The sequence below is a fragment of the Stenotrophomonas sp. YJH_SMC_105-26 genome (genome assembly GCF_059368915.1).
The window spans coordinates 334062-391732 of sequence record NZ_JCAFSD010000002.1 but is presented as its reverse complement, the minus strand read 5'-3'; the positions used below and the strand labels follow the sequence as shown (position 1 = coordinate 391732).

The window sequence follows — 57671 nt, the reverse complement described above, 5'->3', positions numbered from 1 at the left end:
CCCCGCCCAGTGCGCGCCAGCGCAGCGCGCCATGCGGCAGCAGCCACCACCACCCCAGCAGGTACAGCGCCGGCACAGCGTAGTGCAGGCCGGCATCGACCCACCATTGCAGCCCGGTGGGTTGCCAGAGCCCCTGCAACGCCAGCACGTAGATGCACGCGGTCACCCCGATGCACAACGCGATCGCCGCGGCGACAGTCGCGTTCAGCACACCCGCACGGATCAGCCGGACGCATCCCAGGCACACCGCCAGGTTGCTGAGAATCGTGAAGTAACCAACGAAGCGCAGCGTCGCCATGCCGACCCCGGCAGCCGCCCCGGGGCCATGCAGCAGCAACAGGTATTGCAGCAGCAACGAGGTGGCCGCCATCAGTGCAGTCAGCGCTGCCCATGCACGCTGGGCGGAACGGTTGGCAGCCATTGCGGGGTTCCCCTGGCGAGTTTCCGCGAGCATGCCACAGGCATCGCCGGCGGCCGTGCGATTGCCGCACAATAGGCGGATGAGCACACCCGACACCCGCAAAGCGTTGTGGCAGATTCACTTCTGTGTCCTGCTGTGGGGCGTCACCGCCATCCTCGGCAAGCTGATCACCCTGCCCGCACTGCCGCTGGTGTGGTGGCGCATGCTGCTGGTGACGGCGATGCTGGCGCTGCTGCCGCGGGTCTGGCGTGGACTGCGTACGCTGCCAGTGCGGCTGGTGGCCGGTTATGCCGGCATCGGCGCCCTGGTCGCCCTGCACTGGCTGACGTTCTACGGCGCGGTAAAGCTGGCCAATGCGTCGGTGGCCGCCACCTGCATCGCGCTGGCGCCGGTGTTCACCTCGATCATCGAACCGTGGGTGGCCAAGCGGCCATTCCAGCTGCGTGAACTGGCGTTCGGCCTGGCGGTGCTGCCGGGTGTCGCGCTGGTGGTCGGTGGCGTGCCCGACGGCATGCGCCTGGGTGTGCTGATCGGCGCGATCTCGGCGCTGCTGGTGGCAGTGTTCGGCTCGCTCAACAAGCGCATGGTCAGCCACGCCGATCCGCTCACGGTCACCGCGCTGGAGCTGGGTGCGGGCACCCTCACCCTGACCCTGCTGGCGCCGCTGATGCCCTACCTGCTGCCTGCGCTGGCCAGCCCGTTGTGGGTGGTCCCGGACCTGCACGACGGCATCCTGCTGCTGGTGCTGGCCGGGTTCTGCACGCTGCTGCCGTTTGCCCTGGCCCTGGTCGCACTGCGCCACCTGAGCGCCTACACGGTGCAGCTGGTGACCAACCTGGAGCCGGTCTATGCGGTGGTGCTGGCGGTGGTGCTGCTGCGCGAGCAGCACGAAGTCACCCCGTGGTTCTACCTCGGCGTGGCGATCATCGTAGGCGCCGTGTTCCTGCATCCGCTGCTGAACCGCCGCAAGCCGGTGCAGCATCCGGAGATTCTTGGCACGGCCGAGGCGCGCAACATCGCCGATTGAGTGCATCCACGCATGACGTGGATGCCCGTATCAACGCTGCGGCCAGTGCCATGCAGGTGCATCCAGCAGGCCCTGCCCGCTCAACAGCGTGCGGCCCTGTTCCTTGTACAGATGCAGCGAATGGCACCCTGGCGCCTGTTCCAGCGCCGCGATCAGCCGGCTGGCGTGCGACACCACCCATACCTGGCTGCGCGCACTGGCTGCGATGATCAGCCGCGCCAGCGCCGGCAGCAGGTCCGGATGCAGGCTGGTCTCCGGCTCGTTGAGCACCAGCAGCGGCGGTGGACGCGGCGTGTGCAGCGCAGCGGCCAGCAGCAGGAAGCGCAGCGTGCCGTCGGACAGTTCGGCCATCGACAAGGGCCGCAGCAGCCCAGGCTGGTGGAAACGCAGCGCCAAGCGTCCATCCAGCTCCTCGAAGCCGACCGTGGCGCCCGGGAACGCATCGTCGACGCTGCGTGCCAACGCCACCGGGTCACCGATCTCGAGGATGGTGACCCAGGCCGCCGCCAGATCCCGGCCGTCGTGATGCAGCACCGGCGTGCGCGTGGCCATCGCCGGTTGCCGCGCCGGGGCATCGGCATCACTGCGGAAATGATCGTAGAAGCGCCAACGCCGGATGTACTCGCGCAGGGCGATGGTTTCCGGCAGGCGCTGCGGATCGCCGACCTGGGTGAACAGGCTGTCGAACAGCGACAACCGGTCATCCACGAGATCCCAGCCGCGCGCATGGCGCTGCCGCACCATCGCCCCGCGACGATCGACCAGCAGGTTGGCGCTGCGCAGGAACGGGCCGGCCCAGATCGCCTCGGCCTTGATCTGCGGGTCCAGTGCGAAGGCCGATCGACTGGGCGGCGGGTAGCCCAGATCGATGGCGTAGCCGAATTCGTCAGTGGCGAAGCCCAGCTTCAATCCCACCGATTCCTGGCGTGGGCCGCCCTGCAGGGGGATTTCGCCGGCAGCAACCCGACGGTCCATCTTTTCCGGACCCGCCCACAGCGCCGAGCCCAGCCCGCCTTCGCGGGCCAGCACCGCCGCGACGCCGCCCTGCGCGGTCTCGGCCAGCAGGCGCAGGGCACGGTACAGGCTGGACTTGCCACTGCCGTTGTCACCGGTCACCACATTCAACTGCTGCAACGGCAGTACGAGCCCGTGCAGCGAACGATAGTGGGCGATGGCCAGGGTCTGCAGCATGGTCGGCGTCCGGGGAACCAGGGGATCATGCTGCCCGGTTCTGATCGCAGGAGCTGCGACGCGATGTGAATCGGTGACAGCATCCACGCGTCGCGTTGATCTACTTGAGCGGCATCCGTTTACCGCGCGGGTGGCAGATGCTTCAGCCGGCCACTTCCACCCGGTTGCGGCCATTGCCCTTGGCCCGGTACAGCGCCTTGTCGGCACGTGCCAGCGTGTCATCCACGCTTTCACCGGGCTGGTGCTGGGCCACTCCAATACTGATCGTGACCGGGAATCCCAGCGGCAGATCAGCCACGGCCAGGCGCAGGAACTCGCACTGCAGTTCGGCGGTGCGCAGGTCGGTAGCCGGCATCACCGCCACGAATTCCTCGCCGCCATAGCGCGCGGCCATGCCGCGACCGGCGAAATGCGAACGCAGCAGCACGCCCAGTTCGGCCAGCACGCGGTCACCGGTGGCGTGACCCTGGAAATCATTGATGTGCTTGAAATGGTCGATGTCCAGCAGCGCGACGCAGGCCCCCCCGGGCTGGTCTCCGTTCACCGCCACCGCCTCTTCCAGCGCTGCCGCCATCGCACGGCGGTTCGGCAGGCCGGTCAAGGCGTCGGTGCGGCTCTGTTCGGCCAGGTCGGCATTCTGCGCGAGCAGTACGTCCTGGTACTCAGACAGCAGTCGCTCGTAGTCATCGCGCTCCAGCATGTGTTTCTGGATGTCGAGCGCGAAGCGGCGCAGTTCCATCACCAGCATCACCTGCCGCGACAGCGCCGCCAGCGCTTCGGCCTTGTCGCTGGCCAGGTGCTGTGGCTGCGCATCGAATACGCACAGCGTGCCCAGCGGCAGGCCATCGGAGCTGATCAGCGGCGCGCCCGCATAGAAGCGGATGTGCGGATCGCCCACCACCACCGGATTGTCGTGGAAGCGGATGTCCTGCAGCGCGTCCTCGACCACCATGACCTGCTGCGGTTGCAGGATCGCGTGGCCGCACATCGATTCGCTGCGCAGGTTTTCTGCCGCATCGATGCCCTGGATCGACTTGAACCATTGCCGCTCGACGTCGATCAGGGTCACCGCCGCCATCGAGGTGCCGCAGACCGCCTTGGCGATCACCACCAGGTCGTCGAAGGATTTTTCACGCTCCGAATCGAGGATACGGTAGCGGTACAGCGCCTCAAGCCGAAGGGCTTCATTGGCAGGCTTGTCGGGCTTGATCATGCAGCGTCACGTTCCGGCAGGTCACCGCGAAGTCTAGCTGATGTAGAGCCGAGCCCATGCTCGGCTGCACCCGGACAAAAGAGCAGCCGAGCATGGGCTCGGCTCTACAGAAGCCGTTTACCAGTCCAGCTGCCTCGGCAGCAGGCCCTGCAGCTCCTGCTCGGTCAGGTTGCGCCACTGGCCCGGCTTCAGCGCACCGATCTTGATGTTGTCGATGCGCACGCGACGCAACTGGGTCACCCGATAGCCGAACTCGGCCGCCATCAGGCGGATCTGTCGGTTCAGGCCCTGCTGCAGGGTGATGCGGAAACCGAACTTGGCGATGCGCGAGGTCTTGCACGGCAGCGTCATCTGGTCGTGGATGCGAACGCCACGGGCCATGCCACGCAGGAACTCGTCGGTGACCGGCTTGTTCACCGCCACCAGGTACTCCTTCTGGTGGCCATTCTCGGCGCGCAGGATCTGATTGACGATGTCGCCGTTGCTGGTCATCAGGATCAGGCCTTCGGACTCCTTGTCCAGGCGGCCGATCGGGAAGATGCGCTGTTCATGGCCGACGAAGTCGACGATGTTGCCCTTGACCGAGGTCTCGGTCGTGCAGGTGACGCCGACCGGCTTGTTCAGCGCGATGTAGACATGGCGGCGGGCACCGGGCTTGCGGGCCACGCGCGCGCGCAGCGGCTGGCCGTCGACCAGCACCTGGTCTTCCTCGCCCACCACCGCGCCGGTGCCGGCCGGATGGCCGTTGACGGTGACCCGGCGGGCGGCGATCAGGCGATCGGCCTCGCGGCGGGAGCAGAAGCCGGTGTCGGCGATATGTTTGTTGAGTCGGGTGGTCATCGCCCTATTATCCGGCATCCCCGCCCGCTGCGCTTCATGCCGGGGGCGGCGGATCGAGTTCTTCGCCGTCGAATACCCGGTTGCGGCCGGCACGCTTGGCCACGTACATGGCGTGGTCGGCCCGGCGCAGCAGCGCGGCGAGATCGTCCTCGCCCGGCCGCCACTGCGCCAGGCCGATGCTGGCGGTGACCTCCAGGCCGGGCACCTGCAGCGCCCGGGCCGCCTCGGTGAGGTGCTGGCGCAGGCGATCCAGGCGCGCCGATGCCGCCTCGCGCGGCATGCCCGGCATCAGCAGCAGGAACTCTTCGCCCCCCATCCGCACCACCTGGTCCTGGCTGCGGACCGCGGCACGCAATGCACGTGCCACCGCCACCAGTACCTGGTCACCCACGGCGTGGCCATGGCGGTCATTGATGTCCTTGAACAGGTCGATATCGAGGAAACCGATCACCAGCGGGCCGCGCTCGCGATCGACCCGTTCCAGGTGCCGTGCCAGCTGCTGCAGCCCGGCACGGCGGTTGGGCAGCCCGGTCAGGCCATCGGTCTCGGCCAGCTGGCGAAGTTCATCGCGCTGCTGGCGCAGGCGGCCCAGCCGCTGGTTCAGCGCATAGGCAGCCATCATCAGCAGCCAGGTCACCGACAGTTGCAGTGCCTCCACGCGGTACTCCAGCAACCACGCAGCGCGGCAGGCGTCGGCCAGGATCAACACCAGCATCGGTGCCAGCGCCGCCAACCCCGCCTGCGCCCAGCGGTCGCCGCGCAGCCATGCCCACACCCCGGCCATCAATGCCAGGCCGCAGCCCAGCAGGTAGGACACCTGCAGGCCCTGCGCCACCCAGGCCAGGCTGTCCCGCTGCAGCCAGGGCACCCACGCGGCCAGCGCCAGCAATCCCCACAGCGCCAGCAGCTGCATCGGGCGCGATCGCGGCAGCAGGCGGTCGCCGCCGTTCAGTCGCCACAACGCGGGCAGCACCAGCGCCTGGGATGCAGCGGTCAACGACAGCAGCCACCACGCGCTGCGCTCACCCACCGGCAGCCATGGCTCGGGGTAGCCGCTCAGCCCTCCGAGAATGGCCTGCCACAGCACCAGCACGGTGGTACCGGCGATGTAGACCAGGAAACTGCGGTCGCGGGTGGTAAGGAAGGCCATCAGGGCCGACAACGCCAGTGCGATTGCCACGGCAATGCAGGCCGCGCGCACCAGCAGGCGGGCGGTATCGTTCTGCTGCACGGGACTGGGCGCGCCCAGCCGCAGGGTCGGTACCCAGCGCGCCTTCAGCGGCGTCTGCCATGACACCAGGAACGGTTCATGGCTGCCCGCCGGCGGCACCGCGACCAGGCCGATGCCTGCGCGGAACCGGGAATCACGGGTACGGGCATCGTGCATGTTGCCGCAGATTTCGCGATCCCCATGCTGCACGCGGACTTCGCCCGCGAACACATTGAACACGTCCAGTGCCTGCGGCTGGCCCGACCAGCCGCCCGCTGGCGCGGACACCTGCACCTGTTGCCGTGGCCCCGCCAGCATCTCCGGCGTGCATGCGCGATGCGGGGTGGGTTCATCGGTCGCCGCACCGACCAGCAGGTAGTCACGCCCGGCTTCGGCTACGGCCGCCGACAGCGGCCACGGCATTGCCAACCACACCAGCAGCACGACCAGCACCGCTCCCGTTCCGTACTGCCCCTGCCTGCCGCCCACGCCACGTCCTGTTCCTGCTTACGCCCGCGCCCACTGCGCGTCGCCCCTGCCGGGCATTATCGCAGCCGCGGCTGCAGCCCACGTGTAGACCAAAGTCGCCGACGGGCGTTCAGCCAGCGGCGGGCGGACTTTTCACCGCCACCAGGCGCACCGGCCGCAGGTCGGCCAGGGTCATCCGCTCCAGCGGTTGCGGCCGCTCGACCGCATAACCCTGCAGGCCCTGCACCCCAAGCCGGGTCAGCGCGGCGGCGACGTCGGCAGTCTCCACCCATTCGGCCACCACCTCCATCTGCAGCTCGCGCCCCAGTTCACTGATCGCGCGCACGGTGGCATGACTGACCGGATCGGTATCCATGTCGCGCACGAAGGCCCCGTCGATTTTCAGGATGTCGGCCGGCAGCTGGCGCAGGTAGCCGAACGAGGACAGCCCGGAACCGAAATCGTCCAACGCCATCCGGCAGCCACGCGCCTTCACTGCATCGATGAAGGCACGCGCCTGGCTGAGGTTGCTGATCGCAGCGGTCTCGGTGATCTCGAAGCACAGCTTGGAGGCCAGCGCGCGGTTGCGCTCCAGCAGGTCGCAGACGAAGGCGAGGAAGCCGGGCTCGGCGATCGACTGCGCCGAAACGTTGACGTTGCACAGGCCCAGCTGCCGCACGTGTGCCGGGCACACCTGCAGGTGCCGGAACAGCAGGCCAAGCACGTGCCGGTCCAGCGCCACGGCCATGCCATAGCGCTCCACCGCCGGCATGAACTGGCCCGGCAGGTGCAGGCTGCCATCGCTGCCACGCATGCGCACCAGTACCTCGTAGTGCAGGTAGGAGGGATCGCCGACGCGGGCGATGCGCTGCGCATACAACACCATGCGGTTTTCGGCCATGGCCAGGCTGACGCCCTGCAGCCGCTCGGCTTCCTGGCGCCGTTCCTCCAGCGCCATGCGGTTCTCGTTGAAGCAGTGCACGCGGTTGCGGCCGGCCTGCTTGGCCGCATAGCACGCGCTGTCGGCGGCGCTCATCAGCCAGTTCACATCCGGCGCATCGGCGCTGACCTCGACCACGCCGATGCTGCAGCTCAGCTGCGGGCTGCCTTCGCTGACCGGGAACGTCGCCTGCCCCAGGTTGCGGATTACCCGCTGCAGCACGCGCTTGGCCTCGTCCTGCCCGGCATGGGCCAGGAACACGGCGAACTCGTCCGCGCCCAGCCGGCCCACCCAGTCGCCATCGCGCACCGCCGCCACCAGGTAGTCGGCGAAGCTGCGCAGCATCTGGTCGCCGGCGGCGTGACCGAAGCTGTCGTTGACCAGCTTGAAATGGTCCAGGTTGATGTAGCACAGCGCGTGCGTGCCACCTTCGCTGCGCACCTGCAGCAGCGCGCGTTCCAGCAGCCGTTCGATCTCGCGGCGATTGATCAGGCCGGTCAGCGGGTCGTGGCTGGCGTGGTGCTCGATCTCGCGCGCCAGTGCATGGTTCTGGCTGACGTCTTCGATGATGGCGAACACCGACAGGCCACCGCCGGTGCTGCGCACGCCGGTGCCGCTCCAGCGGCCCCAGACAAGGCTGCCATCGCGACGGCGGAAGCGCAGTTCGCTCGGGCGCAGCTGGCGGTCCCAATCGATGCGGCCCACCCCATCGATGACCAGCTCGCCGTCCATCAGCAGGTCGCCCAGCGACAGCTGCAGCAGCATGTCACGACGATGGTCGAGGATATCGGCCATCGCCTGGTTGGCCTCGATCACCTTGCCTTCGGCATCGAGCTTGAGCATGCCGACGTTGGCCTGGTAGAACGCCGCGCGGAAACGGCTCTCGTGTTCGGTCAGGTCCTTGCCGACGCGGCGCGCCAGGGCGACCGCCATCAGGCTGATCGCCAGCACCGACAGGCCCGCCACCATCAACGTGGCCAGCCTCACCAGCGTCGCCATCCGCAGCAGCGCCTGCGAGAACGCCTGGCTCTGCACCTTCATCCGCTGGTCCAGGTCACGCAGCTGCTGCAGGTAGCGGTCGCGTGCGGCAACGGGCACCAGGTTGCCGTCGTGCCGCAGCTGCAGTTCATCGATCAGTTGCTGCAGCGCCATCAGGTCGCCATCGGTCTGCCGCCACAACGCGCTCGCTTCGCGGAATGCACCGATGTCGCGCGCGTAGCGGCACGCGCATTGCCGCCCTGCAGGAAGCCCTGCCTGGCCTTCTCCTCGTCCGGTTCGGCCTGTTCCAGCGCCAGTCGCGCCTGCAGATCGCCCAACGGCACCTGCAGGGCCTGGCGTGCGTCGTCCAGGTCCTCGGCATCGCCACGCGCCAGGTAGCGACTGAGTGCGGCGGTGGCATCCTGCTGGCCACGCGACCAGTAGCCCTGGCCGGCGATCCAGGCAGTAGAGGCCGCCTGCAGTTCCTGGATCAGGGCGGACAGTGCGACCAGTCCGATCGCCATGCCGGTCAACAGCGCAAATCGCAGTCCCAGCCCCCGGGTCATCGGCACCCGCCGGCTGTGTTGGTCCGTGCCACTCCTACCCATCCCGGATCCCCCCGAATGTGCTGCGGTGACAACCTCCTTAGGAACCGGCTCAGCCTAGGACCGGCAATGTGTGGGCCATGCGAAAAAGGGGACGGAGGGGATTAAGTCGTTCTTGGCACAGGCGCATGACCAGCCAGATACGACTTAATCCCCTCCGTCCCCTTTTTCTGTCCGCCAGCCCGGGGGCTGGCGGTGGTGTGGACGGCTGCGGGTGCGGCTTAGAAGCTGCGCGGGCCGCGCGGCTTGAAGCCGTCACGACGCGGCGGGCGACTGTCGCGGTCACCGCCGCGGTCGCCACCATGGCCGCCCGGGCCGCCACGACGCGGGCCACCCGGACCGCCCGGGCCACGCTTGTCGAAGCGCGGCTTGAACGGGCGCGGGGCCGGGTTGGTGTCTTCACCCGGAGCCAGCGCACGCATCTGCAGCTGCTGGCCGGACACCCAGACCTTCTGCAGGTGCGACAGCACGTCCGGCGGCATCTGTGCCGGCAGGTCCAGCAGCGAGAAGTCGTCGTGGATGTCGATGCGGCCGATGAAGCGGCTTTCCAGGCCGGCTTCGTTGGCAATGGCGCCGACGATGTTGGCCGGCTTCACGCCATGCTGGTGACCGACCGAAATACGGTAGGTCTCCATGCCCTGCTCCGGTGCACCACGCGGCGGAACCTCACGGCGCGGACGCTGTTCAAAACCACCTTCGGCGTCGTCACGGCGTGGGCCACGTTCGAAGCGCGGACCCCGTTCGTTGCGGTCGAAGCGATCACCACGTTCCGGGCGGTCACCACGGTCGAAGCGCTCGCGCGGTGCGCGCTCTTCGCGCGGGGCACGCACCGGCGGCTGCAGCAGGAACGGGGTATCGCCCTGCAGCAGCTTGGCCAGCGCGGCAGCGATCTCGATGGCCGGCACGTTCTGCTCGTTCTCGAAGCGCTCCAGCAGCTGGCGGTAGAAGTCCAGGCCACCGGCGCCGAGGGTTTCGCTGATGCGCGAGGTGAACTTGTTGATGCGGGTGTCGTTGACCGCTTCCACGCTCGGCAGCTGCATCTCTTCGATCGGCTGGCGGGTGGCGCGCTCGATCTGGCGCAGCATGCCCTTCTCGCGCGGGGTGGCGAACAGGATCGCCTCGCCGCTGCGGCCGGCACGACCGGTACGGCCGATGCGGTGCACGTAGCTTTCGGTATCGTACGGGATGTCGTAGTTCAGCACGTGGCTGATGCGCTCCACGTCCAGGCCGCGCGCGGCCACGTCGGTGGCGACCAGAATGTCCAGCTTGCCTTCCTTCAGCATGGCGATGGTCCGCTCACGCTGGGCCTGCTGCATGTCACCGTTGATGGCGGCAGCGGCCAGGCCACGCGCCTGCAGCTTGCTGGCCAGTTCTTCGGTGCCGGCCTTGGTCCGCGCGAAGATGATCATCGCGTCGAACGGCTCGACTTCCAGGATGCGGGTCAGCGCGTCCAGCTTGTGCATGCCGCTCACCCACCAGTAACGCTGGCGGATGTTGGCCGAAGTAGTGGTCTTGGCCGCGATGGTCACTTCCACCGGGTCCTGCAGGTAGGTCTGCGCGATGCGGCGGATCTGCGGCGGCATGGTGGCCGAGAACAGGGCCACCTGGCGCTGCTCCGGCAGCTTCTTCAGCACCGCTTCGACGTCGTCGATGAAGCCCATGCGCAGCATTTCATCGGCTTCGTCCAGCACCAGCGTCTTCAGCTCGGACAGGTCCAGGGTGCTGCGGTCCAGGTGATCGATCACGCGGCCGGGGGTACCGACCACGATATGCACGCCGCGGCGCAGGGCCGACAGCTGCTGGCCGTAGGGCTGGCCGCCGTACACCGGCAGCACGCGGAAGCCGGGGATCTTCGACGAATAGGACTGGAACGCCTCGGCAACCTGGATGGCCAGCTCGCGGGTCGGCGCCAGGATCAGGGCCTGGGGCTTGATCTGCTGCAGGTCGATGTTGGACAGTACCGGCAGTGCAAAGGCAGCGGTCTTGCCGGTACCGGTCTGGGCCTGGCCCAGTACGTCGCGGCCTTCCAGCATCGCCGGGATGGTGGCGGCCTGGATCGGCGACGGGGTTTCGTAGCCGATGGCGGTGACGGCCTGCATCACGGGCTCGGACAGGCCGAGCTGCGCAAACTGCAGCGGCGCTTGGGAATCTTGGGACATGGGGAACTCCGAAGGCACTGCCGTCTTCCTGGCAGTGCGATAAAAAAGGTGATGGTCCGCGCTTTGGGCGCCCTTCTTATCGCGTGCCCTGGCGCTGCTCGGTCGGAGGAGATTTCACTCGCTCAGAGCGGAATGATACCGCATTGATGCTGAACGAGGCATACAGCTTTCCTCACAGATGCCGTCGGGCCCGTGCTGGCGCACAATACGCGCCCTCTTCCCGGCCCGGCCGCTGGCCTGCGCCCTCTTCCCAGGAACCCCGCTCCATGCAGATTCTCGAATTCGACCTCGACGGTGACTACGTCGAACTCAAGCAGCTGCTCAAGCTGGCCGATCTGGTCACCAGTGGCGGCGAGGCCAAGATGGTCATCAGCGAGGGCCAGGTACGGGTCGACGGCGAAGTGGAACTGCGCAAGGCCTGCAAGATCCGCGCAGGCCAGGTGGTCGAATTCGCCGACAGCCAGATCCGGGTGCTGGCTGCAGGCTGATCTGAAGCTGTTCAGGCCACGCGCTGGGTCAGGTGCGAGGCAATCAGCTGCCTGAACGGTGCCACGCCCTGCGCCAGGCGCAGGCCGGCCGCACGCAGCAGGCGCGCCGGGCGACGGTCGTCGGTGTACAGGCTGGCGATCGCATTGGTGGCCTCGTACAGCGGCCGCGACGCCAGCCGATGACCACGCTGGTAACTGGCCAGCATGCCGGCGGCGGCAATGTCGGCACCACGGCGCTGCTGCGCGACGATGCCCTGCGCCAACCGCTGTGCGCTGGCCAGGCCCAGGTTGAAGCCATGCGCGGTGACCGGATGCATGCCCACCGCGGCATCACCGATCAGCGCAGAACGCTCGCCGACGAAGCGATCCGCGTACACACCCACCAGCGGATACGCCTGCGGCGTGGCCACCGGCTGCATCCGGCCCAGGCGGTGTTCGAAGCAGGCACTGATGGCCTCACCGAAGGCTACCTCGTCCATCGCCAGCAGCGCCTCGATCTGCCGCGGCGGCAGCGTGATCACCGCCGATGCCTGGCCCTCGTTGAGCGGCAGCAGCGCCATCGTGCGGCCGTAGCCGAACCACTCCCAGGCGGTGTGGTGATGGTCGCGCTCGACCTGCATGCGGCACACCAGCATCGACTTGCCGAAGTCGCGCATCTGCGCACCGATGCCGAGCATGCGGCGGGTGGCGGAGAAGCGGCTGTCAGCGGCCACCAGCAGCCGCGCATGCAGTTGGCTGCCGTCATCGAGTTTGACCACGTGGCCCTGCGCATCGGCCTGCACGCCCAGCACCTTGCGCCCGTCGAACAGCTCCAGGCCGTCCTGGCCCTGCACGGCATCCCACGCGGCGCGACGGATCAGATGGTTGGGTACCAGCCAGCCCAGCGGCTGGCCGTCGACCTGGCTGCTGGCGAAGGTCAGCGCGAACGGCGAGCCGCCGTTCATCACCCTGGCATCGCGCAGATCAGCAATTTCAGCGTGCGGCAGGCGCTGCCACAGCCCCAGCTGCTCCATGCTCTGCCGCGAGGCATGGGTCAACGCGATCTCACGGCCATCAAAGGCGGCCTCGGCCAGCGCCTGGCGCGGCTGCACTTCGACCAGCCCGACCTGCAGCCCGCTGCCGGCCAGCGCGCGCGCGAAGCACAGACCTGCCGGTCCGGCGCCGACCACCACCACGTCCATCCTGCGCATGCGCGCCTCCTGCCGTTGATCCAGTCCGCGCCAGCATAGCGCCGCGCGCCTGAGCGGCCTTGATCTGGATCAGGCCGACTTACAGAAGTGCGAACACCAGCGCCAGGATCGATAGCAGCGACACCAGCCACACCAGGCTGCGCACGTAGGGCACGCCTGCGGCGTACAGGGGCAGATAGACCACACGCGCCCAGAAGTAGGCCTGCGCCGCCAGTGCAGTGGTGTCGTTGCCGCGACCGGCCACGACCACTGCGATGGCGGCGGCGGCGAAGAACGGGAACGTCTCCAGGAAATTGGCCTGCGCGCGCTGCAGGCGGCCGGCCAGCGGGCTGAGCGGCTTTGCATCGCCATCGCGTGCCGAAGCATTCCACTTCATCCCGCGCTCGCGGGTGACCACCGTGGAGGTGGCGAAGATGTACACGAAGCCCAGCAGTACCGACCAGGCCAGCATCGTCAGTTCAGTTGCCATCATTCACCTCCTCAGGGTGCCGACGCGCGCAGGCTGTAACCGGCCAGGCGCCACACCTGGTCCTCGTCGAAACGGAACGAGACCAGCTCGCGCACCGGCTGTGCGCTGTTGGCGAAACGGGTCGGGAAGCTGACGTTGATGTACAGCCCTTCCGGCACTGCTGCACCGGCGCTGTACTTGACCCGGGTGATGGTCGGCTGGCCACGCCCGGCCAGCGCACCCAGGCGCGTGCGCTCGGCGGCCAACTGGCTGACGAAGGCGGCCTTCGGCACCGCACGACGCGCGACGGCCGAAGCGCCATCCCACAATTCGCCGGCGCGGTTGGCGTCGACCAGTTGCGCTGCCTTCACTGCGGCGGCGCCCATTTCCGCGTCCTGTTTCTGCACCTGCGCCTGTTGAGCAGCGGTCAACGCAGGGGAACCGGCGGTAGCGGGCTTCGCAGCTGCCGGCGAGGCTGGTGCCGGGCGTGCCGGGGCCGGTGCAGGCGTGGCCGGCGCAGGGGCCTGCGCCAACACGGTCAGGGGCAGCAGGGACAGCAGCAGGAACGCGCGCTTCATGGACACCGCCGGTTTTCTGGAGAGAACCGCAGTCTACGCCAGCGCGGTGACTACGCCGTCAGCGTGCCGGAGCGTTGCCCTCCACCGCTGCCGCATCAGCTTGCGCGGCGGGCGCGGCGGTGTTCGCTGGCGGCTGCTCGGCCACCGGCGGCGGCTCCGACGGTGCCGGTGGCAGCGTCGCCACATCGATCTCCGACAGCGGGCTTTCGTCCGGGCATACCGCATCCGGGAAACCGAAGCGCTGCTTCAGGGCCTGGCCGCAGCTGTTGATCGATTCCATGTCGGCGCCGTCGCGCTTGCACTGCTGGTCGAAGGCGATCAGGAACGCGTCCTTGCGCTGCACGAAGTCATCGCCGCAGGCGCGCATCTGCTTGATCCGTTCCAGATCGTCCTGCACCGCGTTGGTGCCATCCAGGCCGTACTGGCGCAGCTCATCCGGCGCCAGCAGGCGCAGGCTGCGATTGGGCACGGTCATCATCAGATCGGCCACGCCCACCGCCACGCCATTGCGCTGCAGGTAATCCTTCACGTTGTCGTAGACTTCGTGCAGCTCGCGGTTGAGCTCGGCGCGCGAGGTGGCCTTGGAGCTGATCCGCATCATGCGGTGGATGCCGACCTTGCCCGACAGCAGGCGGTTGTCACCGGCAGCCAGCACGAACACGCAGGCGCTGTGGCAGATGGAGCCTTCGCGCACCCAGATGGTCCAGCCCGATTCACCGATGCTGTCACCGGCCACGATCGCCGACTCCACCTGGCCACCACTGGAGTCCAGGTCGAGGATGCGCTTGTGGATCTTCAGTTCGTCAGCGACCACCGCCAACCGCCACATCATTTCGGCGAAGCCCGGATTGATCTTGCCGGCGTAACGCACGCGCATCAGCCCACGCTCGGCACACGGCGCCAGGGCCTGGGTGATCTGCTCGCGCTGCAGCCCTTCCAGTTCGGCACCGTCGCCGGCATCGCCCGCATATTCCGTGCTGCAACTGACCCACGCACGCCCATTTTCCAGCTGCGCCTGCGGCCACGGCCGACCCGCCTGGCTGCGCGGTGGTGCCGGTGCCGGTGGCGCGTCGGCGGCATTGATCGAAACCATGTTCTCGCCATCACTGGCCGGCGCCCGCGCTGCCTTGTCGGCAGCGGTCACGTTGCCCGGATTCTCCAGCTGACTGCAGCCCGCCAGGGCCAGGCACAACAGGGGCAACCAGCGGAATTTGGCGGACATCGGGCAACCGGGATTCATGGGACCAAGAGCCACAGTCTACCCGTCCAGGCCGCGCATTCAGCGCGTGGCACTGAACCCCTTCTGACCCTTGGGAAAGCGTGTCGACCAAGGTCGGCACCTACCAACGGCCTCAGGAACCTGTCGAAGGCGTGGTGGGTCCGGTGGCAGGGGTGCGAGCGGCATGGATGCCGCGACCAAGTCCCCAGGGGTGAGGGCGCTTTGCTTGCGAAGCACTGCTTCGCAAGCGCCCGAACGCACAGCCGCCAGCGGCTGGGCCGGTCTGGGGGTTCATGGCGTCCCCTGCCACCGGACCCACCACGCCATCCCACAGGAATCCCGCTTCTGCTGTTGCTGTTGCCGGCCAGCGGCCGGCACTACCGCGGGTCCGGGCGCAGCCCGGCGTGACCCCCTTCAGCATCCATGTCCGAATGTGGCGAGTATCCCCGCCCGCACCCGCCTAGACTGCCGCCATGGACACCGCCCTCGCCCTCGACACCGCCGCCTGCGACCGCGCCCGCCTGGCCCGCGACGCACGTTTCGACGGCGTGTTCTTCACCGCCGTGCGCAGCACCGGCATCTATTGCCGCCCGGTCTGCCCCGCACCGCCCCCGAAGCCGCGCAACATCACCTACTACCCGACCGCCGCTGCTGCCGCCGCCGCCGGCTATCGCCCGTGCCTGCGCTGCCGCCCGGAGCTGGCACCACAGGCCCAGCAGGCACTGGCCGGGCAGACCGTACAGCGCGCCCTGGCCCTGATCCACGGCGGCTTCCTGCAGGAGCAGCCGGTGGCCGATCTTGCTACGAAGCTCGGCCTCAGCGCGCGCCAGCTGCAGCGCCTGTTCGTCGAACGCCTGGGCGCGACGCCCGGGCAGATCCACGCCACCCATCGCCTGCTGCTGGCCAAGCAACTGCTGACCGAGACCACGCTGGCGGTGACCGACGTCGCACTGGCCGCCGGATACAACAGCCTGCGCCGCTTCAATACCGCATTCCTGCAGGGCTGCGGCATGGCCCCCACCGCACTGCGCCGCCAGCATCAACCGCTGGCCGCCGACGATGGCGGCCTGGTGTTGCGCCTGGGCTACCGTCCGCCGCTGGACTTCCCGCGCATGCTGGCGTTCCTGCGCAAGCGCAGCCTGCCCGGCATCGAACTGATTGGCGAGGACAGCTACCAGCGCGTGCTGGGCACGCCGGAGCGCCCCACCCTGCTGCGCGTCACTGCCGACCCGAAGCGCCCGGAGCTGCGCCTGCAGCTGGGTGCGGTGGATCCGCGCCTGATCCCGGACATCGTGCGCCGCGTGCGTCGCGTGTTTGATCTGGATGCCGACCTGCAGCAGGTGCACGCCGCATTGGGCGAGGAACCCTTGCTGGCGCGCGGTATCGCCGAACGCCCCGGGCTGCGCGTGCCCGGCGGCTGGGATGGCTTCGAAGTGGGCGTGCGCGCCGTGCTCGGCCAGCAGGTTACTGTTGCCGCCGCCACCACCTTCGCGCGGCGGCTGGTCGATGCCTATGGCGCGCACCTGCCGGGCATGTCGTCCGACTTTGATCGCCAGTTCCCGGCACCCGAGGTATTGGCCGAGGCGCCTCTGGAATCAATCGGCCTGCCGCGCAGCCGCGCCGCGACCGTGCGTGCACTGGCCACCGCCTGCGCCAGCGGCCAGCTCGACTTCGGGCCCGGCCAGGCGCTGGAAGAGTTTGTTGCCCGCTGCGTGGCACTGCCCGGCATCGGCCCGTGGACCGCGCAGTACATCGCTTTGCGTGGCCTCGGCCAGCCCGATGCCTTCCCGGCCGGCGATCTTGTACTGCAGCAGGTCCTCGGCCACGCGCAGGGCCAGCGCCTGAGCGAACGCGCAACCGAAGCGCGCTCGCAACCGTGGCGTCCCTGGCGCGCCTACGCCGTGCTGCACCTGTGGCACCTGCCCGGCACATTCGTTGGAGAACCGACATGACACTGTTGTTCGATCGTTTCGACAGCCCGATCGGCGTGTTGACCATCGCCGGCGACGAGCGTGGCCTGTCACACGTGCTGTTCCCGGAGAACCGCCACCCCGCGCGCGGGCGTGATGACTGGCATTACGCACCGGATGCCTTGCCGGAAGCACGCGAGCAGCTGCTGCAGTTCCTGCACGGCGAGCGCAACAGCTTCGACCTTGTGCTGGCGCCGCGTGGTACGCCGTTCCAGCTGCGCGTGTGGCAGGCGCTGGCGCTGATTCCGTTCGGCCAGACCTGGAGCTACCTGCAGCTGGCGCAACACCTGGGACAGCCCAGCGCGACCCGCGCGGTGGGCGCGGCCAACGGGCGCAACCCGTTGCCGATCATCCTGCCCTGCCACCGCGTGATCGGCAGCAACGGCGCGCTGACCGGCTTCGGTGGTGGCCTGGAAACCAAGGCCGCGCTGCTGCGGCTGGAACAACGCCAGGCCCCGCTGTTCGCCTGAGAGGGCCGGCCGGGCTGCGCCCGGCACCCGCAAAGGCTAGAGCAACAGCAACAGCGGGCTTCCTGCCGGGAGGCAGGGTGGGTCCGGTTGCAGGGGACGCTGCAAGTACGTCCCTGTAAGCTCGGTCGCGCCATCCATGGCGCTCACGCCCCTGCAACCGGACCCACCCCGCCTTCGACTGATTCCTGCGATCTGTCGGGGTGGTGCACTGCGCAACTGTTGGTAGGTGTCGACCTGGGCCGACACGGTAGATCCACGCGATGCGTGGATGGAGGCACCTGGAATATGTCTGGAGAAAAGCCTCCTTCTTGTTGAAGGGGGCGCGCCGACAGGCGCGGGGATAAGGAAAAATGCGCGGACACGGCACGCGGTAGCGCGTCGTGTCTTGGGCCGGTAATTGCACCGGCTTATCATGCACGGATGACTTCCGTACGCCTGACCTGTTCGCTGGCGCTGCTGCTGCCATTGGCTGCCTGCACCACTGCGCCTGCCCCTACCGCCTCCGTTCCCACGTCCGTCGCATCGGCCGCACCGCCGAAGCTGCTGCTGATCTCCATCGACGGCCTGCGCGCCGATGCGCTGGACCGCGGGCTGACCCCGAACCTGCAGCGGATGATCGACGGCGGCGTGCGCGCCCGCTGGATGACACCGTCCTATCCTTCCCTGACGTTTCCCAACCACTACACCATCGTCACCGGCCTGCGCCCGGACCACCATGGCATCGTCAACAACAGCATGGACGATGAAGCGCTGGGCCGTTTCGAGCTGAGCAACCGCGAGGCCGTCACCACCAGTGCCTGGTGGGGCGGTGAACCGATCTGGGTCGGCGCCGAGAACGCCGGCGTGCGCACCGCCACGACGTCGTGGCCGGGCAGTGAATCGGAAATCCGTGGTGTGCGCCCCAGCCAGTGGCGCATCTACGACGGCAAGGAACCGCTGGAGCAGCGTGCCGGTATCGTGCTCGACTGGCTGGCACAGACCGACGCCGATGCCCCGCGACTGACCACGCTGTACATGGAGCACGTGGACAAGGCCGGGCACAACTACGGCCCCGGGTCGAAGCAGTACGCCGACGCCATCGCACGCGCCGACCTGATCGTCGGCCAGGTGCTCGACGGCCTGCAGCAGCGCGGCCTGGCCGCCACCACCAATGTGATCGTGGTGTCCGACCACGGCATGGCCGGCGTCGCCGACGGCCACGTGATCGCCACCGAATCGATGGCCGACCCGTCCATCGCGCGCAACGTCAGCCAGGGCCAGTCGGTGGGCTTCGCGCCAGTGGCCGGTCGTGAGGCTGAGGCCGAACGCGCCCTGCTCGGCCGCCATGCGCACTACGAGTGCTGGAAGAAGGAGAACCTGCCGGCGCGCTGGCACTACGGCACGCATCCGCGGGTTCCGGCCATCGTCTGTGCGATGGATGAAGGCTGGGACGCGCTGCACCGCGAGAAGATCGCCAAGCGCGCGAAGCAGGACCGTGGCTCGCACGGCTACGACAATGCCCTGCCGTCGATGCGTGCGGTGTTCGTGGCCAGCGGCCCGTCGTTCCGCCAGGGCCTGGTGATCGACGGCTTCGACAATGTCGACGTCTACCCGCTGCTGGCCCACCTGCTGCAGGTGCCGGCCGCGCCGAACGATGGCAATCCGGAAACGCTGAAGCAGACCCTGCGCTGAATTCCCTGTAGAGCGAGCCCATGCTCGGCTGCATTACGCCAGCCGAACATGGGCTCGGCCCTGCAGGAACGCGCATAAAAAAACGCGGCGCCAGGCGCCGCGTTTTCCTTGGACCGGTCGGTCGGCCTGATCAGGCCTTGGCGACGGCCTTCTTCGCCACGGCCTTCTTCGCCGGAGCCTTGGCCACGGTCTTCTTGGCAACCGGGGCGGCGGCGCCTACGGCGACCTTGCTCGCGGTGTGCGAACGGGCGTTGCCGTAGCTGGCGTTGTAGCGCTTGCCCTTGGCGGTCTTGCGGTCACCCTTACCCATGTCTTCAACTCCTCAAGTGTGAAATCTGGTTACCCCGTACTGACACGGGTTCGGCGGGGCCGCCTTGCTGGGCGCCCCCGCGCACGATCGGAAATCCTATCACGGCGTGCCTAGTGCGCGCAGCTTGCGTCGTGCACGTGGCCGTGGTTGAGGCGCAGGTTGACCAGGTGGGCAACGCCCACCAGCAGGCCGCCGATGGTCATCACCACCGCATGCGGCACCGCATTGTGGTGCAGCGGGTCGTACAGCACGCCGGCCCACAGCGCGACCAGGCCGGGGATCAGGAAGCCGAGCGCACGCAGCGCACCGTGGCGGCGATAGCCCCAGACCAGGCTGAACAGCCCGAGCAGGGTCACGAACACCACCAGCGCCTGTTCCACGCCATCGCTCAGCCAGAACGACAGGCCCAGCGACGGCGCCGCCGCCAGCAGCACGGGGATCACCGCGCAATGCACTGCGCACAGCATCGAACCAGTGGCACCGAAACGGTCGAGCAGGTGGCGCAGGCGTGAGGACAGGGACATGACTTCCAGCAGGGTCGGCGAATCGTTATGGAATAATATAACATCCCTCTCCGAACCGCACGGTTTTCCCTCCCCCTGTCCCCTCGACGGGATTCGTGCGCCCTGCGATTGATACATTGTAACAAAGGACCTGCCCATGCCCGCCCACACCCCTCGGCTCAAGCCGCATTCCCTGGCCCTGGCCCTCGCCGCCCTGTTGCCGTCCGTCGCCTTTGCAGCCGGCCAGGACACCTCCCACCGTGACCGCCACCTGACCGAACTCTCCTCGGTACAGGTCACCGCGTCGCCGCTGCAGGGCGATGCCGAATCCCTGGCGCGCCCGGTGGACGTGCTGGCCGGTGAGCGCCTGGACGAGCAGAAGGCCGGCACCCTGGGCGATACCGTGGCCAAGCTGCCGGGCGTACAGAGCACCTTCTTCGGCCCCGGCGTCGGCCGCCCGATCATCCGCGGCCAGGAAGGCCCGCGCGTTGCCGTGCTGTCCAACGGCATGGGCAACATGGACGCCTCCACGGTCAGCGCCGACCATGCCACCAGCATCGAGCCGTTCCTGGCCGACCAGATCGAAGTGCTGAAGGGTCCGGCCACGCTGCTGTTCGGCAGCGGCGCCATCGGTGGTGCGGTCAATGTGGTGGATGGCCGCATCGCGCGCGAACTGCCGGAGCGCCCGCTCAGCGGTCGCGCCGAGCTGCGCGGCAACTCGGTGAACAATGAGCGCAGCGGCATGTTCCGCCTCGATGGTGTCAGCGGCAATGTCGTGCTGCACGTGGATGGCCTGGTGCGCAATGGCGACGACTACCGCATTCCCGGCTACGCGGTGATCGACAGCCTTGAAGACCACCATGACCACGATCACGACCATGATCACGATGCAGCCGAGGGCGAAGAACCGCGCCGCGGCCGCCTGGACAACAGTTCGATCCGCACCCGCGCCGGCGGCGTCGGCGCAACGTGGCTGGGCGACGGTGGTTACTTCGGTGTGTCGGCCAGCACCTATCGCACCAACTACGGCATTCCCAACGGCGCGCACGTGCATGCCGATGGTGATGACCATGGCCATGACCACGGTCACGACCACGGCGATGAAGAGGAAGGCGGCGACGAGCATGACGTGCGCATCGACATGGTGCAGAACCGCTTCGAGACCAAGGCCGGCATCTACAACCCGGTCGCGTTCCTGAAGAACATCAACGCACGCGTGGCTTACACCGACTACGAGCACGTGGAGCTGGAGGCCGGCACGCCGTCGACGCGCTTCACCAACCGTGGTATCGAAGCGCGCCTGGAAGCCGTGCAGCAGCAGATCGGCGGCTGGGACGGCGCGTTCGGCCTGCAGTTCGGCAACAGCGATTTCGGCGCCAAGGGCGAAGAGGCGTTCGTACCGGATACCGGCACCAGGAACATCGGCCTGTTCGTGCTGCAGGAAAAGCAGTTCGGCCCGTTCAAGCTGGAACTGGGTGGCCGCCACGACCAGGTCAAGCTGGACCCGACCGGTGACTACCGTCGCCGCACGTTCGGTGCCACCAACCTGTCTGCCGCCGGTATCTGGAAGCTCAACGATGCCGTTGACCTGCGCATCGGCGTGGACAGCTCAGAGCGTGCACCCACCAACGAAGAGCTGTACGCCGCCGGCGCGCACATCGCCACCCGCTCGCTGGAGATCGGCGACGCCAACCTGAAAACCGAGCGCGGCCAGCGCGTCGAACTGGGCATCCATACCCACAGCGATCGCCTGGACTTCTCCGCGTCGGTCTACCAGACGAAGTTCAAGGACTTCATCTACCTCGCCGACACCGGTGTTACCGAAGGCCTGCCGGTCCGCGCCTGGACCCAGCAGGACGCGGTGTTCCGCGGCGCCGAGGCCGAAGCGCTGGTGCACCTGTTCGAGGGTGGCGCCGGTGACTGGGATCTGCGCCTGTTCGGTGACTATGTGAAGGCCAAGCTGGATGGCAGCGGCAGCCGCAACCTCGACATCGCCGTGCCGCACGGCGACCACAACCACAATTACAACGTGGAGCTGGCCAACACCGGCTACCTGCCGCGTATCGCCCCGGCCCGCGTGGGTGCCGACCTGCGCTGGTCGAAGGACGGCTGGCGCGCCTCGGTCGGTGCGGTGCGTTACAGCCGCCAGAAGGACGTTGCCCAGAACGAAGCCCCGAGCGACGGCTACACGCTGGTCGACGCGCACCTGGCCTACCGCTGGGATCGCAACGCGGGCAACAGCTACGAGGTGTTCCTGGATGGCAGCAACCTGACCAACCGCGAAGTGCGCCCGCATACCTCGCTGCTGCGCGACTACTCGCCGCTGCCAGGCCGTGGTGTCGCATTCGGCATCCGCGCGTTCTTCTGATCGGCTTACGCCGTCGGAACATTAATCTGAGGGGGGCCGAAAGGCCCCCTTTTTTTGTCGTATATGGCATGGATTGGTGAAAGTGGCACCATGCCTCCGCGTAACCATCCGCTGCGCCACTAGACTCAATCAGGCGTCAATTCACTAGACAAACTGAGCGGAAACACCTGCATGGCCATGAGTCTCGATGCCGAACTGGAAGAACGCTTCCTTGCAATCGCCAAGCGCGGGAGAACCGCTTGGCTGGCCGGCGATACTGCGGAGGCAGAGCATCGCTTCCTTGAGAGCTGGGACATGATTCCGGAGCCGAAATCTGCTTATGACTACGGCCAGATTACATCGTATGGAATAGCTGTCTTCTATCGCGATACGGCCCAGTTTGAGAAGGCCAGAAAGTGGGCGATGGTCGCCAGAGACATCTATGGAGAAGGCGAAGCTGCGAGCGTGTCCATGGACGAACTCGCAGCCACCATCCAGTTCGAGTCCGGAGACCTGGATGGGGCCTACACACTATTTGAACCGCACTACCGGAAGTACGGCCGTCGTGTCTTTGAGGGCCATAGGAAGGAGTTCATTGATTTCATCAAGAGCCGGAAGAAGGCCGGATGAGCGGATCAGCCACCGGCTAGCCGCATCCGTTCCGGCTCCAAGCTTTTCCATCCACGCATGGCGTGGATCTACAGCAACTCCAGCGGGGGCCTTCGGGCCCCCGGTTTTCGTTCAGATTCCGACCATCACGTATCCGTCACAAAGATGTGCGTACGACAACAAGCGGACAATCCCGTCACTCAAAGTCTCGCCAATCGGACATTTTTGTCCGAAAATGATTCCATGACCGCTCAACGTGCCGATGCTGCTGCCCGCCGTGCCCTCATCCTCGACGCCGCCGATCATGTCTTCGGCCAACATGGCGTCACCGCCCCGCTGGATCTGGTGGTCGAACGCGCCCAGGTGGGCCGCGCCACCCTGTACCGCAACTTCCCCGACCGCACCGCGCTGATCCAGGCGCTGCTGCAGCGCACGGTCGACCGCATCCGGCGCCAGGTCGAACAGCTCGGTGACCGCGATGACGCCCTGTTCGAGGTGTTCGAGGGCATGGCCCAGCGCATCATCGATTCGCCGGCACTGGCCGATTACTGGCGTGCGGTTGATTCGGACGTGCCGTCCATGCGCGCCGCGCGCGAGACCGTGCGCGACCTGCTGGAGGAACCGATCGCGCGCGCCAAGGCCGCCGGGCTGTGCCGTGACGACCTGGAAAAGACGGATATTTCACTGATCTCGGGCATGCTGGGTGCGGCCCTGCGCGGCAAGACCCGCGACGAGCGCGCCCAGTTGGCCGGGCGTGCCCTGCAGCTGCTGCGTGGGGGTCTCCAGGGAGCTGCCAGCGAGGCCCGTTGATGGTCCAGCCGTATCTCAAGCCGGTTCCGGATTGGGAGGAGCATGAGAAGCCGACCATGCCCGGCTCGGCGTCGATGCCCTGGCACCCGCCGTACCGGCGCGCGGCCTATGCGCTGGTATCGTTGCTGGTGGCGATCACCGGCGGCCTCGGCAATGCGCTGGTCACCGCCAACCTGCCGTTCCTGCAGGGCCAGCTGGCGCTCACTCCGACCCAGGGCAGCTGGCTGGTGGCCGCGTATGCGATGGTGAATGTCACCGCCAACCTGCTGGCCTTCAAGTTCCGCCAGCAGTACGGCATCCGCCTGTTCGCCGAGATCGGCCTGGGCCTGTATGCGGCGCTGGCGGTGCTGCACCTGTTCGTCGGCAGCTTCGAGACCACGATGCTGACCCGAGCCGCCAGCGGCTTCGCGGGTGCGGCCTGTTCGACGCTGGGCACGCTGTACATGCTGCAGGCGCTGCCGCGCCGATTCACCGGCAATCTGCTGGTGGTCGGTGTCGGCCTGTCGCAGCTGGCGGTGCCGATCGCCTGGATCGTTTCACCAGGCCTGGTCGATACCGGCCAATGGCACCAGCTGTACTCCTTCGAAGCCGGCCTGGCCCTGTGCGCGTTCGCGGCAGTGGTGGTGCTGAAGCTGCCGCCGGGCATCCAGGTAAAGGCGTTCGAGCCATTGGACTTCCTCACTTTCGCCCTGCTCGCGCCGGCGGTCGCGCTGCTGGTGATCGTACTGGCGCAGGGCTACACGCGCTGGTGGCTCAACACCCCATGGCTGGGCTGGGCGCTGGTCGCCTCGATCGTGCTGTCCACCACCGCCTTCATCATCGAACACTACCGGCGCAATCCGCTGCTGCAGATCCGCTGGCTGTCGAAGCTGCCGGTGCTGCACTTCATCGTCGGCGCGTTCCTGATCCGCTTCCTGACTACCGAGCAGTCCTACGGCGTGGTCAACCTGATGCGCACGCTGGGCATGGGGCCTGACCAGATGCGGCCGTTGTTCGTAGTGATCCTGGCCGGGGTGATCGTCGGCATCGCCGGCGCCTCGCTCACCTTCGGACCGAAGCGGCTGATCGCGCAGCTGCTGATGGCGATCCTGCTGCTGGGCGCCGCCGCGTTCTTCGACCAGCACCGCACCAGCCTGGACCGGCCGCACGACTTCTACGCCAGCCAGTTCCTGGCCTCGGTCGGTGCCGGCATGTTCATGGGCCCGCTGATCATGCTCGGCATCTCCGCCGCGTTGAAACAGGGCGTCGACCACATGATCACCTTCCTGGTGACGCTGTCGATCACGCAGACCCTGGGTGGCCTGGCAGGTTCGGCGGTGCTGGGGACCTTCCAGCTGCATCGCGAGCAGCTGTATTCCAGCGCGCTGACCAGCCAGCTCGATCCGGCCGATCCGGTGGTCGCGCAACGGCTGCGCATCCAGCAGCAGCTGTACGCTGCGCAAATCACCGACCCGGTGCTGCGCAGTGCGCAGGGCAGCGCGCAGCTGGCGCAGACCACGCGCCGCGAAGCCAACGTGCGTGGCTTCAATGACGTGTTCACGCTGAGCGGCTGGCTGGCGATCGGCTTCCTGTGCTGGTTGCTGCTGCTGTCGCTGCGCACCGCCGTGCTCAAGCAATGGCGCAAGCGCCACCCCGCCCTTTCCACCGCGTCCACGCCGGCCGCGTCCCGTTGAGTCCTCCCATGCCTCCCGTCCCGCCCCGCCCCGACGACACCGACAACGTCACCCCACCGCCGCCGACCGACGCGGCGCCCGCGGCCACGCCGGTAGAACCTGCGGTCGCGCCGAAGTACCTCAAGCCCAGCGCCCGCAGCGTGGTGGTGATGGTGGTAGTGGCCTTGCTGGGCATTGCGCTGATCCTGCGCGCCTGGCACCTGTGGCCGTTCACCAGCAGCGTGATGGTGACCGACAACGCCTATGTACGCGGCCAGATCACGGTGATGGCGCCGCAGGTCAACGGCTATGTGACCGAAGTGCTGGTGAAGGATTTCCAGCATGTGAAGCAGGGCGAGCCGCTGCTGCGCATCGATGACCGCATCTATGCGCAGCGCGTGGCCCAGGCGCAGGCGACGCTGGACAGCGCGCGCGCGGCGCTGGCCAACTCGGACCAGTCACAGGCGCAGAACCGCGCACAGATTGCCTCCGCCCGCGCCACGCTGTCGGCTGGCCAGGCCGAACTGCAGCGTTCGCGCAATGAATTGAAACGCTACGAGGAACTGGCGGCGCAGCAGCTGGTGTCCATCAACGACCGCGACAAGTTCCGCACCACCCAGGCGTCGGCACAGGCCAGCGTGCAGCAGTCGCAGGCGCAGATCCGCATCGCCGAGGAAACGCTGGTGTCGACCCAGGTCGCGCGCAAGAGCCTGGAAGCGCAGGTGGAAAGCGCGCAGGCGCAGCTGGAACTGGCCCGCATCGACCTGGCCAACACGGTGATCCACGCACCACGCGACGGCCAGATCAGCGAAGCCAGCGTACGCGTGGGCCAGTACGTCGCTGCCGGTTCGCAGCTGCTGTTCCTGGTACCTGACACGCTGTGGGTGGTGGCCAACTACAAGGAAGGCCAGACCTGGGGCATGGCGGTCGGCCAACCGGCGACGTTCTCGGTGGACGCGTTCCAGGGCCAGGTGCTGCGGGGCCGCGTGCAGGAGATCGCCCCAGCGACCGGGTCGGAATTCAGCGTGCTGCGCCCGGACAATGCCAGCGGCAACTTCACCAAGGTGGTGCAGCGGCTGCCGGTGCGGATATCGATCAACAGGGATCAGAAGCTGGCAAAGCAGCTGCGGCCCGGCATGTCGGTGATCGTGCGGGTGGATACCCGGTCCAAGCCGATGGACTAGGACGCAGGCCCTGCCGCACCGGTATGAAACGGGGTCAGATCCCTTTGCCAGTGGCAAAGGGATCTGACCCCGTTTCCAAAATGCCGGCCAGCGGCCGGCCCTATCGTTGCGTTAGCCGGCGCAGCGCGCGCAGAGGCCATGCACTTCCAGCGTCTGTGCCTGCGGCTGGAAGCCCAGATCCTTGGCGCGCTTCTCCAGCTGGGTGACGATCTCGCGGTCTTCCAGCTCCACCGCGCTATGGCAGCTGTTGCAGATCAGGAACGGCACCGAATGCGCGGCACTGCTGGGATGGTGGCAGGCCACGAAGGCATTGACCGATTCCAGCTTGTGCACGAAGCCATTGGCCATCAGGAAGTCCAGCGCGCGGTACACGGTGGGCGGGGCATCGGCGCCCACGCCCTTGCCGTTGCGCACCCATTCCAGCAGCTCGTAGGCCTTGACCGGCTTGCCTGCCTCGGCGATCAGCTTCAGCACGTTGGCGCGGATCGGGGTCAGGCGCAGCCCGCGTTCGCGCGAGACACGCTCGACCACCGCCACGAAATCCGATGCGTCGTGGACGTGGTGGTGCGGGGCGGTACAGGCAGTGGCGGTCTTGGCGGGCATGCGTGTTCTCCGGTTCGGGCCTGGCAAGGATGCCTCAGGCCGTTGCTACCTTGGTGATGGCCACATCAATGCGTTTCAAGGCCTGCTCGCGGCCGGCCAGGTAAACGGTATGGGAGATGTCAGGACTGACCTGGGTGCCGGTGATCGCCACGCGCAGCGGCTGGGCGACCTTGCCCATGCCGATCTCCAGCGCTGCGGCCGCGTCGTGCAGGGCGACGCCCACCGACTCGGCGGTCCACTCCGGCAACGCTGCCAGCAGCTCGCGGGCCTTGCCCAGCGCCACCTCGGCACCGGCCTTGAGGTGCTTGGCCACCGCCGCTTCGTCGTACCCGGTCAGCGGCTGGTACCAGACCACGGCCTTCTCGGCCATTTCCTTCAGGGTCTGCACGCGTTCACGCAGGGCGATCACCACATCCTCCGGGGCCGGGCCGGCGGCCACGTCCAGGCCCAGCTTCTGCAGCTGGTAGACCAGGTGCGGCACGATGGCGGCCACGTCCTCGGTCTTCAGGAAGTGCTGGTTGACCCAACCCAGCTTGGCCATGTCCAGGCGCGAGGCCTTGGAATTGCAGTCCTTCACGTCGAACAGGTCGATCAGCTCCTGGCGGCTGAACAGCTCCTGGTCACCGTGCGACCAGCCCAGGCGGGCCAGGTAGCTCAGCAGCGCGTCGGGCAGGTAGCCGGCGTCCTTGTACTGCATCACGTCGGCCGCACCGGTGCGCTTGGACAGCTTGGCGCCCTGCTCGTCCAGGATCATCGGCATGTGGCCGAACTTCGGCACCGGCGCACCAATGCCCTCGTACAGGTTGATCTGGCGCGGGGTGTTGTTGATGTGGTCGTCGCCGCGGATGACCTCGGTGATGCCCATGTCCCAGTCGTCCACCACCACCGCGAAGTTGTAGGTGGGGTAGCCGTCCGGGCGGAAGATGACCATGTCATCCAGCTCGCTGTTGGCGATCTCGATGCGGCCCTTGATCAGGTCGTCGAACACCACCGTACCTTCCAGCGGGTTCTTGAAGCGGATGACGCGGTTCGGGTCGTCCTTGTACGGCAGGCCCAGTTCGCGTGCAGCGCCGTTGTAACGCGGCTTTTCCTGCCTGGCCATGGCGGCCTCGCGCATCGCGTCCAGCTCTTCGCGGGTTTCGTAGGCGTAGTAGGCCTTGCCGTCGGCGATCAGCTGCTCTGCCACTTCCCGGTAGCGGGCGACGCGGTCGGTCTGATAGATCGGGCCTTCGTCATAGTCCAGGCCCAGCCACTCCATCGCCTCCAGGATGGCGTCGATCGCACCCTGGGTGCTGCGTTCACGGTCGGTGTCCTCGATGCGCAGCACGAACTCGCCGCCACGGTGGCGGGCCTCCAGCCAGCAGTACAGCGCGGTGCGGGCACCACCGATGTGCAGGTAGCCGGTGGGACTGGGGGCGAAGCGGGTGCGGCAGGTCATGGACGGCTCGAGGAACGGGAATCCCCCGATTTTACCAGCCCGCCGCCCCCGACGGAAAAAGGGGACGGAGGGGATTAAGTCGCGATTGCCCAGCCCGTGGGCACTGCAACCGGGAAACGGAGGGGAGATGCGACTTAATCCCCTCCGTCCCCATTTACGGTTCCGCCTTGCGCGGGAACGGCTGCTCGCGCATCGCGGCATTGTAGGCGAACGAGGCGACGATGGCTGCGGCCTGCTTCAGGTCTTCCGGTTCGGCGTGGTCCCAGGTGTCCAGGTGGCTGTGGTGGACATTGGTGAAGTAGTCCAGCCGGTCCTGGATGAACTGGAAGCCCGGCAGGCCGATGCGGTCGAAGCTGATGTGGTCGGTGCTGCCGGTGTTGCGGGTCGCCACGGTGGTGGCGCCGACGTCATGGAACGGCGCCAGCCAGGCTTCGAAGATCGGCATCGCCGCCAGGTTTTCCTGGGCGTAGATGCCCCGGAAGCGGCCGGAGCCGTTGTCCATGTTGAAGTAGACCTGGAACTTGCTGTAATCGCGGGTCTTCTGCAGTGCACCGGTCGGCTCGCGCAGCGACGCCGGCAGCGCCTTCTGCGCCGGGTCGGTGGGCTCCGGGAACCGGCCGAAATGCTTGGCCACATAGGCCTGCGAGCCGATCAGGCCCTGCTCCTCGCCGCTCCACAGCGCCACGCGGATGGTGCGCTTGGGCCTGGCGCCGGTGGCCTTGAGGATGCGCATGGCCTCCATCATCACCGCCACGCCTGCGGCGTTGTCGGCCGCGCCGGTGCCGCTGTGCCAGGAATCCAGGTGCGCGCCGATCATCACCACTTCATCAGGCCTGCTGCTGCCGCGGATCTCGGCCAGCGTGTTGTAGCCGGGCTGGTCGGCGTCATCGGTGAAGCGCGCGGCCACATCCACGCGCAGGCGCACGGTCTGCCCGGCCTTCAGCGCGCGCACCAGCGGGTTGAAGTGCTCGCTGATCATCGCCAGCTCGGGGATGCCGACCGGCTCGCCGGCCTTGCGCGAACCACCACCGGCAACGCGGATGATGCCGTTGTCCCAGCTGCTGATGCTGATCGAGGCCAGCGCCCCTTCTTCGACGAAGAACGCATTGACCCTGGTCGCCAGCTGCTGGCGTTCCTGGTACTCCTTGACCCGCTTGGCGCGCTCGGCGGTGGCGTCCTGGTCCTTCGGCAGGGTGAACGCCTGCAGGCCTTCCAGCGAGGTCGCGTCATGCCGATGGGAATCCGGCTCGGTGCCGCGCTTGTACTCGCGCGCCTCGCCCAGCAGCAGGATCTTGCCGCGCAGCTTGCCGCGGTACTTTTCGATGTCTTCGGGCTTCTTGATCTCGACCTGCACCAGCTCGCCTTCAACCGGCCCCTTGGTGCCCGGCGTCCAGGCCTTGGGCAGTGCATGCAGCGGCTGCACACGGTCACCCAGCATTTCCACGCTGGCCGAGGTGAACTCCCAGCCACGGCCAAAGTCATCGAACGCTTCGTCGTGGACGTTGTCCAGCTTCCATTCGTTGAACTTGCCGCGGGTCCACGCGTTGGCGCGGCCCATCGCCGGCGAGTTGGTCAGCCGCGGGCCGATGCGTTCGGTGAGATAGCTGAAGGTGTCCATCACCTGCGAACGGTGGAAGGCCTCCTGGCGGATGCGGCTGACCATGTCCAGGTCCACCGTCTCGCGCTGCTGCGCCGCTGCATTGCCACCCATCGCCAGCGCTACGGCCAGCACGCCCCACTTCAACACATCGCACCCCTGCCTTCCGGCCTGCTCATCAACCCATCGAGTCTAGCCAGCAGCGGCGCCGCGATACCCTCCCATCGGTCATGGGCGGCGCGGAAGCGTGCGAACCAGGGTTCGCCCCCACAGAAGAGTGGTTGGGTCGCATCTGCCAAACCACCTCACCCACTCCACCCCAGCCACAGCTGCGCCCGCTCCGGCAGCAGCAGCAACCAGTGCCGCCGGTCGATGCTGCTGCAGCCATACACCGCCGCATGCGCGGGCCAGTCATCGGGCAGGCCACCAATGCCGATTTCCGCGAGTGCTTCCGCCCCGGCCTTCCATGGCCGGTAGCGCGGCACCCTCCCCGCCAGCGCACCGCGTCCCTGCCGCGCGCCCTGCAACCAGGCCAGGCCCTTGCCCTGCAATCCCTCGCAGGTCACCGCGGCCAGCTGGAAGCGGACCAGACCGGGGGCGATCCGTGCCCCCGGCAGGGCCGCCAGCACGCCATGTGCCTGCAGCAGTGCATCCACTTCCAGCAGGGCCGGAATGCCCTGCCGCGCCCGTTGCCGCAATCCCTGGCGCCAGCTCATGGCGTGCTCCTTACTTCAGGTCCGCGCCAAGCGCGTACCAGTCGACCCGGCGGGTCACCCACATCGCCAGCGCCAGGATCACGAACAGCAGCAGCGATCCCATCAGCAGTGCGTTGTTCTCCGACACCAGCAGGCCATACAGCGCGCCGTACAGCACGGTCAGCAGCGCAGCGAAGCCAAGGCCGCGCTTCCAGTGGCCCAGCACGTTGGCCAGGTACACCGCCTGCAGGCCGATGCAGGCCACGGCCGAGACCAGGTAGGCCTTCCAGAACGCGATGTGCTCGGACAGGCTGATCAGCAGCAGGAAGAAGATCGCCAGCGCCAGGCCGACCATCAGGTACTGCAGCGGATGGATGCGCAGCGACTTGATCAGTTCGAACAGGATGAAGCCGACGAAGGTCAGCACCACGAACAGCACGCCGTACTTCGAGGCACGGTCGGCCTGGGTGTAGGTATCGACCGGATCGACCAGCGACACCGTCACGGCCTGCGAATCGATCGTCCCCTCGCTGCGCAGCTGGCGCTGTGCATCGGAGGCCAGCGAGGACACCGCCCAGCGTGCTTCGAAGCCCTGTGCATCGACACGCCGTTCGTTGGGCAGGAAGGCGCCGCTGAACGACGGATGCGGCCAGCTCGACCGCAGCGCGATCCGGGTGTCATCGCCCACCGGCACCACCGACAGCATGCGGCTGCCATCCAGGCGCAGCTCCAGTTCAACGGTGCTGGCGGCCAGCGCGCCGCCCTGATCCGCGGCGAAACCGCTCACCGGCGCATGCAGGCCACGTCCGATTTCGCTGGCCACGCCTACGCCGGGCAGCAACCGCAGCTGCTTGCCGTCCACCCGCAGGTTCGGCGTGCCCACCAGGCCGCGCACATCGGAAACCCCCAGCGCCACATAGGGCTGGCCATAGGTGCGGCCGTTCTTCACCGGATAGTCGTCTTCGGCGAAAGTCGCCTTCAACTGGCCATTCCAGCTGTACACCGGCACCTTGAACAGGCCGACCTCGCGCTGGCTCGGCAGCATCTCGCCGCCCACCTCCAGCGACGCCGGCATCTGCAGCCAGTGGCCCTCGGTCACCTGGATCTCGGTCTTCTTGACGCCCAGCGGGTCAACCAGTTCAACCTGCTTGCGTTCCACCCACGGCACCACCCGTACCGGGCCCACCAGCTGCTGCGTGCCGGCACGGCTGTCGGCCACCCGGGCAAAGGCCTCGTCGCGGTACTGGCTGCGCTCGGTGATGACCCCGCGGATCATCATCAGCGGCACCAGCAACAACAGGATCAGCCCGCCGACAATGGCGAACCTCAGCAGCATCTTCAGGGATTTCATGGTCCATCCTCGTTGGAGAGGGCTGCAGGATGGACCGCTGCGGTGAGCAGGGTTTGTGGCGAAGTTGAAGCGAGTGTGAAGTCAGCGGCGCGGACGCTGGCCCGGCACTGACAACGGCAGCCACAGGCTGGCCACGGTGCCACCGCCGTCGCGCGCGTCGAGGCTGGCGCGACCATCGTGCAGGCGCGCGACCTCCTGCACGAACGGCAGGCCCAGGCCGGAACTGCGCCGGCCGCTGCCCGGGCGGGCAAGCGAATAGAAGCGTTCGAACACCCGTTCGCGCGCGTAGTCGGGAATGCCGGTACCGCGATCCGCCACCTGCAGGCGCACGCCCTGCCCGTCCACCTCGGCCTGCAGTGCGATGTCCGCGCGCCGGGCGGTGAGAAGGCAATGGCGTTGTCGATCAGGTTGTGCAACGCCTGCCGCAGCAGATAGGCATCGCCCTGCACGCGCAGGTCGGGCGCGCTGCCGATGCTGACCTGCACGCCGGCCGCCTGCGCACGCACCTGCGCCGCCGCTGCCGCATCGGCCAGCAACGTTGGCAGCGCGATCGGATCGCGGGTCTGCAGCCAGCCGTGCTGTTCCACTTCGGCCAGCGCCAGCAGCTTGTCGATGGTCTCGGTCAGCCGCTCCTGCTGGTCGACGATGCTGCGCGCGAAATGCACGCGGTCGGCCTCGGGCAGCGGCTCCTGCAGCAGCTCGGCGGCACCGCGGATCGCCGCCAGCGGGCTCTTCATTTCATGCGTCAGTGACTGCACGTACTGTTCGACATAGGCCTTGCCCTCCAGCTTGCGGCGCATGGTTTCCAGCGCCTGGCCCAGGTCGCCGATCTCGTCGCGGCGGCGCCGTGGCGGTGGCACCGGTTCGCCGGCGCTGACCGCGCGTGCATAGCGGCTGAGCTGGCCGAGGCCGGTGGTGAGCCACATCGTCACCAGCACGCCGACCAGCGCCGACAGCCCGATCAACCAGGCGCCGCGCTCGATGATGGCGCGCTGGCTGGCGGCGATGAACGGATCGATGCTGCGGTTGGGCTGGGCCAGGCTGAGCACGCCGATCAGGGTGCGCCCATCGGCCGGGTCGTATACCGGCGCCGCCACGTGCATCACGGTATCGCCTTCTTCGCCTGGTATTTCCGGGCTGGAGCGGGCGCCGTACTCGCCACGCAGGGTGCGGTAGACATCGTTCCAGCGCGAATTGTCACGCCCGAGGTCGCGGCCCAGCGAGTCGTAGATGACGATGCCCCTGGCATCGGTGATGGTCACCCGGTAATCCAGCGATCGCTTGGGAAAACGCCAGACCATCGCCTTCAGGTCGCGCTGCCGCGCCTTGGCCAGGTTGCGGGTGAAGCTGCCGCTGCGGATGGTGCCTTCCTTGACGTCGGCGGCGGCCATCTCGGCCAGCACGTTGGCCGCATCGACCAGGGTCGATTCCATCGCCTGGCGCACACCGGGCTTCACCTCGTTGACGAATACGCGCATCACGAAGAACGCGGCGATGCCGGTGATCAGGAAGAAGCCGAGGAACAGCTTCAGTACCAGGCGCATCGGCTAGACCTCCAGCGCGTAGCCAAGGCCACGGTGGGTGCGGATCGGGTCGTCGCTGGCACCAGCCGCACGCAGCTTGGCGCGCAACGTCTTTACATGGGTGTCGACGGTGCGGTCGGCACTGTCGGCGCTGCTGTCCCAGCCCCGGTCCATCAGCTGCGCGCGGCTGAGGATGGCACCGGGGCGCTGCAGCAGCGCTTCCAGCAACGCGTACTCGTATCGGGTCAGGTCCAGCGCATGGCCGCGGAAGCGGATACGCCGGCCTTCGCGGTCGATCGCGAACGCCCCGTGTTCCTGCCAGCCGGCGTCCGCGCGGGGTGCTGCGACGACCGCTGCCGCACGACGCAGGCGCGCGCGCACCCGCGCCACCAGCTCGCGCGGCGAGAACGGCTTGGTCATGTAATCGTCGGCGCCCAGTTCCAGGCCGAGCACGCGGTCCACTTCATCGTTGCGGGCGGTCAGGAAAATCACCGGCAGCTGCGCCGCCGGCCCGGGCTGCGCACGCAGCCGCCGGCAGACCTCGAAACCGCCCAGGTCCGGCAGGCCCACGTCCAGCACCACCACGTCGATATCGCCGGCCTGCAGCCGTTGCAGGGCCTCGCCGCCCAGCAGGCAGTGGCTGGCGGCATAGCCTTCGCTGCGCAGCGCATAGAGCACGGTTTCGGCGATGGCGGCTTCGTCCTCGACCACCAGGACATGGGCAACGGGAGCTGTCATGGCGCGCAGCATAGCCGCTGCGGCCGCCGCCCCGTACACTGCCGCCCATGAACTATCGCCACGCCTTCCACGCCGGCAACCACGCCGATGTGCTCAAGCACATCGTGCAGCTGGCCCTGATCGACAGCTTCAAGCGCAAGGACAGCCCGTTCTTCGTGCTCGACACCCACGGCGGTGCCGGCCGCTACCTGCTGGCCAGCGAAGAGAGCCGCAAGACCCTGGAGGCCGAATCCGGGATCATGCGGCTGATGGCCCAGCCCAGGCTGCCGGAGGTGGTCGAGCGCTACCTGAAGGCGGTGCAGGCCGACAACCCGGTGGGCGCGCTGACCAACTACCCGGGCTCGCCGCTGCTGAGCGCACAGGCGATGCGCGCGCAGGACCGCATGGCGGTCTGCGAGCTGCAGGAAGCCGAAACGGCCACGCTGAAGGCCCTGTTCGCCCATGACAGCCGCGTCGATGCGCGCGCTGGCGATGGCTATGCCCTGCTGCGCTCGCTGCTGCCGCCGAAGTTCAACGGCAGCAAGATCGGCCGTGGTCTTGTGCTGATCGACCCGCCGTACGAGGCCCAGGACGCCGAGTACCAGGCCGTTCTGGCCGCCCTGGCCGAGACCCTGGCGCGCTGGCCGCAGGCGACCTGCGCGGTGTGGTTCCCGATCAAGCAGCGCCGCACCATCCTGCACTTCCTGCGCAAGGCCACCGCCCTGCCGGTGAAATCGGCGATGACGATCGAGTTCCTGGTACGCCCGGACGACTCGCCGCTGCGCCTCAACGGCAGCGGCATGCTGCTGCTCAACCCGCCGTGGCAGTTCGACCGGGTGGTCGGCCCGGCCCTGCCGGCGCTGCGCCAGCACCTGGGCGAACCGGGGGCCAGCACCCGCCTGGATTGGCTCAAAGCCCCCGAATGACGGCCTTCACGAGGCTGTACCGCCGTGAGCCTTTCGTTCACGGAATGCAGCCCCGGTGATGCCACAATCGATGGACCACCAAGGAATCACCCGGTATGGCCACTCGCAACCGCATGCCGCCCTGGCATGAGATCTTCAAGGCTCCCAGCGGCCACGAGCTGCTGATCCGCCCCATCCGCCCGGAAGATGGCGCACCGCTGCAAGCGGCGTTCAGCCTGTTCGGGCCGGAAGAAATCCGTGATCGTTTCCTGCAGGCGGTGACCGAGCTTTCGCCGGAAACCACCCAGCGCCTGACCCACCCGAATCCCAAGACCGAGATCACCCTGGTCGCAGCCGAATCCCTGCCTGCTGGCGAAGCGGTGGTCGGCGCGGTCGCCCGGGCCTCGATCATCCCCGGCACCCGTGAAGCCGAGTACGCGATCCTGATCAGCCGCTTCCTCATTGGCCAGGGCCTGGGCCGGCAGCTGATGCGCAAGCTGGTGAAGTGGGGCCGCGGCAAGTACCTGGACCGCCTGTACGGCGACGTCGCCGCCGAGAACGAGCCGATGAAACAGCTGGCCGCCTCGCTGGGCTTCAAGCCGGTCCCGCACCCGGCCGGTGCCGAAGGCCTGGTGCGGATGGTGCTGGAGCTGGACAACTGACAGATGCGCCGGGCCCCGCCCGGCGACGCCTGCCGGTAGTGCCGGCCGCTGGCCTGAACTGCGTTACCCCAACGGCACATGAGGCTGCCGGCAATCGGCCGGCACGACCCACCGGGCTTCGATCGGGCTTCTGCTAAAATCCGGGGTCCATGTCGCGTACCTCATACCCCGCCCCGCCGCTGCCGCGCGCCGGCCAGCTCCGCGCCTGGTGGCGCGCCCCCGCCTCGCCGACCGCCCTGGCCTGGTACCTTGCCCAGGCCGCGCGTGCGCACGACGCCCCGCTGCTGGTGATCGCCCGTGACAACCACGGTGCCAACCAGCTCGAAGCCGACCTGCACACCCTGCTCGGCGGCGATCCGGCCCTGCCGGTGGTCGCCTTCCCGGACTGGGAAACCCTGCCCTACGACCGCTTCAGTCCGCATCCGGACATCATTTCGCAGCGCCTGGCCGCCCTGCACCGCCTGCCCGCGCTGAAGCGTGGCCTGGTGATCGTGCCGGTGCAGACCCTGCTGCAGCAGCTGGCCCCGCGCAGCTACGTGATCGGTGGCAGCTTCGACCTGAAGGTCGGCCAGCGCCTGGACCTGGAAGCCGAGAAGCGCCGCCTGGAAAGCGCCGGCTACCGCAACGTGCCGCAGGTGATGGACCCGGGCGACTTCGCTGTGCGCGGCGGCCTGCTCGACGTGTACCCGATGGGTGCCGACGAGCCGCTGCGGGTGGAACTGCTGGACGAGGACATCGACTCGATCCGTGCCTTTGACCCGGAAAGCCAGCGTTCGCTGGACAAGGTCGAGGCGGTGCACATGCTGCCCGGCCGCGAAGTGCCGATGGATGAAGCCAGCATCGCCCGCGTGCTGGCCACGCTGCGCGAGCGGTTCGACGTCGATACCCGGCGCAGTTCGCTGTACCAGGACCTGAAGTCCGGACTGGCGCCGGCCGGCGTCGAGTACTACCTGCCGCTGTTCTTCGAACGCACCGCAACCCTGTTTGACTACCTGCCCAGCGGCAGCCTGCCGGTGGTCTGTGCCGGTGCGTATGAAGCGTCCGTCGCGTTCTGGGCGCAGACTGCGGACCGCTATGAGCAGCGCCGCCATGATGTGGAGCGCCCGCTGCTGCCGCCGTCAGCGTTGTACCTGTCGCCGGAGCTGCTGCGCGAGCGCCTGAACGATGCCCCGCGCATCGAGGTGTGGGCGGCTGACCATGCGCGCATCGCCGACGCGCACGCGCTGGGCGACCAGCCGCTGCCACCGCTGCCGGTGGCCGCGCGCGAAGCCCCCGCTGGCGATGCGCTGAAATCCTTCCTCGGCCATTATCCGGGCCGGGTACTGATCGCCGCCGATTCACCCGGCCGCCGCGAGGCGCTGCTGGAAGTGCTGCAGGCCGCCGAGCTGAAGCCGCCGGTGGTGGCCGACCTGCCCAGCTTCCTCGCCGACGACGCGCGCTTCGCGATCGCGGTGGCACCGCTGGAGGATGGCTTCGCGCTGGACGATCCGCGCATCGCGGTGCTGACCGAGCGCCAGCTGTTCCCCGAGCGCGCCGGCAGCACCCGGCGCACGCGCCGTGCCGGCCGCGAGCCGGAAGCGATCATCCGCGACCTCGGTGAACTGACCGAGGGCGCGCCGATCGTGCACGAGGATCATGGCGTCGGCCGCTATCGTGGCCTGATCGCGATGGACGTCGGCGGCATGCCCGGCGAGTTCCTCGAAATCGAATATGCCAAGGGCGACCGCCTGTATGTGCCGGTCGCCCAGCTGCACCTGATCAGCCGCTATTCCGGTGCGTCGGCGGAAACCGCGCCGCTGCATTCGCTCGGTGGCGAGCAGTGGAGCAAGGCCAAGCGCAAGGCCGCCGAGAAAGTACGCGACGTCGCCGCCGAACTGCTGGAGATCCAGGCCCGCCGCCAGGCGCGTGCCGGCCTGGCACTGCAGGTCGACCGCGCGATGTACGAGCCGTTCGCGGCCGGTTTCCCGTTCGAGGAGACCCCGGACCAGCTGGCCGCGATCGACGCCACCCTGCGCGACCTGGCCAGCAGCCAGCCGATGGACCGCGTGGTCTGCGGCGACGTCGGCTTCGGCAAGACCGAGGTGGCGGTGCGTGCGGCCTTTGCGGCCGCCAGTGCCGGCAAGCAGGTGGCTGTGCTGGTGCCGACCACGCTGCTGGCCGAACAGCATTACCGCAACTTCCGCGACCGCTTCGCCGATTACCCGCTGAAGGTCGAGGTGCTGTCGCGCTTCAAGACCACCAAGGAAATCAAGGCCGAGCTGGAAAAGGTCGCCGCCGGCACCATCGACGTGATCGTTGGTACCCATCGCCTGCTGCAGCCGGACGTGAAGTTCAAGGACCTGGGCATGGTCATCGTCGACGAGGAGCAGCGTTTCGGCGTACGCCAGAAGGAAGCGCTGAAGGCGCTGCGCGCCAACGTGCACCTGCTGACCCTGACCGCCACACCGATTCCGCGCACGCTCAACATGGCCATGGCCGGCCTGCGCGACCTGTCGATCATCGCCACGCCGCCGCCGAACCGGCTGGCGGTGCAGACCTTCATCACCCAGTGGGACAACGCGCTGCTGCGCGAAGCCTTCCAGCGCGAGCTGGCGCGTGGTGGCCAGCTGTATTTCCTGCACAACGACGTGGAAAGCATCGGCCGCATGCAGCGCGAGCTGTCCGAGCTGGTGCCGGAGGCGCGCATCGGCATCGCCCATGGGCAGATGCCCGAGCGCGAGCTGGAAAAGGTGATGCTGGATTTCCAGAAGCAGCGCTTCAACGTGCTGCTGTCGACCACGATCATCGAGTCGGGCATCGACATCCCCAACGCCAATACCATCATCATCAACCGTGCGGACCGTTTCGGCCTGGCCCAGCTGCACCAGCTGCGTGGCCGCGTCGGACGTTCGCACCACCGCGCCTACGCGTACCTGATCACGCCCGACCGCCGCGCGATCACCCCCGACGCTGAGAAGCGCCTGGAAGCGATCGCCTCGATGGACGAGCTGGGCGCCGGCTTCACCCTGGCCACGCACGATCTGGAAATCCGCGGTGCCGGCGAACTGCTCGGCGAGGACCAGAGCGGGCAGATGGCCGAGGTCGGCTTCAGCCTGTACACCGAGCTGCTGGAGCGCGCGGTGCGCAGCATCAAGCAGGGCAAGCTGCCCGACCTTGATGCCGGCGAGGAAGTGCGTGGTGCCGAGGTCGAACTGCATGTGCCGGCACTGATCCCGGAAGACTACCTGCCGGACGTGCATACCCGCCTGACCCTGTACAAGCGTATTTCCAGCGCGCGCGACAGCGATGCGCTGCGCGAACTGCAGGTGGAGATGATCGATCGCTTCGGCCTGCTGCCGGATGCGGCCAAGCACCTGTTCGCCATCGCCGAGCTGAAGCTGAAGGCCAACACGCTGGGCATCCGCAAGCTGGACCTGGGCGAAAATGGTGGCCGCATCGTGTTCGAATCCAAGCCGAACATCGACCCGATGGCGGTGATCCAGCTGATCCAGAAGCAACCGAACCTGTACGCCATGGAAGGGCCCGACAAGCTGCGCATCAAGCATCCGCTGCCGTTGCCGGAAGACCGCTTCAACGCGGCCCGCGCCCTTCTGACCACCCTCGCCCCGGGTTGATCGCCCCCCGAACACCCCGCACCGGTCCCCACCCGGTGCGGGCGGATGACCATGTTTCCTGACGCCGTACCCGCCCCCGACCTGCTGCACGCGCAGGCCTGCCTGATCGATGCCCTCTCGATGTCGCTGCAGATGCGCGACGCCTACACCCGCCATCACTGCGACCGCGTCGGCCTGTTCGCGCAGCGGCTGGCCGCGCACTGCGATCTCGACGACGAGGCCTGTGCGCAGGTCGGCCTGGCCGCGCGCTTCCACGACATCGGCAAGATCGGCATTCCCGACGACGTACTGCTGGCACCGCGCCGGCATACCGATGAGGAGCGCGCGATCATGCGCGAGCATCCGGTGCGCGGCGAGCACATCTTCCTGGCCACCGGCCGCAGCGACGCCGCGCCCGTGGCGCGGCTGATCCGCGCCCATCACGAAGCCTTCGATGGCAGCGGCTATCCCGATGGGCTGCGCGGCGAATCCATCCCGCTGGGCGCGCGCATCGTCACCATCGCCGATGCCTACGATGCGATGACCAGCGTGCGCCCGTACCGCGACGCGATGGAGCACGAAACCGCGTTGCGGATCATCGATTCGCAGTCTGGAGGGCTGGTGGATCCCTACGTGCTGCAGCGCTTCCATCGCATGCTGGCGCGGGAGCCGGAGCTGGCCTGAGATCTTCCGGAAGGTGAAACGACCCGTCGGTAGAGTCGACTGTCAGTCGACTGCTCTTCGTCCAGATCGCGAAAATCCCGCGCTGCGCGCGATAGTCGACTGACAGTCGACTCTACCAGTCGGCGCTGCGCTACCGGCCTGGAAGACAAAAGGCCCGGCATTCGCCGGGCCTTTCGCATCATGCAGTCACGGGTGATCGATTACCAGATCACCACGCGCTTGTCGTCGGCACGCACCATCGCGTCGCCGGCCTTGCACTGGAATGCAGCGGCATAGGACGGCATGTTCGACGGTGCGCCGTTGGCACGGAAGTTGGCCGGGGCGTGCGGATCGGTGTTCAGGCGGACGCGCAGCTCACCATCGGTGAAGTTGCGGCGCCACACGGTGGCCCAGTTCATGAAGAAGCGCTGGTCCTGGCTGTGGCCATCCACTTCGACATTCGCCTTCGGGTCTTCCTTCAGCGCCATCTGCAACGCGTCGTAGGCCACGGTCAGGCCGCCGAGGTCGCCGATGTTCTCGCCCAGGGTCAGCTTGCCCTTCACGAACACGCCCGGCACCGATTCATAGCCGTCGAACTGCGCGACCAGCTGGTCGGTACGCGCGGTGAAGGCCTTGCGGTCGGCGTCGGTCCACCAGTTGTCGAAGTTGCCGTTGGCGGCGAACTGGCTGCCCGAGTCGTCGTAGCCGTGCATCATCTCGTGGCCGATGACCGCACCGATGCCGCCGTAGTTCAGCGCCGGATCGGCCTTGGCGTCGAAGAACGGTGCCTGCAGGATCGCCGCCGGGAACACGATCTCGTTCTTGGTGGCGTTGTAGTACGCGTTGACGGTCTGCGGGGTCATGCCCCACTCGGTCTTGTCCACCGGCTTGCCGATCTTGTCCAGCATGTAGCGGTAGTTGAACGCACGCGCCGCCTGCATGTTGCCCAGGTAGCTGTCGCCGTTGGTCTGCAGGCCCGCCCAGTCACGCCACTTGTCGGGGTAACCGATCTTCGGGGTGAAGCTGGCCCACTTCTCCAGGGCCTTCTTCCTGGTTTCTTCGCCCATCCACGGCAGCTGCTCCAGGCGCGCCTTCAGCGCCTGCGACAGGTTTTCCACCAGGTGCTGCATGGCGACCTTCGACTCGGCCGGGAACACGGCGTCGACGTACAGCTGGCCCAGGGCTTCGCCCATGCCACCGTTGACCGACTCCAGCACGCGCTTCCAGCGCGGCTGCATTTCCTTCTGGCCACGCAGGGTGGTGCCATAGAAATCGAAGTTGGCCTTCTCGAACTGGCTGCTCAGGTACGGCGAGGCGTCGTCGATGGTGTGGAAGCGCAGGTAGGCCTGCCAGGTGCTGGCCGGCACATCGGCCAGCATCTTGTCCATTTCAGCGAAGAAGCCCGGCTGGGCCAGCGAGAACTTCTGCGCGGCCGGCACCTTGAGGGTCTCGAACAGCGCGGTCCAGCTGAAGTTCGGGGTCAGCTTGTCGGCCTCAGCCGCGCTGAGCGGGTTGTAGCGCTTGGCCGGGTCACGCATTTCAATGCGCGACATCGAGGCCTTGGCCAGGCGGGTTTCGAAGGCCATCACGGCCTTCGCCTGCTCGGCGGCCTGCGCCGCGTCCACGCCGGACAGGGTCAGCACCTGTGCGATATAGGCCACGTAGGCGTCGCGGATCTTGGCCTGCGCATCGTCGAAGTAGTAGCCCTTCTCCGGCAGGCCCAGGCCACCCTGGCCGACGTAGGCGATGACGTTGGCCGAATCCTTGTAGTCGGCATTGGCGAACAGCGAGAACAGCACGCCCTTGCCCTCGGCCTGGCTGTCGCGCAGGTACCGGGTGATGGCGGCGGTGTCGTTCAGCGCGGTGATCTTGTCCAGCTGCGGCTGCAGCGGCGCCAGGCCGGCAGCTTCGATCTTCGCTTCATCGTTGCCGGTCTTCCAGATGTCACCGATCTTCGCTTCCACCGAGCCCGCCTTGGCCTGGTTGGCGGCGGCCTGCTGCACCAGCGCGTGCTGCACTTCCAGCGAGCGCTCGCGCAGGATCTCGAAGCTGCCCCAGGTGGTCTGGTCGCCCGGCACCGGGTTGGCCTTCAGCCACTTGCTGTTGACGAAACCATTGAGGTCGGTACAGGCCGGAATGGCCGGATCGAGGTCGGCGCTGTTGAGCGAGATCAGCGGCGTCTTGATCTGCGACAGGTCGAAGGCCGGCTTGGCGTCGGCACTGGCCGCCGGGGCGGTTTCGTTCTTGCCACAGGCCGCCAGTGAGGCAGCGATGGCGATGGTCAGGCCCAGCGGGACCAGGTTGCGGACGTTCATGAGGCTCTCCTGCGGGTAATTTCACAGGGTAGCCGCGGGAGCGACGCTGGGGACCGGCCAAAGGTCACGAGCGCATGGCGCGGCTCCGTCTGCATGCCGCTATGCTCTGGCTTCCGCGATCACTGGACTTCATGACCATGGACGAAGCTGCGCTGCTGCAGGCCATCGACGCTTGTGAGTGTCTGTTCCTGGCGGGCATCGGCGAGCCGGAAGCGAATCGTCTGCGCCTGGTCGTCGAGGAAGGCCTGGTGGTCGGAAAGCCCTCCCGTGTGGAGCTCGCTCATGGACGTTCAATCGATGATGCGCGTGCGATAGAGGTGATGCCCCACTCGCAGCGTTTTGAGCTGATCTGGGACCACTACATCAGCTACGCCGTGCACAACGAGTCCTACCAGAGCTGGGACGACGCCGAAACCTGGAGCGGCAACCTGTTCCGCCGCTACAGCCGTTCGAAGTTCCTCGATTATCTGGACCATGCCACCTTTGCCGATGTCAGTTACCCGGGCCCATTCACGCACTATCAGGTGATATGCCAGGAACACGTCATCGACATTGCCGCGTTGCAGCCGCCGAAGGTGCGCCGCATGGATCCCTCGTAGCTGGCTGATGCAGCCCCCATGGGTTGGCTCTACCGGGTTGCGACAGCGCCGGCCGAGCGTGGGCTCGGCTCGACAAAAGCGAAGGCCGGCTTGCGCCGGCCTTGTGCTTCTTACTTCGCCTTGCCCTGGTTGGCCACGGCTTCGGCGGCCTTGCGCGCTGCTTCCGGGTCGCCCAGGTAGCGGAACGACTGCACGGTCAGGTCGTCGTTCAGTTCGAACAGCAGCGGGATGCCGGTCGGGATGTTCAGCTCGAGGATCTCCTCGCGCGAGACATTGTTGAGGTACTTGTACAGCGCGCGCAGCGAGTTGCCGTGGGCAGTGACCAGCACGGTCTTGCCATCCTTCAGCTGCGGCGCGATGGCGTCGTGCCAGTACGGCAGCACGCGGTCCAGGGTGGTGGCCAGCGACTCGGTGCCCGGCAGCGCGTTGCGGTCCAGACCGGCGTAGCGGCGGTCATGGATCGGGTGGCCCGGATCTTCCAGGTCCATCGGCGGCGGCGGGATGTCGTACGAACGACGCCAGACCTTGACCTGCTCTTCGCCGTGCTTGGCCGCGGTCTCGGCCTTGTCCAGCCCCTGCAGGCCGCCGTAGTGCCGCTCGTTGAGGCGCCAGGACTTGTTCACCGGCAGCCAGTCCTGCTCCAGCTCGGCCAGCGCACCCTGCAGGGTGTGGATGGCACGCTTGAGCACGGAGGTGTGGGCGACGTCGAACTGCAGGCCTTCCTCGCGCATCAGGCGACCGGCGGCGGCCGCTTCCCGGCGCCCCTGCTCGGTCAGGTCGACATCGACCCAGCCGGTGAAGCGGTTGTCCAGGTTCCACTGGCTCTGGCCATGGCGCAACAGTACGAGTTTACGGGTCACTGCAGGGTCTCCAACGCGAGGAAAGGCAGGCCGCCATTGTAGCCCGGCCGCCGCTCACCGGGCCGTGGCGCCGCCCGTGCGATGCTGTGACCGATGAATACGGTGATCGATCCCGGATGTTGGGAAGGCAGCGTCTCCGCGGCACGCGCGCAGCAGCTCCAGCTGGCCGGCCGCGTGGAGCGCCAGGACCGCCTGCCACGCGACGTCCGTTGGCTGGCCGGGCTGGATGTTGGCTTTGAAGACGACGGCGCCATCACCCGCGCCGCGGCGGTACTGCTGGACGTGGAGACGCTGAAGCCCGTGGCGCAGGAGATCGCGCGCATCCCCACGGTGATGCCCTACATCCCCGGTCTGCTCAGCTTCCGCGAGCTGCCGGCACTGCTGGCCGCGCTGGCGCTGCTGCCGCGCACGCCGGACCTGGTGTTCGTCGATGGCCATGGCATCAGCCATCCGCGCCGGCTGGGCGTGGCCGCGCATCTGGGCGTGGTCACCGACCTGCCCAGCATCGGCGTGGCCAAGTCAAAGCTGGTGGGCCGGTTCGTCGAACCGGGCGCCGAGGCCGGTGCACATGCGCCGCTGCAGGATGGCGACGAACAACTGGGCTGGGTGCTGCGCAGCAAGGTGCGCTGCAAGCCGCTGTTCGTGGCCGGCGGCCATCGGGTCAGTGCCGATACCGCGCTGGACTGGGTGCAGCGCACGCTGCGCGGTTACCGGCTGCCGGAACCGACCCGGCTGGCGGATCGGCTGGCCTCGCGACGCGACGAATGACCGCACCGGGCATTCCCCGGTGCGGCTTTCATTTTCATTCAATGATGCACGTGGCCGCGATGGCCCTGCGCGTCCTCACCGTGGTCGTGGCCTTCATGGCCCTGCTGCGCGCCGCCCTTGGCCGACGCCGGTCCAGCGCAGGCTTCACCACAGTGGTCCGCTTCGATCTGCAGCGTCACGTGCTCGATGCCGAAGTCATCGTGCAGGCGCCCGCCCAGCTCACGGCGCAGCGCATCGGCGTCGGTGCCGTCGCGCATCACGATGTGCGCGGTCAGCGCCGGCGTGCTGGAGGCCAGCGCCCACACATGCAGGTCATGCACGTCCAGCACCGCAGCATGACCGGACAGGCTGTCGCGCACCTTGGCCACGTCCATGCCCTTGGGCACGCCTTCCAGCAGCACGTTGATCGCCTCGCGCATCAGCACGTAGGTGCGCGGCAGTACCCACAGGCCGATCAGCACCGCCAGGATCGGGTCGATCGGCTTCCAGCCGGTCCACTTGATCAACAACGCACCGGCGATCACCGCCACCGAGCCAAGCATGTCCGCCCACACTTCCAGGTAGGCGCCCTTCACGTTCAGGCTCTCGCCGCTGCCGGCCTGCAGCAGGCGCATCGAGATCAGGTTGATGACCAGGCCTGCGGCGGCGATCACCAGCATGCCCGAAGATGCGATCTCCTGCGGTTCGCGGAAACGACCGATCGCCTCCCACAGGATGTAGGCGGCGACCACGAACAGCATGGCGCCGTTGATCATCGCGCCCAGCGCTTCCAGGCGTGCATAGCCGTAGGTGCGGCGCGCGTCCGGCGGGCGTCGGCTCAACCGCACCGCGACCAGCGCGATCATCAGTGCCAGTGCATCGGTGGCCATGTGTGCCGCGTCGGACAGCAGCGCCAGGCTGTTGGTCCAGAACGCGCCCACCACCTCGATGACGAGGAAGGTGGAGGTCAGGCCGAGCGCCCACCACAAGGGTTTCTCGTGGCGGATCTGGGATGGCAGGTGATCGTGGTCGTGGCCCATGGCAACAGCTCCTTTGCGATGCGGTGCAGGCTACGCCGTGCTGGCGGGGGAGACTATTACGGTGTTTATAACATTGCAGGCGCGCGGCGCCGGTGTCGCCGGGCAAGGCCCGGCGCTACCGGAGCGTGGCCGGCAGCGCCAGGCCTGGCCTGGCGACCGCAGCGGACCGGCGTCCGCGTGCGGTCAGAACCCGAAGCGCAGGCTGGCCCAGTAGGCGCGGCCCGGTTCGTTGTAGGTCGCCGCACCGGCATCGCTGCTGTTGGCCTCGCGGAACAGGCGCTTGTCGGCCAGGTTGTTGACGCCGAAGCCGAAGCTGACGGTCCCGGTCACCCTGTAGCGCGCGCTCACGCCCCAGATGTTGTAGGCACCGCGGTCCTGCAGCGCGATCGAGGGATCGCAGCTGCCGGTGCAGCGCGGATCATTGTTGATGTTGGCGGTGGCCGGTTCCTGCTTGCCGTAGAACGTGCCGGTCAGCAGCACCGACAGCTTGTCGGTGGCCTGCCAGTCCAGCATCGTGTTGACGGTGTACTTCGGGATCACCGACAGCGGCTGGCCGGTGCTCTTGTTCTCGTTTTCCACCATGTAGGTGAAGTTGTTGCTCCATTTCAGGCGGTTGCCCTGCTCGCCCAGCAGCGGGATCACCAGGTTGCCTTCAAGCCCCTGCACGATCGCCTTGGGCGCGTTCTCCCAGCGGAAGATGCGGCCCTTGGTGTCGGCGGTCAGGCCAATCTGGGTGTAGCCGGCCTGGATCTTGTCCTTGTAGTCGTTGTGGAAGTAGGTCAACGAGGCCTGCCAGCCGCTCTGCGGTGCCCACTCGATGCCCAGTTCCTTGTTCAGGCTGGTTTCCGCCTTCAGGTCCGCGTTGCCGCGCATGTAGCAACCGGCACCCAGGCTCGGCAGTGCATTCGGGCAGCCGTTGCCACGGGTGTAGTACAGATAGTCCGGATTGGACTGGTACAGGTTCGGCGCCTTGAACGCGCGGGCGATGCCGCCCTTCACCACCCAGTCGCTGTTGATGCGGAACTGCGCATTGAGGCTGGGGCTGGTGTTGTTGCCGAACTGGCTGTGGTGGTCGAAGCGCAGGCCCGGGGTGACGATCCAGCGCTCACCCAGGTAGATGTTGTCTTCGACGAACACTGCGGTGGTCTGCGCGTCGGCCTTGCCCCGCGCGCGATCGGCCGACAGCCCCGGGATGCCGCCGCCGCTGCTGCTGGACTGGCTCATCGAGTACGGGTCGGTCAGGCGGCTGTCCAGGTATTCAAAGCCCAGCGTCCAGATGTTCTCGGCGCTGCCCAGCGAGGTCGGGAAGCTCACTTCGCCATCCAGCTGGTAGTTGCGCAGGCGCGAGGTCGACCAATCGGTGCCATTGAAGCTGCCTTCCGGGCCACCGGCCAGGCCTTCATTGATGCGCGAGTTGTTGACCGCTTCCACCGCGGCGGTCACCCGCGAGGTCACGTCGCCCCAGCGGCCGCGATGGGTGATCGCGCCCGTGTTGCGGTACATGCGGTTGGTTTCCGCTTCGCCGTCGGCCAGCGCCGCCAGGTCAACGCCGGTCGAGGTACCGGTAGTGCTGACCGCGCGGTCACCGGCGTAGATGTTGCCCTGGCGGCTGGTGCCGGCTTCGAACTCCACCACCTGGTCGGTGGTGATGTCCCAGCGCAGCAACGCGTTGACGTCGCGGTTCTTGACACCCTCGCGGCCAGCCGGTGGCACCGCGTTCGGGTTGGTGGCGTACTGGCGGTTGAGGTCCAGTGAGTCGGCGTCGGTCTTGTTGAGGTTGCCGTACAGGCGGAACGACAGGGTGTCGGTCATCGGCCCGCTCAGCTGCAGGCCGACGCGCTCGCTGCCGCCTTCGGCGCTGTGCTCGGGCACCAGGCCATACAGGTCGACCGCTCCGGTCAGGTCGCCGGTCGGGCGCTTGGTGATGATGTTGACCACGCCGCCGGACGCACCGGAGCCATAGCGTGCCGCCGCAGGGCCGCGCAGCACTTCGATGCGCTCGATCATTTCCGCCGGCACCCAGTTGGTATCACCGCGGGTATTGCGCTCACCGCTACGGCCCATGCGCACGGCGTCACGCGCACCGATGCGCTTGCCGTCGACCAGGATCAGGGTGTTTTCCGGCCCCATGCCACGCAGGTCGATCTGGCGGTTGTTGCCGTACTGGCCCGAGGCGCTGTTGCCGGTGAGGTTGACGCCCGGCATGGTGCGCAGCAGCTCGGCGATGTCGTTGGCCGGCGGGCGCTTGGCGATGTCCTCGGCGGTGATGGTCGAGGTACCCAGTGCCTGGCGGGCAATCTGCGAGGCGGTGACATGCACCGTGTCGATATCGGTGGCATCGGTTTCGGCCTGGGCGGTCAGGGCGCTTCCCGCCAGCAGGGCGGCAACGGCGAGCGCCAGCGGGCGCGGCGAAAGGACAACGGCAGGGGACATGGTCTGGACCTTCTGGCAGGGCAACGGGGCCTCTGGCAAAGGGCTTGAGGCAACGACGAGGGGGAGGCGGAGCGTCGCTGCAGTCGCCTGCGGGCCGATCCGTGCGCGCATTCTCCCATCAATGCGAGTGATTCTCAAATGCGTTCACTCATTGCCGCCGCGGCGCCGACGTGCTTTGCGCGCCGTGCAACCCTGCATCGCGCATAAACTGACCGGCCAACCCGCCATCAACCGTGCGCCACCGCGGCCGATACCCGTGGTTTGCCGTACGCAGTCAGAGATCGACGTGGAACCACCCCAACTGGACGATGCCAGCCAACCGCTGGCCGAGGCCTGGCAGCACTGCCTGCAACAGGCCGGCCCTGCCGCCACCGCGCTGCTGCACGCCGCCGCCGCCGATGCCCCGCCGGCGCTGGCCCAACGCTTCTACGAGGTACTGCTGCAGGACGGGCGTGCACGCCGCTTCCTGTCCCACGATCAGGTCAAGCAGCGCCTGCAGCCGGCCATGCAGCGCTGGCTGGTGCAGTTGCTGACCACCAATGCCGACGGTATTGCCGGCGCCGTTGCCTCGCAGCGGGTGATCGGCGATGTGCATGCCCGGGTCGGTATTCCGGTCGACCTGGTCACCCGCGGCGCGCGCGTGCTCAAGCACGAACTGTTCGTGCGCCTGCACGACGACGCGCCCGACAGTGCCACTGCGTTCGCCGCCATCGACTGCCTCAGCGCGATCATGGACATCGCCATGGAAGGCATGACCCTGGCCTATACCCATGCACGCGAGCGCTCGACCCGCGCCGATGCTGCGTACCGGCTGTTCTCGCTGGTGCAGAACGTCGGCACCGAACGCGAACGCCAGCGCGCACTGCTGCTGGACTGGGAGAACGCCCTGCTCTACGCGCTCGCTGGCCACGTACAGGCCAGCGACAGCGCCAGCCTGGCCACTTCCGAGTTCGGCCTGTGGTTCACCCACAAGGGCATCCCCAGCTTCGGCGAGAGCAGCGAGACCCGGCAGGTCGGCCAGCTGATGGCCCGCATCGACAGCAACCTGCAGCGGGCGAGCAACGATGCCCCGGCACAACGACTGGCGGTGCTGCCGGCCATCCGCGAGGACCTGGCCGCCATCCGCACCCTGATGACGCTGCTGTTCGAGCGCATCGGTGAGCTGGATGCCGGCAGCGATGCGCTGACCAACCTGCTCAACCGCCGCTTCCTGCCTACCGTGCTGCGCCGGGAGATCGAGCTGGCCACGCGCAACCGCACGCCGTTCTCGCTGCTGCTGCTCGACCTGGATCACTTCAAGGCGATCAACGACGGCCACGGCCACGACGCCGGGGACCGCGCGCTGCAGCACGTCGCCGGCCTGCTCGGCCAGCTGACCCGCGGCAGTGACTACCTGTTCCGCTATGGCGGCGAGGAGTTCGTGGTGGTGCTGGTCGCGGCCAGCGAATCACAGGCCGCGGTGATCGCCGAAAGCCTGCGGCGGCAGATCGCGCAGTCACCGGTGGCATTGGCCAACGGCCAGGTACTGGCACTGACCGCCAGCATCGGCGTAGCCGGCCATGACGGCCACCCGGACTACGAGCGGCTGATGGCACGGGCCGATGCGGCGATGTACGAGGCCAAGCGCAGCGGCCGCAACCGCGTGGTAGTGGCCAGCGCGGACCTTGAGGAAGCCCCGGGGCGGCGCGCACTGCAGCGATGACGACAGGACAGGTAGAGTCGACCGCTGGTCGACTATCGCGCGCAGCGCGGGATTTTTCGCACGCGGGGCGAAGAGCAGTCGACTGACAGTCGACTCTACCGACAGTCGACTCTACCGGTTCGCGCGCCAGCCGATGCATTGGACGCCACCACCCGCCATGCTGCCCACCACAACAGCGCCAGCGCCGCGATGCCTGCACCCAGCAGGCACACCGCAGGCCAGCCATGCCGGGCCTGCATCCAGGGCCCGGCAGCCGCACCGGCACCACTGCCCACTGCATAGAACAGCATGTACAACGCCACCAGGCGTCCATGCTGTTCTGCCGGTGCACGCAGCAGCAGCGCCTGGTTCGATACGTGCAGTGCCTGCCCACCGAGGTCGAGCACGATCACGCCCAGCAGCAGCAACGACAGCGCCTGCGGCAGGCCCAGCAGCGGCCACCACGCGGCCAGCATCAGCAGCAACGCGCCAAGACTGACCCGACCGGCGAAACCGCGGTCCATCCAGTGCCCGACCCGCGCCGCCATCAAGGCGCCCACTACGCCGGCCAAGCCCAGTGCGCCGATGGCCGCGGTGGACCACTGCAACGGCGGCGCCGACAACGGCAGCGGCACCGCCGCCCAGAACACGTTGAGGCCAGCAAACAGCAGCAATGCCAGCGGCCCACGCTCGCGCAGCGCGCGGTCCCGGCGCAGCATGCCCAGCATCGAACCCAGCAGTTCGCGCCAGCGCGGTGGTACCGCCGGCACCGGCACCGCCGGCAGGCGCCGCCACAGCAGCACGGCCAGGGCCGCCATCAGCGCTGCCGACAGCAGATAGACCGCCCGCCAGCCGACGGTGGCCGCGACCGCGCCCGATACAACGCGCGCCAGCAACAGGCCGATGAACACGCCGCCCTGCACCACGCCCACCAGGCGCCCGCGCTGCTCGGGCGGCGCAAGCGTGGCGGTATAGGCGATCAAGCCCTGGGTCAGCGCGGTGCCCAACAGCCCGGCCAGCAGCATGCCCGACAACAGCCAACCGGCCGTGCGTGCCGCTGCCAGCCACAGCAGGGCCAGCACCAGCGCCATCAACTGCATCCGCAGCAGGCGTCGCCGGTCACCGCGATCGGCGAGCGGCAGCAGGCCCAGCAATGCCAGCACACTGCCGGCCTGGGTTGCCGCCAACACTGCGCCCGCCACGGCACGGTCCAGTGCGAAGGCCTGTGCCAGCCGATCCAGCAGCGGTTGCGCGTAATAGACGTTGGCAACGCTGGCGCCGGCCGCGACCGCGAGCAGGGTCAGCAATGGGCGGGACATCGATGCGCTCATGATGTAGTTGCAATTTGAAACTTGATGCAGGCTATCGTCATTGGTTTTAAACTGCAACCACATTCGGAGGCCACAGCATGCACGCCAACAGTCCCTGCCCCGTTGCCCGCAGCGCCGACCTGCTCGGTGATCGCTGGGCACTGCTGGTGATCCGCGATGCCTTCGACGGCGTCACGCGCTTTGGCGACTTCCAGCGCAGCCTCGGCGCGGCGCGCAACATCCTCAGCGATCGCCTGCGCAGGCTGGTCGAGGCCGGCATCCTGCAACTGCAACCAGCCTCCGATGGCTCGGCCTACCAGGAATACGTGCTCACCCACGCCGGCCAGGAACTGTTCCCGCTGCTGGTCGCGCTGCGCCAGTGGGGAGAACGCCATCGCTTCAGCGCCGGTGAAGCCCATTCGCAGTTGATCGAATCCAGCACGCGGCGACCACTGCCCTACATGCAGCCACACGGGCGCGACGGTCAGCCGCTGCAGGCCGCCGCCACCCGCGTGCGCAAGCTCAAAGACGACCAGCGCGGCGCCTGATCCGCCCATTCGCGCACACCACGATCCGGCCGCGCCGGTTAGCATCGGAGGTTTCCGCCGCCGGACGCCGCCGATGCCGCGCTATCGCCCTTTCCTGCTGACCGCCCTGCTGTTGCCGCTGCTGGCCTGCGCCACAGCAACCACGCAGGCCCGCGAGGTTGCCGCGCCCGCCGACCACGTGCAGGCCGATGGCCCCTATGTATTCCGCCAGGGCGACCAGCTGCAGGCCAAGTGGATCTGCGACGACAAGGTCGAGTCGCGCTCGCTGGCCATCAACACGACGGGCACCGATATCGCGCCGCGCTGTGGCTACGAACACACCGTGCACGTGGCCGCGCCGAATGCGGCCTCGGTCTCCGTGCTGCCGGCCGCGCCGCGCATCGTCGCGCTGTCGGACATCCATGGCCAGTACGGGCTGCTGGTGCGCCTGCTGCGCGCCCACCAGGTCATCGACGCCCAGGATCGCTGGGCCCTGGGCAAGGACACGCTGGTCATCGCTGGCGATGTATTCGACCGCGGCCCGCAGGTGACCGAGGCGTTCTGGCTGCTGTACGGCCTGCAGCAGCAGGCCGCCGCCGCCGGTGGCGCAGTGCACTTCGTGCTAGGCAACCACGAAACCATGGTGCTGTACGACGACCTGCGCTACGTCAACCCGAAGTACCTGCGCAGCGCCCAGCTGCTGGGCCGCAGCTACCCGCAACTGTATGGCGCCGACTCGGTGATCGGGCAGTGGCTGCGCACCCGCCCGGTGCTGCTGAAGATCGGCGATACCCTGTTCCTGCATGGCGGCATCTCGCCCGAAGCGGTGCAGCTGGCGCTGGACCCGGCACGCACCAATGCGGCCTACCAGGCCTCTCTGGGCCTGCCCAAGGCCGAAGTGAAGGCCGACCCGGCCACCGCACCGCTGTATGACGGCAAGACCAGCCCGATCTGGTACCGCGGCTACTTCGATGGCCGCCTCGACACCGCGGCGGTACAGGCCGTGCTCGACCGCCTGCAGCTCACGCGCATCGTGGTTGGCCATACCTCGATGCCACACGTCAGCAGCTTCCACGGCGACCGCGTGATCGCCATCGACAGCAGCATCAAGAACGGCGAGAACGGCGAACTGCTGTTCATCGAGGATGGCAGGCTCAGCCGCGGCCTGCTGGACGGCTCACGGGTGCCGCTGGTACTGGGTGAGCCGGGCCTGCAGGACTGAATGGCGGGACAGCGCGACGGCGCCGGGAGGTGCCGGCGCGCTCCACCTTCACCCCGTTTGCGGCTACGCTCGGCAGCCGAGAGGCCCACCCTGTCCATCCGCTGGGCCCGACCGTTACAGGAGCCTCCCGCGCATGCGCGTTCTGATTGCTGAAGACGACCCGGACATCGCCTCCGGCCTGTGCGCCTCGCTGCGCCGGCAGGGGCATGTGGTCGACCACGTCGACAACGGCGCGCACGCCGACGCCGCGCTGGGTTCGACCCAATACGCGCTGCTGGTGCTGGACCTGGGCCTGCCGCAGCTGGATGGCCGCGACGTGCTGCAGCGCCTGCGCCAGCGCGGCGATGGCCTGGCGGTACTGGTGGTGACCGCCCGCGACGGCCTGGCCGAACGCGTGCGCGTGCTCGACCTCGGTGCCGACGACTACCTGGTCAAGCCATTCGCACTGGACGAATTCGAAGCCCGCGTGCGCGCACAGCTGCGCCGCGTGACCAGCAATGGCAACCCGGACCTGCGCATCGGCCGCCTGCGCATCGATCTGGCCGGGCATCGGGTGTGGATCGACGACCAGTCGCTGGAACTGACCGCACGCGAGTTCGGCCTGCTGTCGGCACTGGCGGTACGCGCCGAGCGCATCGTCTCGCGCGCACAGCTGGTGGAGGCGCTGTGCGACTGGGGCCAGGACCTGACCGACAACGGCCTGGACATCGCCCTGCACCGCCTGCGCCGCAAGCTGCAGCCCGGCGGCATGGGCATCCGCACCGTGCGCGGACTGGGCTACATGCTGGAAGACGCGCAGGACGACAGCGCCCCGTGATCAGTGGCCCCCCCAGCCTGCGCCGGCGCCTGCTCGCCTTCCTGGCGTTGCCGATGCTGGGCCTGCTTACCTTCAATACGATCCTGGCCTATTACGTTGCGTTGGATTATTCCAACCGCATCCACGACCGTAACCTGATCGACGACACGCACTCGTTCGCGCAGATGCTGAGCACCATGCCGGTGACCAGCGACCTGTCTCCGCAGGCGCGCTTCCTGATCGAGTACGACCCCGACGGCCATCGCTATTTCAACGTCGACAGCAGCCGCAAGGGCACCCTCAGCGGCAATGCGGATTTCAGCCCGTATGCCCCTTCTCAGGACTGCACCGGCGTGCATCCGGCCCTGTACGACGGCAACCTCAATGGCCAGCAGGTGCGCATGGCCACCGTCTGCACGCAGGCGATGAACGATCCGCAGGACGAGCTGGCAGTGACCGTGGCCGAAAGCATGGCCGACCGCCGCCAGCGTGCGCGCGAGATCTTGATGATCATCATCCCGCTGATGACCATGCTGGCGCTGGGCACCGCAGCGCTGGTCTGGTTCGGCGTGACCTACGGCCTGCGCATCCTCACACCGCTGAGGACCCGCCTGGCGCAGCGTCGTGGCGAACTGGCACCGATCTCCGACGCCGACGTGCCGGAGGAGATCCAGCCACTGATCAGCACCATCGACGATCTGTTTGCCCGCCAGGCGGAAATGATCACGCTGCAGAACCGCTTCATCGCCGATGCCGCGCACCAGCTGCGTTCGCCGCTGGCCGGCATGGCCCTGCATGTGGACCAGGCGCTGGCCCATGGTGACCCGGACACGGTGCGCGAGGCATTGCAGCACATCCGCCGGCTCAACCAGCGCACCGCCCGGGTCAGCACCCAGCTGCTCGCACTGAGCCGGGCGCAGACCGTGCCCGATACCGTGGAGGCACTGGACCTGTGCGAGCTGGTGCCGCAGTGGGTCGGCATGCGCGTGCCCGAAGCGATCCGCGATGGCATCGATCTGGGCTACCGCGGCAGCCCCCACCCGCTGCGCGTGCTCGGCAATGGTGCCCAGCTGCAGGAAGCACTGGACAACCTGATCGACAACGCGCTGCGCTATGCCGGCCGCGATGCGACCGTCACGGTCGGCGTGCATGCGCTGGATGACAATGACGTCGAACTGTACGTGGAGGACAACGGCCCCGGCGTGCCCGAGGACGTGATGCCACGGCTGGGCGAGCGCTTCTTCCGTGCGCCTGGCACCGCAGCCAGCGGCACCGGCCTGGGCCTGGCCATCGCGCACGAAGCGGTGGAGCATTCCGGCGGCCGCCTGACCTTCCTCAACCGCGCCGGGGGGGGCCTGAAGGTCGCCATCACACTGCCGCTGCTGAAGGCCCCCTGACCCGTACCGGGGCGCTGAAAGGCTGGCGAAAATCGCGCTTGCGATCCTGACCATCCCCACTGCCGTCCCGGAGCCGCCAGGTGACCGAATCGCACGACTTCTTCCTCCCCGGTGGCCCGCAGGGCGTGCTGCTGGTCCACGGCCTGACCGGCACCCCGGCGGAAATGCGCATGCTGGGCAAGGGCCTGAACAACGCCGGCTTCACCGTACACGGCGTGCAGTTGCCCGGCCATTGCGGCACCGTGGATGACCTGCTGGCGACCACCTGGGAACAGTGGTACCAGGGCGTGGAAGATGCAGCGGCGAGCCTGCGTGGCAAGGTCGACCAGTTGTTCGTCGGCGGCCTGTCGATGGGCGCGGTACTGGCGCTGGCGCTGGCTGCACGCCGCCCCGAATGGGTGTCCGGCGTCGGCGTGTATGGCGCCACCTTCCGCTACGACGGCTGGAACATTCCCGCCGTGGCCCGCCTGTCGTTCCTGCTGCCGTGGTTCAAGCGCTTCAACATCGGCCGCGACCGCATGTTCATGGAAGAACCGCCCTATGGCCTGCGTGACGAGCGCCTGCGTGCGCAGGTCAGTGCCGCCATGCTGTCCGGCGACAGCGCCGCGGCCGGCCTGCCGGGCAACCCCTGGCACGCGCTGGCGGAGATGCGCGCCCTGAGCAACTGGACCCGCCGCCACCTGCACCAGGTCACCGCACCGTGCCTGGTGATGCACGCCCGCGAAGACGACGTGGCCAGCATGGGCAACGCCGAACTGGTGATGTCGAGGGTCAGCGGCCCGAAGGAACTGGTGGTGCTGGAAGACAGCTACCACATGATCACGATCGACCGCGAACGCCGCGAGTTGATCCGCCGCAGCGCGCGCTTCTTCACCGAAATCGGTGAACGCAGCGGCGTGCTCAAGGCGGTGGCCTGAGATGGGGGCACTCGCCACGCTGCTGTGGCTGGCCAATGTGGTGCTCGATACCGGTGGCCAGCTCGCCTTCAAGGCCGCCGCCAGCGACCCGCAGGATGGCGAAGGACTGCAACGCTGGAAACACATGCTCAGCCGCCCCTGGCTGTGGATCGGCATCGCCTGCTACGTGCTTGAGTTCGTTGCCTGGATCGCGTTCCTGTCGCTGGTGCCGTTGTCCAAGGGCGTGCTGCTGGGCTCGATCAACATCGTCGCGCTGATGATCGCCGGCCGCATCCTGTTCCGCGAAAAGCTCACGCCATTGCGGGTGACCGGCATGCTGCTGGTCACGGCGGGCGTGGCGGTGGTGGGGGCCGGCTCATGAGGCGCCTGTATGTGATCGGCTTTCCCCTGCTGATGGCCTTCGACACGCTGGCCCAGCTGTGCTTCAAGTACGCCGGTGACGCCGCGCTGCCGGTCGAGGCCAACACCGCGTGGCTGCTGCGCGTGCTGTCGCAGCCGTGGGTATACGGCGCGGTCCTCGGCTACGTCGGCGCGTTCTTCACCTGGATGAGCCTGCTGCGCCATGCGCCGATCGGCCCGGCGTTCGCGGCCTCGCACCTGGAGGTGATCAGTGTGCTGCTGCTGTCGGCCTGGCTGCTGAAAGAGCCGCTGACCCTGCATCACCTTGTCGGTGCGGTACTGATCGTGGCTGGCATCGTCTGCCTCGGCCGCGCCGAAGCGGACGACCCGCACAGCCCCGCCGACAGCACCTCGTGAGCGGGCTGCGATGAGCCTGTTCGCGCGCGAACTGCCGCCGACCGCTGGCCTGCCGATGCAGGCCAGCGACTTCCTTCCCGGCGGCGGCGACCTGCGCGACATCCTGGCCACCCAGCTCGGCACACCGCCGCTGCAGCTGACCTGTTCCGGCACCCACGCGCTGCTGATCGCGCTGCGCACCCTGCGCAAGCGCGCGCCCAAGCGCGATACCGTGATCCTGCCGGCCTATACCTGTCCGCTGGTGCCGATCGCGGTACACAGCCTCGGCCTGCGCGTGCAGCTGTGCGATACCCGGCGTGGCCATTTCGACTTTGATCCGGCACAGCTCTCGCGCCTGGCCGACGCGCGGACGCTGGCGATCCTGCCCACCCACCTCGGCGGGCGCATTGCCGATGTCGAACGGGCCTGCGAGGTCGCACGCGGCGCCGGCGCCTGGGTGATCGAAGATGCCGCACAGGCGCTGGGTGCACGGGTCGGCAACAGCAGCGTGGGCCTGCGTGGCGACATCGGATTCTTCAGCCTGGCCGCCGGCAAGGGGCTGAGCCTGCATGAAGGCGGCCTGCTGGTCAGCCGCGATGACGAGCTGCGCGCCGCGCTGGCCGAACATGCCGCCGAACAGGTACGTTTCAGCCTGCGCTGGGAGCTGCTTCGCAGCGTGCAGCTGCTGGGTCTTGCCGCCTGTTACCGCCCCTCGCTGCTGTCGCTGGTGTACGGCAATCCGCTGCGCAGCGCCCTGCAACGCGGCGATCTGGAAGACGCGGTCGGAGACATTTTCCCGCTGGACATCCCCCAGCACCGGGTCAGCCAGTGGCGGCAGAACGTG

General features: G+C 67.8%; 48 protein-coding genes and 2 pseudogenes (2 of these 50 cut by a window edge). 25 read left to right on the top strand and 25 right to left on the bottom strand.

Going from position 1 to position 57671, the window contains the following annotated elements; translation table 11 throughout:
• A protein-coding gene (locus AC5P7F_RS08725; protein ID WP_164076967.1) for a Pr6Pr family membrane protein crosses the window boundary here: on the bottom strand, window positions 1-421 show its 5' portion. Its footprint begins 194 nt before the window's first position; only the first 421 of its 615 coding nucleotides appear in the window; the start codon lies at window positions 419-421; its stop codon lies off the left edge, out of view.
• Between the two features lie 79 nt (window positions 422-500).
• Between AC5P7F_RS08725 and AC5P7F_RS08720 the strand changes: the two genes are divergently transcribed.
• Window positions 501-1448, top strand: coding sequence for a DMT family transporter (locus AC5P7F_RS08720; RefSeq protein ID WP_014646470.1), 948 nt, complete (start codon window positions 501-503; stop codon window positions 1446-1448).
• Window positions 1449-1478: 30 nt separating this feature from the next.
• On the opposite strand, the gene AC5P7F_RS08715 is transcribed toward AC5P7F_RS08720, so the two are convergent.
• The 6 genes and pseudogenes from AC5P7F_RS08715 to AC5P7F_RS08690 all read right to left on the bottom strand — a co-directional run bounded on the left by AC5P7F_RS08715 (window position 1479) and on the right by AC5P7F_RS08690 (window position 11052).
• On the bottom strand, window positions 1479-2639 hold the full coding sequence (locus tag AC5P7F_RS08715; protein ID WP_014646469.1) for an AAA family ATPase: 1161 nt from the start codon (window positions 2637-2639) through the stop codon (window positions 1479-1481).
• 142 nt (window positions 2640-2781) lie between these two features.
• Window positions 2782-3852 (bottom strand): diguanylate cyclase, encoded by a 1071-nt coding sequence (locus AC5P7F_RS08710; protein ID WP_164076969.1) that lies wholly within the window; start codon window positions 3850-3852, stop codon window positions 2782-2784.
• A 117-nt stretch (window positions 3853-3969) separates the two neighbouring features.
• Complete coding sequence (locus tag AC5P7F_RS08705) at window positions 3970-4692, bottom strand: pseudouridine synthase (protein ID WP_014646467.1); 723 nt, start codon at window positions 4690-4692, stop codon at window positions 3970-3972.
• A 34-nt stretch (window positions 4693-4726) separates the two neighbouring features.
• Window positions 4727-6391 carry a sensor domain-containing diguanylate cyclase gene (locus AC5P7F_RS08700; RefSeq protein ID WP_075075649.1) on the bottom strand — a complete coding sequence of 555 codons (1665 nt, stop codon included), beginning with the start codon at window positions 6389-6391 and terminating at the stop codon, window positions 4727-4729.
• 109 nt (window positions 6392-6500) lie between these two features.
• A pseudogene (locus AC5P7F_RS08695) lies at window positions 6501-8896 on the bottom strand (putative bifunctional diguanylate cyclase/phosphodiesterase).
• 218 nt (window positions 8897-9114) lie between these two features.
• Complete coding sequence (locus AC5P7F_RS08690; protein ID WP_046429684.1) at window positions 9115-11052, bottom strand: DEAD/DEAH box helicase; 1938 nt, start codon at window positions 11050-11052, stop codon at window positions 9115-9117.
• 266 nt (window positions 11053-11318) lie between these two features.
• On the opposite strand from AC5P7F_RS08690, the gene AC5P7F_RS08685 reads away from it, so the two are divergent.
• Window positions 11319-11540, top strand: coding sequence for an RNA-binding S4 domain-containing protein (locus AC5P7F_RS08685; RefSeq protein ID WP_014036469.1), 222 nt, complete (start codon window positions 11319-11321; stop codon window positions 11538-11540).
• Between the two features lie 11 nt (window positions 11541-11551).
• On the opposite strand, the gene ubiM is transcribed toward AC5P7F_RS08685, so the two are convergent.
• The 4 genes from ubiM to AC5P7F_RS08665 all read right to left on the bottom strand — a co-directional run bounded on the left by ubiM (window position 11552) and on the right by AC5P7F_RS08665 (window position 14978).
• The gene (gene ubiM, locus AC5P7F_RS08680; RefSeq protein ID WP_049407006.1) at window positions 11552-12730 is read right to left on the bottom strand and encodes a 5-demethoxyubiquinol-8 5-hydroxylase UbiM; all 1179 of its coding nucleotides are present in this window, start codon (window positions 12728-12730) and stop codon (window positions 11552-11554) included.
• A gap of 79 nt (window positions 12731-12809) precedes the next feature.
• Window positions 12810-13199 carry an MAPEG family protein gene (locus AC5P7F_RS08675; protein WP_046429692.1) on the bottom strand — a complete coding sequence of 130 codons (390 nt, stop codon included), beginning with the start codon at window positions 13197-13199 and terminating at the stop codon, window positions 12810-12812.
• Window positions 13200-13210: 11 nt separating this feature from the next.
• Window positions 13211-13756 (bottom strand): DUF4019 domain-containing protein, encoded by a 546-nt coding sequence (locus AC5P7F_RS08670; RefSeq protein WP_069117380.1) that lies wholly within the window; start codon window positions 13754-13756, stop codon window positions 13211-13213.
• A gap of 58 nt (window positions 13757-13814) precedes the next feature.
• The gene (locus tag AC5P7F_RS08665) at window positions 13815-14978 is read right to left on the bottom strand and encodes a hypothetical protein (RefSeq protein ID WP_164076972.1); all 1164 of its coding nucleotides are present in this window, start codon (window positions 14976-14978) and stop codon (window positions 13815-13817) included.
• Window positions 14979-15448: 470 nt separating this feature from the next.
• Here AC5P7F_RS08665 and AC5P7F_RS08660 point away from each other — a divergent pair, with 470 nt between their 5' ends.
• From AC5P7F_RS08660 to AC5P7F_RS08650, 3 genes are all read left to right on the top strand, one after another.
• Entirely contained in the window at window positions 15449-16927 is a 1479-nt protein-coding gene (locus tag AC5P7F_RS08660) for an AlkA N-terminal domain-containing protein (protein WP_164077982.1), read from the top strand.
• Entirely contained in the window at window positions 16924-17415 is a 492-nt protein-coding gene (locus AC5P7F_RS08655) for a methylated-DNA--[protein]-cysteine S-methyltransferase (protein ID WP_005408696.1), read from the top strand. The genes AC5P7F_RS08660 and AC5P7F_RS08655 overlap by 4 nt, the downstream gene beginning before the upstream one ends.
• A gap of 420 nt (window positions 17416-17835) precedes the next feature.
• Window positions 17836-19086: an alkaline phosphatase family protein gene (locus AC5P7F_RS08650; RefSeq protein ID WP_164077981.1), complete on the top strand. Its 1251-nt coding sequence runs from the start codon at window positions 17836-17838 to the stop codon at window positions 19084-19086.
• A gap of 130 nt (window positions 19087-19216) precedes the next feature.
• Here the strand turns inward: AC5P7F_RS08650 and AC5P7F_RS08645 are convergent, their stop codons facing one another.
• Both AC5P7F_RS08645 and AC5P7F_RS08640 read right to left on the bottom strand, forming a co-directional pair.
• The gene (locus AC5P7F_RS08645) at window positions 19217-19396 is read right to left on the bottom strand and encodes a 30S ribosomal protein THX (RefSeq protein ID WP_004150462.1); all 180 of its coding nucleotides are present in this window, start codon (window positions 19394-19396) and stop codon (window positions 19217-19219) included.
• Between the two features lie 110 nt (window positions 19397-19506).
• Window positions 19507-19920, bottom strand: a complete 414-nt coding sequence (locus tag AC5P7F_RS08640; protein ID WP_008264835.1) for a MerC domain-containing protein — start codon at window positions 19918-19920, stop codon at window positions 19507-19509.
• 136 nt (window positions 19921-20056) lie between these two features.
• Between AC5P7F_RS08640 and AC5P7F_RS08635 the strand changes: the two genes are divergently transcribed.
• From AC5P7F_RS08635 to AC5P7F_RS08615, 5 genes are all read left to right on the top strand, one after another.
• Window positions 20057-22267 (top strand): TonB-dependent receptor domain-containing protein, encoded by a 2211-nt coding sequence (locus AC5P7F_RS08635; protein ID WP_164077980.1) that lies wholly within the window; start codon window positions 20057-20059, stop codon window positions 22265-22267.
• A gap of 171 nt (window positions 22268-22438) precedes the next feature.
• Window positions 22439-22876 (top strand): hypothetical protein, encoded by a 438-nt coding sequence (locus AC5P7F_RS08630; RefSeq protein ID WP_164077979.1) that lies wholly within the window; start codon window positions 22439-22441, stop codon window positions 22874-22876.
• 222 nt (window positions 22877-23098) lie between these two features.
• The gene (locus AC5P7F_RS08625; protein ID WP_014646454.1) at window positions 23099-23665 is read left to right on the top strand and encodes a TetR/AcrR family transcriptional regulator; all 567 of its coding nucleotides are present in this window, start codon (window positions 23099-23101) and stop codon (window positions 23663-23665) included.
• The gene (locus tag AC5P7F_RS08620; RefSeq protein ID WP_032956775.1) at window positions 23665-25338 is read left to right on the top strand and encodes an MFS transporter; all 1674 of its coding nucleotides are present in this window, start codon (window positions 23665-23667) and stop codon (window positions 25336-25338) included. Before AC5P7F_RS08625 ends, AC5P7F_RS08620 begins: the two co-directional genes overlap by 1 nt.
• An 8-nt stretch (window positions 25339-25346) precedes the next feature.
• On the top strand, window positions 25347-26501 hold the full coding sequence (locus tag AC5P7F_RS08615) for an HlyD family secretion protein (protein ID WP_014646452.1): 1155 nt from the start codon (window positions 25347-25349) through the stop codon (window positions 26499-26501).
• A gap of 111 nt (window positions 26502-26612) precedes the next feature.
• On the opposite strand, the gene AC5P7F_RS08610 is transcribed toward AC5P7F_RS08615, so the two are convergent.
• The 7 genes and pseudogenes from AC5P7F_RS08610 to creB form a co-directional block, all read right to left on the bottom strand.
• A complete protein-coding gene (locus tag AC5P7F_RS08610) occupies window positions 26613-27104 on the bottom strand; it encodes a transcriptional repressor (RefSeq protein ID WP_164077454.1) in 492 nt (163 codons plus the stop codon).
• 34 nt (window positions 27105-27138) lie between these two features.
• Entirely contained in the window at window positions 27139-28542 is a 1404-nt protein-coding gene (gene gltX / locus AC5P7F_RS08605; RefSeq protein WP_014646451.1) for a glutamate--tRNA ligase, read from the bottom strand.
• Between the two features lie 154 nt (window positions 28543-28696).
• Window positions 28697-30289 carry a M20/M25/M40 family metallo-hydrolase gene (locus AC5P7F_RS08600; RefSeq protein WP_164077455.1) on the bottom strand — a complete coding sequence of 531 codons (1593 nt, stop codon included), beginning with the start codon at window positions 30287-30289 and terminating at the stop codon, window positions 28697-28699.
• 155 nt (window positions 30290-30444) lie between these two features.
• Window positions 30445-30855, bottom strand: coding sequence for a hypothetical protein (locus tag AC5P7F_RS08595; RefSeq protein ID WP_164077456.1), 411 nt, complete (start codon window positions 30853-30855; stop codon window positions 30445-30447).
• Window positions 30856-30865: 10 nt separating this feature from the next.
• On the bottom strand, window positions 30866-32185 hold the full coding sequence (creD, locus tag AC5P7F_RS08590) for a cell envelope integrity protein CreD (protein WP_049441519.1): 1320 nt from the start codon (window positions 32183-32185) through the stop codon (window positions 30866-30868).
• Between the two features lie 81 nt (window positions 32186-32266).
• A pseudogene (gene creC / locus AC5P7F_RS08585) lies at window positions 32267-33729 on the bottom strand (two-component system sensor histidine kinase CreC).
• 3 nt (window positions 33730-33732) lie between these two features.
• Entirely contained in the window at window positions 33733-34458 is a 726-nt protein-coding gene (creB, locus tag AC5P7F_RS08580) for a two-component system response regulator CreB (protein ID WP_075076204.1), read from the bottom strand.
• A 35-nt stretch (window positions 34459-34493) separates the two neighbouring features.
• Between creB and AC5P7F_RS08575 the strand changes: the two genes are divergently transcribed.
• The 4 genes from AC5P7F_RS08575 (at window position 34494) to AC5P7F_RS08560 (ending at window position 40269) form a co-directional block, all read left to right on the top strand.
• Window positions 34494-35351: a 23S rRNA (adenine(2030)-N(6))-methyltransferase RlmJ gene (locus AC5P7F_RS08575; protein ID WP_495204149.1), complete on the top strand. Its 858-nt coding sequence runs from the start codon at window positions 34494-34496 to the stop codon at window positions 35349-35351.
• 95 nt (window positions 35352-35446) lie between these two features.
• On the top strand, window positions 35447-35992 hold the full coding sequence (locus tag AC5P7F_RS08570; protein WP_014646444.1) for a GNAT family N-acetyltransferase: 546 nt from the start codon (window positions 35447-35449) through the stop codon (window positions 35990-35992).
• Between the two features lie 149 nt (window positions 35993-36141).
• Window positions 36142-39606: a transcription-repair coupling factor gene (gene mfd, locus AC5P7F_RS08565; RefSeq protein ID WP_049441517.1), complete on the top strand. Its 3465-nt coding sequence runs from the start codon at window positions 36142-36144 to the stop codon at window positions 39604-39606.
• 45 nt (window positions 39607-39651) lie between these two features.
• On the top strand, window positions 39652-40269 hold the full coding sequence (locus AC5P7F_RS08560) for an HD-GYP domain-containing protein (protein WP_014646442.1): 618 nt from the start codon (window positions 39652-39654) through the stop codon (window positions 40267-40269).
• A gap of 200 nt (window positions 40270-40469) precedes the next feature.
• On the opposite strand, the gene AC5P7F_RS08555 is transcribed toward AC5P7F_RS08560, so the two are convergent.
• A complete protein-coding gene (locus tag AC5P7F_RS08555; protein ID WP_164077457.1) occupies window positions 40470-42563 on the bottom strand; it encodes a M13-type metalloendopeptidase in 2094 nt (697 codons plus the stop codon).
• A gap of 137 nt (window positions 42564-42700) precedes the next feature.
• On the opposite strand from AC5P7F_RS08555, the gene AC5P7F_RS08550 reads away from it, so the two are divergent.
• Complete coding sequence (locus AC5P7F_RS08550) at window positions 42701-43162, top strand: hypothetical protein (RefSeq protein WP_227863652.1); 462 nt, start codon at window positions 42701-42703, stop codon at window positions 43160-43162.
• Between the two features lie 110 nt (window positions 43163-43272).
• Here the strand turns inward: AC5P7F_RS08550 and gpmA are convergent, their stop codons facing one another.
• Window positions 43273-44022 carry a 2,3-diphosphoglycerate-dependent phosphoglycerate mutase gene (gene gpmA, locus AC5P7F_RS08545; RefSeq protein ID WP_014036448.1) on the bottom strand — a complete coding sequence of 250 codons (750 nt, stop codon included), beginning with the start codon at window positions 44020-44022 and terminating at the stop codon, window positions 43273-43275.
• A 93-nt stretch (window positions 44023-44115) separates the two neighbouring features.
• On the opposite strand from gpmA, the gene nfi reads away from it, so the two are divergent.
• On the top strand, window positions 44116-44790 hold the full coding sequence (gene nfi, locus AC5P7F_RS08540; RefSeq protein ID WP_014646440.1) for a deoxyribonuclease V: 675 nt from the start codon (window positions 44116-44118) through the stop codon (window positions 44788-44790).
• A 38-nt stretch (window positions 44791-44828) separates the two neighbouring features.
• Here nfi and AC5P7F_RS08535 read toward each other — a convergent pair whose 3' ends face one another.
• Both AC5P7F_RS08535 and AC5P7F_RS08530 read right to left on the bottom strand, forming a co-directional pair.
• Complete coding sequence (locus AC5P7F_RS08535) at window positions 44829-45809, bottom strand: cation diffusion facilitator family transporter (RefSeq protein ID WP_032958024.1); 981 nt, start codon at window positions 45807-45809, stop codon at window positions 44829-44831.
• Between the two features lie 183 nt (window positions 45810-45992).
• A complete protein-coding gene (locus AC5P7F_RS08530; protein ID WP_142234435.1) occupies window positions 45993-48242 on the bottom strand; it encodes a TonB-dependent siderophore receptor in 2250 nt (749 codons plus the stop codon).
• Window positions 48243-48528: 286 nt separating this feature from the next.
• Here AC5P7F_RS08530 and AC5P7F_RS08525 point away from each other — a divergent pair, with 286 nt between their 5' ends.
• On the top strand, window positions 48529-49944 hold the full coding sequence (locus AC5P7F_RS08525) for a GGDEF domain-containing protein (RefSeq protein ID WP_032958025.1): 1416 nt from the start codon (window positions 48529-48531) through the stop codon (window positions 49942-49944).
• Window positions 49945-50039: 95 nt separating this feature from the next.
• Here the strand turns inward: AC5P7F_RS08525 and AC5P7F_RS08520 are convergent, their stop codons facing one another.
• The gene (locus AC5P7F_RS08520; RefSeq protein WP_401750001.1) at window positions 50040-51242 is read right to left on the bottom strand and encodes an MFS transporter; all 1203 of its coding nucleotides are present in this window, start codon (window positions 51240-51242) and stop codon (window positions 50040-50042) included.
• Window positions 51243-51331: 89 nt separating this feature from the next.
• Here AC5P7F_RS08520 and AC5P7F_RS08515 point away from each other — a divergent pair, with 89 nt between their 5' ends.
• The 8 genes from AC5P7F_RS08515 to AC5P7F_RS08480 form a co-directional block, all read left to right on the top strand.
• Window positions 51332-51781: a winged helix-turn-helix transcriptional regulator gene (locus AC5P7F_RS08515; protein WP_142234434.1), complete on the top strand. Its 450-nt coding sequence runs from the start codon at window positions 51332-51334 to the stop codon at window positions 51779-51781.
• Between the two features lie 73 nt (window positions 51782-51854).
• Window positions 51855-52982 (top strand): metallophosphoesterase, encoded by a 1128-nt coding sequence (locus AC5P7F_RS08510; RefSeq protein ID WP_100449652.1) that lies wholly within the window; start codon window positions 51855-51857, stop codon window positions 52980-52982.
• Window positions 52983-53115: 133 nt separating this feature from the next.
• Window positions 53116-53799, top strand: coding sequence for a response regulator (locus tag AC5P7F_RS08505; protein ID WP_014646433.1), 684 nt, complete (start codon window positions 53116-53118; stop codon window positions 53797-53799).
• Window positions 53796-55175 (top strand): sensor histidine kinase, encoded by a 1380-nt coding sequence (locus AC5P7F_RS08500; protein WP_049419408.1) that lies wholly within the window; start codon window positions 53796-53798, stop codon window positions 55173-55175. The genes AC5P7F_RS08505 and AC5P7F_RS08500 overlap by 4 nt, the downstream gene beginning before the upstream one ends.
• 80 nt (window positions 55176-55255) lie before the next feature.
• On the top strand, window positions 55256-56092 hold the full coding sequence (locus tag AC5P7F_RS08495) for an alpha/beta hydrolase (RefSeq protein WP_495204148.1): 837 nt from the start codon (window positions 55256-55258) through the stop codon (window positions 56090-56092).
• Window position 56093: 1 nt separating this feature from the next.
• Window positions 56094-56453 carry an EamA family transporter gene (locus tag AC5P7F_RS08490; RefSeq protein ID WP_014646430.1) on the top strand — a complete coding sequence of 120 codons (360 nt, stop codon included), beginning with the start codon at window positions 56094-56096 and terminating at the stop codon, window positions 56451-56453.
• Complete coding sequence (locus AC5P7F_RS08485; protein WP_049441504.1) at window positions 56450-56848, top strand: DMT family transporter; 399 nt, start codon at window positions 56450-56452, stop codon at window positions 56846-56848. Before AC5P7F_RS08490 ends, AC5P7F_RS08485 begins: the two co-directional genes overlap by 4 nt.
• Window positions 56849-56858: 10 nt before the next feature.
• On the top strand, window positions 56859-57671 hold the 5' portion of the coding sequence (locus AC5P7F_RS08480; protein WP_014646428.1) for a DegT/DnrJ/EryC1/StrS family aminotransferase. 396 nt of this gene lie beyond the right edge of the window; only the first 813 of its 1209 coding nucleotides appear in the window; its start codon is at window positions 56859-56861; its stop codon lies off the right edge, out of view.

Coding starts and splice junctions, on each gene's coding strand:
- AC5P7F_RS08720 (WP_014646470.1), top strand. CDS start 501: ATGAGCACACCCGACACCCGCAAAGCGTTGTGGCAGATTCACTTCTGT.
- AC5P7F_RS08715 (WP_014646469.1), bottom strand. CDS start 2,639: ATGCTGCAGACCCTGGCCATCGCCCACTATCGTTCGCTGCACGGGCTC.
- AC5P7F_RS08710 (WP_164076969.1), bottom strand. CDS start 3,852: ATGATCAAGCCCGACAAGCCTGCCAATGAAGCCCTTCGGCTTGAGGCG.
- AC5P7F_RS08705 (WP_014646467.1), bottom strand. CDS start 4,692: ATGACCACCCGACTCAACAAACATATCGCCGACACCGGCTTCTGCTCC.
- AC5P7F_RS08690 (WP_046429684.1), bottom strand. CDS start 11,052: ATGTCCCAAGATTCCCAAGCGCCGCTGCAGTTTGCGCAGCTCGGCCTG.
- AC5P7F_RS08685 (WP_014036469.1), top strand. CDS start 11,319: ATGCAGATTCTCGAATTCGACCTCGACGGTGACTACGTCGAACTCAAG.
- ubiM (WP_049407006.1), bottom strand. CDS start 12,730: ATGCGCAGGATGGACGTGGTGGTGGTCGGCGCCGGACCGGCAGGTCTG.
- AC5P7F_RS08675 (WP_046429692.1), bottom strand. CDS start 13,199: ATGGCAACTGAACTGACGATGCTGGCCTGGTCGGTACTGCTGGGCTTC.
- AC5P7F_RS08670 (WP_069117380.1), bottom strand. CDS start 13,756: ATGAAGCGCGCGTTCCTGCTGCTGTCCCTGCTGCCCCTGACCGTGTTG.
- AC5P7F_RS08665 (WP_164076972.1), bottom strand. CDS start 14,978: ATGTCCGCCAAATTCCGCTGGTTGCCCCTGTTGTGCCTGGCCCTGGCG.
- AC5P7F_RS08660 (WP_164077982.1), top strand. CDS start 15,449: ATGGACACCGCCCTCGCCCTCGACACCGCCGCCTGCGACCGCGCCCGC.
- AC5P7F_RS08655 (WP_005408696.1), top strand. CDS start 16,924: ATGACACTGTTGTTCGATCGTTTCGACAGCCCGATCGGCGTGTTGACC.
- AC5P7F_RS08650 (WP_164077981.1), top strand. CDS start 17,836: ATGACTTCCGTACGCCTGACCTGTTCGCTGGCGCTGCTGCTGCCATTG.
- AC5P7F_RS08645 (WP_004150462.1), bottom strand. CDS start 19,396: ATGGGTAAGGGTGACCGCAAGACCGCCAAGGGCAAGCGCTACAACGCC.
- AC5P7F_RS08640 (WP_008264835.1), bottom strand. CDS start 19,920: ATGTCCCTGTCCTCACGCCTGCGCCACCTGCTCGACCGTTTCGGTGCC.
- AC5P7F_RS08635 (WP_164077980.1), top strand. CDS start 20,057: ATGCCCGCCCACACCCCTCGGCTCAAGCCGCATTCCCTGGCCCTGGCC.
- AC5P7F_RS08630 (WP_164077979.1), top strand. CDS start 22,439: ATGGCCATGAGTCTCGATGCCGAACTGGAAGAACGCTTCCTTGCAATC.
- AC5P7F_RS08625 (WP_014646454.1), top strand. CDS start 23,099: ATGACCGCTCAACGTGCCGATGCTGCTGCCCGCCGTGCCCTCATCCTC.
- AC5P7F_RS08620 (WP_032956775.1), top strand. CDS start 23,665: ATGGTCCAGCCGTATCTCAAGCCGGTTCCGGATTGGGAGGAGCATGAG.
- AC5P7F_RS08615 (WP_014646452.1), top strand. CDS start 25,347: ATGCCTCCCGTCCCGCCCCGCCCCGACGACACCGACAACGTCACCCCA.
- AC5P7F_RS08610 (WP_164077454.1), bottom strand. CDS start 27,104: ATGCCCGCCAAGACCGCCACTGCCTGTACCGCCCCGCACCACCACGTC.
- gltX (WP_014646451.1), bottom strand. CDS start 28,542: ATGACCTGCCGCACCCGCTTCGCCCCCAGTCCCACCGGCTACCTGCAC.
- AC5P7F_RS08595 (WP_164077456.1), bottom strand. CDS start 30,855: ATGAGCTGGCGCCAGGGATTGCGGCAACGGGCGCGGCAGGGCATTCCG.
- creD (WP_049441519.1), bottom strand. CDS start 32,185: ATGAAATCCCTGAAGATGCTGCTGAGGTTCGCCATTGTCGGCGGGCTG.
- creB (WP_075076204.1), bottom strand. CDS start 34,458: ATGCTGCGCGCCATGACAGCTCCCGTTGCCCATGTCCTGGTGGTCGAG.
- AC5P7F_RS08575 (WP_495204149.1), top strand. CDS start 34,494: ATGAACTATCGCCACGCCTTCCACGCCGGCAACCACGCCGATGTGCTC.
- AC5P7F_RS08570 (WP_014646444.1), top strand. CDS start 35,447: ATGGCCACTCGCAACCGCATGCCGCCCTGGCATGAGATCTTCAAGGCT.
- mfd (WP_049441517.1), top strand. CDS start 36,142: ATGTCGCGTACCTCATACCCCGCCCCGCCGCTGCCGCGCGCCGGCCAG.
- AC5P7F_RS08560 (WP_014646442.1), top strand. CDS start 39,652: ATGACCATGTTTCCTGACGCCGTACCCGCCCCCGACCTGCTGCACGCG.
- AC5P7F_RS08555 (WP_164077457.1), bottom strand. CDS start 42,563: ATGAACGTCCGCAACCTGGTCCCGCTGGGCCTGACCATCGCCATCGCT.
- AC5P7F_RS08550 (WP_227863652.1), top strand. CDS start 42,701: ATGGACGAAGCTGCGCTGCTGCAGGCCATCGACGCTTGTGAGTGTCTG.
- nfi (WP_014646440.1), top strand. CDS start 44,116: ATGAATACGGTGATCGATCCCGGATGTTGGGAAGGCAGCGTCTCCGCG.
- AC5P7F_RS08535 (WP_032958024.1), bottom strand. CDS start 45,809: ATGGGCCACGACCACGATCACCTGCCATCCCAGATCCGCCACGAGAAA.
- AC5P7F_RS08530 (WP_142234435.1), bottom strand. CDS start 48,242: ATGTCCCCTGCCGTTGTCCTTTCGCCGCGCCCGCTGGCGCTCGCCGTT.
- AC5P7F_RS08520 (WP_401750001.1), bottom strand. CDS start 51,242: ATGTCCCGCCCATTGCTGACCCTGCTCGCGGTCGCGGCCGGCGCCAGC.
- AC5P7F_RS08515 (WP_142234434.1), top strand. CDS start 51,332: ATGCACGCCAACAGTCCCTGCCCCGTTGCCCGCAGCGCCGACCTGCTC.
- AC5P7F_RS08510 (WP_100449652.1), top strand. CDS start 51,855: ATGCCGCGCTATCGCCCTTTCCTGCTGACCGCCCTGCTGTTGCCGCTG.
- AC5P7F_RS08505 (WP_014646433.1), top strand. CDS start 53,116: ATGCGCGTTCTGATTGCTGAAGACGACCCGGACATCGCCTCCGGCCTG.
- AC5P7F_RS08490 (WP_014646430.1), top strand. CDS start 56,094: ATGGGGGCACTCGCCACGCTGCTGTGGCTGGCCAATGTGGTGCTCGAT.
- AC5P7F_RS08485 (WP_049441504.1), top strand. CDS start 56,450: ATGAGGCGCCTGTATGTGATCGGCTTTCCCCTGCTGATGGCCTTCGAC.